Genomic DNA, 57671 nt, shown 5'->3' on the forward strand with positions numbered 1-57671 from the left:
TTAATTCTGTAGCTGATGGTTTATTTTGTTGTTCAAAGTCGTCTTTAGTAGCTTCTAATTTAGCTTCTTGAATTTCTTGAGCCTCAGGTGATTGATCTGATAGATTATTGTCACTAACTTCTCTTTGGATTGCTACTTTTTGTGCTTGTAATTCATCAGAAGTTAAACCATCTTTAGAACGATTTCTAAAGTTCTCTACTCTATCTCTTACTGAATTAACGGTGTTTTCAGCCTGTTCTTTATAATTAAGTACTTTATTTCTTAAATCTTGTTCTTTATCTCTTAATTCATCTGTTTTTTTATATACTTTATTTTTATAAAAAAGACCTAAAGCAGAGCCAACGATTGCACTAGCAATAAAACTTACTACGAAGTCTTTACGTTTAGGCGTATTTGATGAATTGCGTGACGTACGGTTATATAAATCACGACCTGTATTATTTCTCTCAAAATTATCGCGGTTATAGTGTTCCATAACGATTCCTCCTAAAACAAAAGCACTTAAATAAGTAAAAACCTCATTTAAGTGCATTTAATTCATTCGTATTAATTATTTGTTAACACGTGTAGTGTAACTATGATCAGAATTGTATTCTGAATTTGAATAGCTATGATTTGCATCGTCAGCTACAGTGTTTGCTTTGTAGTTTGCACTTCCTCTACGGTAGTATCTATTTTGCCATTTGTCAGCAATTTCCATTGCCACATTTGACCATTGAACTACTTGAGAAATTTTATCTTCATTTTGAGAAATATTGTGCGTAATTGAGTTAGTTACTCGGTCTACAGAACCATTTAAAGTTTGAACTGAGTCGCCGATACCTTTAACAGCATCTACAACAGAATTTAAACGATCCACTTTACCTTGAATATCTTCAGTTAAGCGATTTGCTTTATGAAGTAAATCAGTAGTTTCTCGAGTAATACCTTGAACTTGACCTTCAACACCATCAAGTGTTTTAGCCACGTAATCTAAATTTTTCTTAACAGAAATTAAAACTACAACGATACCGATACATAAAATTAAGAACGCTATCGCAGCGATAATTCCTGCAATTGGTAAAATCCAATCCATTAAAAACGCCTCCTAAATACCATAAAATAAAAGTCATTAATATTTAATACCCATGATGTTTTATTATAAACATATTAAAACTCATTTTTTACGCCTAATTTTTCTAAATAAGCTTTAAGTAACTTTTGAATGTCACCAGCGCCCATAAATAAAATGACTGCGTTATCAAATTCTTTTAATATGTCAATACTATTTTCATCTATTAGCGACGAGCCGTCAATACGTTCAATTAAATCTTGTATAGTTAATTCACCTGTATTTTCTCTAATAGAACCAAAAATTTCACATAAGAATACGCGATCTGCTTTACTTAAACTAGATGCGAATTCGTCTAGAAAAGCTTGAGTTCTAGAGAACGTGTGAGGTTGGAAGACAGCTACTACTTCTTTCTGTGGATATTTCTTTCTAGCTGATTCAATTGTAGCACTAATTTCTCTAGGATGGTGAGCGTAATCGTCTACTAATACTTGATTAGATACTTTTGTTTCGTTAAAGCGACGTTTTACACCACCAAAAGTGACTAATGCATCTTTAATGTTGTCAACATTCATCTTTTCTAAATAACTAATCGCAATAACTGAAAGCGCATTTAAAATATTATGGTCACCAAATTGTGGTGATAAGAACTGATCATAAAATTCCCCGTTAGTATAAACATCAAACTGAGTACCTTTTTCGGTGATTTGAATATTTTTAGCATAAATATCGTCAGTCTCTTTAAAACCATAATAATAAATTGGTACATCAGCCTCTAATTTACGTAAATAGTCATCATCACCCCATGCAATTATGGCCTTCTTAACGTTATGAGCCATATCTTGGAAAGCATCATAGACATCTTCAATATTTTTAAAATAATCTGGATGATCAAAATCAATATTCGTCATAATCGCATAATCTGGATGATAACTTAAGAAATGTCTACGGTACTCACAAGCTTCGAATGCAAAATAATCGCTTCCAGGCAATCCCATGCCAGTACCATCACCAATTAAGAATGATGTCTTTTTATCTCCGTTCATAACATGTGACAATAGACCAGTTGTTGAAGTTTTACCGTGAGCACCTGTAACAGCTACAGATGTATATTGATTGATAACATGACCTAGGAAGTCATGATATTTAATGACATCAAGTTTTAATTCATGAGCTTTAACTATTTCTTCATGATTGTCTGAAAATGCATTACCCTGAATGACAACCATGCCTTCTTTAATATTTTCAACATCAAAAGGTAAAATTTTGATGCCTTTGTTACGTAGAGCAACTTCGGTAAATACGTATTTTTCTATGTCTGAACCTTGGACTTCATGACCAAGATCATGCATGATTTGTGCTAATGAACTCATGCCGGAGCCTTTAATTCCGACAAAATGATAGTGCGTCATTTTAATACTCCTTACTCAATTTATTCTTTATTTAAATCCGCTTCAGTAATATAAACATCCCTTGGTTTAGAACCGTTAGCACCTGATATATAACCTAACTGCTCTAATTGATCTATAATTCTAGCTGCTCTATTGTAACCAATTTGGAAATGTCTTTGAATCAATGAAGTTGATATATGTCCTTCATTCACCATAAACTCGCACACGTCATCGAATAAATCATCTTGTGCTTGAGATTGTGTTTTCTTTAATAATTCCTTTTCTTCAAATAAGTATTCAGGTTCTCGCTGCTGTTTAATAAAGTCAACGACATCATCTATTTCCTCATCAGAAACGAATGTACCTTGAACACGAATTGGCTTATTCATTCCACTTCCTAGATATAGCATATCACCATATCCTAATAAGCGTTCCGCGCCACCACTATCTAGAATTGTTCTTGAATCCACGCTTGAAGATACCATAAAGGCAATTCTAGTAGGAATATTTGCTTTAATCAGACCCGTAATAACATTTACTGAAGGTCTTTGTGTAGCCACTAACATATGAATACCACATGCACGTGCTTTTTGAGCAATACGTGCAATTGATTGTTCTACTTCTTGAGGTGCCATCATCATCAAGTCGGCTAACTCATCAATTACTATAACAATTTTTGGCATTCTTTGCTCATAAGGTGCCTTTTTATTAAATGCAGTAATATTTCTTACGTGATATTGAGCAAATAATTTATAGCGTTTCTCCATTTCTTCTACTGCCCATTTTAAACTTTGAGTAGCAGCTTTCACATCTGTAATTACAGGAGAAACTAAATGTGGTAAATCATTGTATGGTGCTAATTCCACCATCTTAGGATCAATCAATAGTAAGCGTAATTCTTCAGGGTGATTTTTATATAATAATGACATTAAGATACTATTGATACAAACCGATTTACCTGAGCCTGTTGCTCCGGCAATAAGTGCATGAGGCGTTTTAGCGATATCCATTAATAATGGTTCATTATTAATTCGATAACCCATCGCTACAGTTAATTTAGACTCTGTATTTTTAAATTTAGGTGTTTCTATAATAGAACGTAAGTTAACCTTAGTTGGGTCTTGATTTGGTACTTCAATACCTACAAGACTTGTTCCAGGAATTGGCGCTTCAATACGTATATCTTTGGCAGCTAATGCCATTTTAATATCGTCTTGAAGTGCAGTAATCCTTGAAACTTTCACACCTTTTTCTACAGATAATTCAAATCTTGTAACACTTGGCCCTTCTGTTACATTTTTAACCTCTGCGGGCACATTGAAATAATAAAGTGCATCATTTAATTCCTGTTTCTTCTCTTCTATCCATTCTTCATCAACTTCGTGTGGTTCAGGTTCTTCTAATAAATCAAAGCTAGGCAATTTAATATTAGGTCCTTTTCTAATTCCTTGTTGCTTATCTTGAGGTGACTCTTGTTGGTTTTTATAAGAATTGGATGCTTGTTCTTTTACTTCCTGATGAGTAATTCCTGTTGCAGAAGTTTTATTATTATTTAGGTTAGTGTCATCATTATCTTTTACAGTTTCTGAGTAATAATTACCGCTACTTCTTCCACTAGTTTCATTATGAGATGTGCTTTGAGTATGCTGTTGAATATGCTTATTGTTAACATTGTCACTTGTAGACACACCTGTAATACCGTCGTCGTTTGATTCAGATTGAGTTTGGTACTCATGTGAAGTTTGTTGATTTGTTTCACTTTCATTTAAATTATTCTCAGAAGTAAATTGACTCTCACTAAAATCCATTTCAGTAGATTGATCAATTTGTTGTTCAGGTTTTAATTCGGGAACATTAATTCTACTATTGTTTTTACTATCCATCATACGTTTCTTATCTGAAGGCGTCATTACCACATTAAATGGTTTACTACCTGCAAATCGCGGTTTATGTGTTGAAACATCTTTTGATTGCGATTGAGTTGTTGGTCTATTTAATTCCGATTCTTGAGCCACACTGCTACCAAATGATTGACCTTCATTAGCTGTCATACTATGTTTTGAATTAACCGTGGAAGCCATAGTATCATTATTTGAAGCATTTACTATCGACGAAGAACTATCACTATTTATCTCACTTGTACTTAATGAAGAAGCTGATTCTTTAAAATCATCATCGTTTTTCTGTCTATGTTTAGCATACTCCTTCTCATTATCAACACTTTGGTTAATTGCATTATTATAGTGTTCTTGCTGTTGTGAATTTTCATTTTCAAGGTGAGAAGTCGATTCTGATGGTTGTTGGCTATCATTTAATTCTTGGAATTGAGCATCCTCTACATTATCGTTGTGTGCTTTATCAACACTAGTTTCCTCAGTAGCATTTTCGCTAGAGGCATCACTTACATGCACATCTTCGTCATTTACCTTTTGAATATGTTGTTCATCATCAAGGTTGATTTCTTCATAATTGTACGACGAAGCGCCAATTTGGTCTTCTTTGAATGAAGTTGTTGTAGTTCTTTCTGACACATTATTAGACTGTCCGTCATTCATATCCTCATCATTATGGTCTTCATCTAGAGAGCTTTCACCAATGTATTGGTGTGCTTGTTTCGCGTACATTTCATCAATTGCTTTTTGAATTTGATCTTCTTCATTGTCTTTATTTTGTTGTCTCTTTTGTTGAAGCGCTTTTTTAAATCTTCTTTTTTGAAGGACTTTACGTTCTCTTTCACGTCTGATTTCTTCAACGATTTGTGAAGCATAGATATTTTCAATATTAACAGTGTTATCTTTTTTAGAATAATTAGGTGTTCGTCCTTCAGACTTTTGCGCTGAATGATTGTTAGATTGAAGATGACTTGAAGATGTTTTCTGTGTCTGTTCTGTATCTGAAGTTTTGGCATGGATTTTTGGTTGAGGTTGATTATCTTTAGATGATGATTCTTCAGATTGATAGCCCATTTGTTTATTTATAGATTGACGATACATGTTTACATCATGTGCATTTTTAGGTTGATTCCTTTGTGATTTACTAGTTGCATTATTGCTATTTTGTAGAGAATCTTGTTTAGGTGGAATCACTCCGTTTTCTAAAGGACGTCGTTGCTTAGTTCCAAAAATAGCTGACGGAACGTCGCTCGCTTTGAAACTACCGCCATGATATGTAAGTTCAGAATTCGTAGAGGATTGGAGTTTACTGTTAGATTTCAAACGTTCAGATTGTAATTTCATGCGAGAATTTGACTTATTATTATATGAACGATAATCATCAGATTGACTGTTATTAGAACTTCTTTTAGAACGACTTGACTCGCGATGATGCATTTGATTTTCATTACGATTTGAATGTTGATTAATATGATCATGCTCACGCATTTGAGATGAACGTCTACGGCGATGTCTTTTTCCAGAATTATCAACTAAATTACGTGTAGAGTCATCATCTTGTGTGTCATATGTTCTTGAACCATAATTAGCATTGTATTCAGAAGTTTCATATTTTTTATCATTATCTAGATCGTTATATGAAGCTTCTTCAGATACATGCATAGGAAATCTAAATTTACCTCTTGGGCGATTATAAATATCATTGTTTTGAGGCAGTAATGAGTCTTGATTATTTTGTTGAGATTGAGTGCCCTGTCTTCTTTTTTTATTTTTACGTAACAGGTCGTCATTTGAATCATTATCTTCGCCAAATAATTTATCAAACCAGCTCATAATTTCACTACCTTTCTTTATTATTCAAAAAATGCTTGCCCAATTTCATAATCATCATTTAATACCATAATACCCTTCTCTTGAGGTGCATTTGGTAAATCTAATTCTTTCATTGAACAAATCATACCACTTGAATCAACACCACGTAATTTAGCATCTTTGATAACCATTCCACTTGGCATTACAGCACCTACTTTAGCTACTACTACTTTTTGTTCAGCTGCTACATTAGGTGCACCACAAACAATTTGTAAAGTTTCATTACCAACATTAACTTTTAAAACACTTAATTTATCCGCATCAGGATGTTTTTCTTTAGTTTCAACATATCCAACTACAAACTTAGGTGATAAATCAGTATCTAATTGATAGTTAAATCCAGAATTATTAATAGATTGTTGTAACGCCTCAATAATTTCTGAAGTTAATTTGATATGACCGTTTCCTTCTATTTTTATTTTATCTGATACGTTAAAGATATTGAAACCAACAACTTGCCCATCTTGAGTGATTTCGACTACATCATCTTTCTTGTTGTAATCAAATGCACCATCTGTAGGTTCAATCTGTAAAAAAGCTACATCTCCTACACCTTGTGGATTATAAAATAAGTTCATCTATAAAACTCCATTTCTATTGATTATCTTTATTATTAAATTTCTTTCTATTCGCTTCTAATCTCTGTATAACATCAGGATTACGTTTTTGTTTATTATTTTTTCCTAGAATAAATATTGGTTCTAAGTGTCCCTTGTCATAGCCAAATGATAATGAAGTAATTGGTACTAAACCTTTAGTAAAGAATTCCATTGTCAAATGAGCCATGACATCGTAACCTGTTTTATTACGTATATCAGCAATAATTAACACGTCTTGGTGAGGAACTGCAACTAACATCTCACCCTCACATTGTTCTTGGACTTCATTCAAGAATGACGTATTAAGTATGCGACTTGCATCATACCCATCATTAGAATTGATGAAATAAAAAATATTGCCTTTAACCTCATCAGTAGAATATTTATTTTTAAGTTTTCTAACATTGAATAATGACATTTCTTTAATTTGTTGTTCAGTCATATTTACTGTTTTTAACATACTTTCATCTATTAATCTGTATGATTTACCTAAATCGAGAGCATAATAAATATTCGTTTCAGCTGTATGTTCACTATAAATAAATGAATGACCTTCTTTAGTCTTCTTGTCAAAGCTTGTTGCTCGAACAACTGGCATGATTTTTAAATCTTCCATTTTTTCTAAAGAATGATCGCCCATTTGAGCAATTGCTTCTTCTACATAGTAAACAATTTCATCTATAATTTTATCTTTTTGTTCTTCATATTTGGCGACAATAGCATTGAGTTTGATTGTGACACCTTTATGATTATCTGTACGATAAATTCTTAAAGTTTCTTCTTCTCTATCAAATTTAAAGTCTACGTCTAAATGATTTAAACGCGCTTTTAATTTATCTCTCATTTGGAAGACATTCATTTAAAACACTCCTATTTTCGCACCTTATAACAGTTTACAATAAATAACTGCTATATAACAGAAAAAACTAAAAATACGGTGTATAGATAACGTTATTTTCTAAATAAATTGATACTTAAATATATTTTGCTAAAAATGCATCAATTTGATCAATAGATTTTCTTTCTTTACCTATATAGCTACCTTCAAGTTTACCATTTTTATAAACTAAGAAACTGGGTATTCCTAGGATATCGTTATCAATACATATATCAATAAATTTGTCTCTATCTACCGAAACAAAATTAAAGTCTTTATATTTGTTTTCTAATTTAGGTAAATCAGGTTCTATAACTTTGCAGTCTGGGCACCAATCAGCGGTAAATTCAAAGACAGTATTACCTTGTTTTAATTCTTCAAATTGTTGTTCTGTATCAAGTTGTTTCACTTGTTCTACACTCCTTAACCAAATTTTAGTACTTCTATTTGATGATGATTTAAATGAGTTATACATTCTTTTAATAGTTGTCTAGCTGAGTAGTAATCTCTTATATCAAAAACTGCATCCGTGCTGTGTATATATCTTGCGCAAACGCCAATCACTGCTGTAGGTATGCCCTCATTTGCTTTATGGATCTCTCCCCCATCGGTACCACCTGGAGAAATATAATATTGATGTTTAATATCATTTTCTGTGGCTAACTTTAATAAATAATCTCTAAAGCGTGGTTTCAATATCATTGTACCATCTTTAATACGAATTAATGTGCCCTCCCCTAGTGCACCAGAGAGTTGTTGTTTCCCTTTTATATCATTAGCTGGGGAACAATCTACCACGAAGGCAATATCAGGTTTAATTTGCTCAGCAGCCGCTTTTGCACCTCTTAATCCAACTTCTTCTTGAACGTTAGCGCCTACATACAAATCAACATCTAATTCTATATCTTTGAGCAATTCTAATATTTCTATCGCGAGGACACAACCATAACGATTATCCCATGCCTTAGCTATATAACGATACTCAGATAATTGAGTGAAAGATGTGTCAGGAACGATTGTATCTCCAATTTCAATACCTCTTTCTCGTACTTCTTCTTGAGATGAAGCACCGATATCTAACATTAAATCTTTTATTTCCGGAGCCGCTTCATTACCTGTTCTAAAGTGCTTTGGAATATTGGCAACAACGCCAACAATCTCATTGCCATTTCTATTTTTAACTTTCAGTCTTTGTCCTTGCCATATATCATTAGCAACGCCACCTAAATTAGTAAACTGAATCATACCATTATCAGTTACATGAGTAATCATAAAACCTATCTCATCCATATGTGCAGCAATCATTACTTTAGGGGCATTGCTTTGTTTAGATTTCTTAACTCCATAAATTCCACCCATGTTATTTTGAACAAATTCATCAACATAGGGGTTCATTTCTTGTTTCATATAATCTCTTACTTCATCTTCAAAACCAGGGGCTCCATGAAGCTCTGTTAATTGTTTTATGCGTTCTAAAGTTTTCGTATTATCTATCATCATACACAATCTCACTCCTTGCACTCTATTATATCATCTTCAATATGGTAAACTAAGAATAAGAATTTAGATAAGAGGAGATTATATGATGAAGTCTTTTAATTTTAAAGGTATAGCAATAGTGATGCTTTTCGTAACATTTATAACTTCACTATGTTTAGCATTTTACTTAACAAAGCGAAAATTATATAATGCCAATGACTTATTAAAAGAAGTTAAAACGTATTTTAGAAACGTAAAAGGCTCTTATGTAGTACATCAACCTATTGTCTTGAATAATGTTAATCATAACCAACCTATCTATCAAGGTGGTATTACAGCTTATCATGATGGTAAATTAGTAGACTATGAGTTTTATGCCGATGCTAATTCTGGTCAAGTTATCGATATTATCGAGTTATAGCATTCTATAATTAAGGTTATCGTTTGAATATTTTATCAAACGATAACCTTTTTTATTGTCTAGAAATAAATGTATCAATTGTTTTGAAGTCATCTTGGTATTTTACCGCAAAATAATTTTCATCATGATAAAACAAGAACCAATAATTATGATGCATGAAATATGGGATTAATCGTTCCTTTTCTCTAATGGATTGCATCGGATAGTCATCATAAGCTGTCACCCAAAGTGGATTAAGATGAGCAGTAGTCGGTAATATATCAGCCATATGCACAGCGTATTCATTATCACTTTCAATCGTAATGATTGAGTGACCGAAACTGTGCCCGCCTGTGTGCTTCATCTTTATACCAGGATAAGGTTCTATCTCATTTTCAAATAAAATTAACCTTTCCTTATAATCCCCTTGATTATAACTCCAATAAGTAGCTTGACTTCTTATGTTAGGTGAAAGAAATTCATGCCACTCGTCTTGCTGTATGAAATGTGTAGCTCGGTCAAAAATTGCATGTCCATCTTTATCTGTTAAACCAGAAGCGTGATCAAAGTGAAGATGGGTCATTAAGACCATATCAATATCAGAGGTTGTTAAACCTAATTGTTTTAAATCCTCATCTATTAAGCTCTCATATTCAACACCACTATTTCTTTGTTGTTTATCTGAAAGTTTACCATTACCAATACCCGTATCGATTAAAATATTCTTATCACTAGTTTGAATTAAAATAGGATGTGTCGGAGTATGAATTTGATTCTTATCATTTACTTTGTATTTTTTAGTCCATAACGGTTTGGGAACAACACCAAACATCGCCCCACCATCTATATTAGTGTTTCCACCTCTTAAATAATGGAGAGTAAATCGCCCTAATTTCAAAGATAACGCCTCCTTGACATTATTGAACTTCTCATAGAAATGATGTAAATTACATCTTTTATTAAAAATTATTATAAGTCACTATTAAAATCAAATGTAAGCATTTTATAGGAAAGTTTAAGTTCCCAGTCAATCTCATAGAAGTTTGAGTATACAAAATTTGATTCTCATTTTGAAATAGTTTATTAGGTAAAATAAAAAAAGCCTACAAAGTTTGTAACTTTGTAGACGTTCTATTTAAGACAATAGTTATATTATTTTCTTCTTTAAGGACTTTATAAATCCTTGTGAAATTTTGCTTCCATGCGATAGATTCTTGAGCCTTTATCAGAAAACTTTTTCTCATATTCTGTTAGAATATTATCTTCATCATCTTCGTCATGTAGGTTTAAATTCATTTTTGTAAAATACATCCCAAATTGCGACATACTCTCAAGACTATATGCAAATAAACCACGATTGTCTGTTTTAAAGTGAATTTCTCCATCGTCCTTGAGAATCTGCTTATATAGAGCAAGGAATGTGTGATATGTAAGACGTCTTTTTGCATGACGTTTCTTTGGCCAAGGGTCTGAGAAATTAAGGTATATTCTTGAAATTTCTCCATCTTTAAAATATTCATTTAACTCAATAGCATCATTACAAATCATTTTAAGATTAGTTAAATTAAGTTCTTTTGTTTTATCAAGAACTTTATACATGACACTTTTCTCACGTTCCATTGATACAAAATTAATTTCTGGATGTTTAGAAGCTAAAGTAGTTATAAACTGCCCCATTCCTGAGCCAATTTCTATATATATTGGTTGTTCTGTGTCAAACCAATCAGACATACGGCCTGCGTGAGTACCGTCCATGTCTACTAGGTCAGGATGTTCTTTTAAATAATCTTCTGCCCAAGGTTTGTATCGAACTCTCATATTAAATTACTCCTTATATAAATAAGTTGCTATTCATAACTTCATTTAAGAATTTCAACCACATATTCATATCTTTATATCGTTTTTGTTCTTCATACCATTGAACCATACCAATGGATTGAATCACTGTATACCATTTCATACGTTTATTTAAATTGATACTCTCTTCTAGGCCATATGTATCAAACCATTTTGACCATTTAGATTGAGGAACATAGTTGTAAAGCAGCATACCTATATCTATAGCTGGGTCTGCAATCATTGCCCCTTCCCAATCAACGAGATACAATTCATCTCTATCAGACAATAACCAATTGTTATGGTTAACATCTCCATGTACTACAGTAAAAAAGCGTGAATCTAAATTTGGAATATGATCTTCTAAATAAGTTAAAGCTTTTCTAACAACATGGTGAGTTAGAACTTCTCTAGATAAAGAGGCATTAATTTTATTTAACATGATATCAGGAGTGATAGGTTCCATTTCCATACGTTTAAGCATGCTTAACAATGGTTTAGAACTGTGAATTTTATTGAGTAATTTCGCTACTCTGGTTTGATCCATTTCATCAGATTTTAATTCTCTACCGTTCTTCCAATGCTGTGCGGTAACAACTTCTCCTGTTTCAATTCTTTTCGTCCATACAAGTTTAGGTACAATTCCTTCTGCAGACAATGCAGCAATAAAAGGATTAGAATTACGTTTTAAAAATAATTTCTGTCCATCTTGTTCAGCCATATATGCTTCACCAGAAGCACCGCCAGCTGAATCAAGCGTCCACCCTAACTGATAAAACTGCTCCAACATGTTCACCTCACTTTCAATTAGAAAATGGCTCTAGAAATATATTTTCAAGAGCCATATATTCTAATTTATAGAAAAGCGCATATTCTAATTTTCTCTTACGCTCAATTGATATTTAGATAACAGTTTTTTAAGTTGGCTTTATAATATAAAATTCCCTAAATATTTTATTTAATCAGCCCGTTCATTATTTATCACTCATAGAAGATTTTATAATTTTTAAGGGTCAATTTCAACTAAAAATGAGAAACAAAATGACACATTTTACTAGTCGAAAGTACTTGTATTTTCTAAATCACTTTAATATAAATTATAACATAATTTTAGCACTAATTATTGAGAAATTAAGACAATTTTATTAAGATTTTTAAAGTTTAAATAATTTTAAAATTTAAGGTTTTAAATACTATGTGATTTAATGTACTTATTAAAGCCTTCTTGCAATTTACGAGTTACATCTCCTACTTTTCCATTGCCAATATCGTGACCATCCACTTTAATCACTGGCATGACTTCAGCAGAGGTACTAGAAATAATAACCTCATCAGCATTTTTTAAGAAATCAACTGTAAATGTCTCTTCTTTGAATGGTATGCCGTAATCTTCAGCGATCCATTTTATTACACGGCGAGTAATACCATTTAAAATAAAGTTATTGATTGGATGCGTATAAATTGCACCATCTTTAATCGCATAAACGTTACTAGATGCACCTTCTGTAACTGTCTCACCTCGATGTTGAATCGCTTCTGTAGCGTTATATTTAACAGCATATTCTTTTGCTAATACATTTCCTAAAAGATTTAAACTTTTTATATCACAACGTAACCAACGAATATCTTCAGTTGTCACACCATATACTCCGTTTTCTAATTGTTCATATGGTCTGTCATAACTCTTAGTAAATGCCATGATTACTGGTTTTGTTGGAGGCGTCGGGAAGGAATGTTCACGAGGCGCTACACCTCTAGTTGCTTGAATATAAATCCCACCATTTTTCACATTATTTTCGTTTAATAATTGACGAACTAAATCAATTAACTCATCTACTGTATATCCTAAATCTAGGCCAATTTCATTTGCGCTTCTCAAAAATCGTTCAAAGTGTTCTTTAACTGTAAATAATTTTCCTTCGTAAGCACGAATATATTCATAGATTCCATCGCCAAATACATAACCACGATCTTCGTAAGATACTTTAGCGTCTTTTTCGTTCAAAAATTCCCCGTTAATAAAAACTTTTGTCATCGTTTATCCCTCCACACATAAAGCATAAATTGCCTCTAAATAAATACTGGTTGCGTTAATCAATTGTTTTTTAGTCATATATTCATTTTTTTGATGCATTAAATCTTCAGTATCTTCAAACATAGCACCAAATGCGACGCCTTTGTCTAGGTTTCTAGCATAAGTCCCCCCACCAATCGTGTAAGGTTCAGTCATATCGCCAGTTTGGTTTCTATATGCTTTGACAAGTTTCTCCACAAATGGATCATCTTTATCTACATAATGTGGCTTTTGAACTTTTCCAAGTTCAAGGCTAAATCCGATGTCTTTAATTTCATTAGTAAATCTTTCAACAGCCTCTTCAAATTCAAATCCCTGAGGATATCTTAAGTTCACACCGTATCTTCCAGCTTCTTTATTATCGTATTTAATAATTCCTATATTAGTAGTAACGTCTCCCATTACATCTGTATGGAATTTCATACCCATTTTTTCTCCAAAATGAGAATCAAAGAGATAACGATTATTGAATTCAACAAAATCTTTTGCACTTTTATCTAAATTTAAAGAAGACAAGAATTTAAGTAGATATAATCCAGCATTGACGCCTAGTGAAGGATCCATGCCATGAACCGCTTTACCTTCAACCGTTAAGATTAAAATTCCACTATCAACGGTACTTTCTCCTTGAAGCTCATTTTGTTCAACGAAATATTCAAAGTTTTGAATCACATCTGTCATATTTTCTTTAACTAAAACACGGGCTTCAGCATGATCTGGTACCATGTTATATCTTTGACCAGATTCAAAGTTTAATAATTCATAATCTGGTTCATCTACATCTTCATTTATTTGATCTTGAATTAAATCAAATGTAGTGATTCCTTTTTCACCATGTATCGCTGGGAACTCAGCATCAGGTGCAAAACCTAATGTAGGCATTTCTTCAGTTTGGAAATATCTATCTGTACATTTCCAATCAGACTCTTCATCTGTACCTATAATCATATGAATACGTTTCTTCCAATCTACGTTCATATCATTCAATATTTTCACGGCGTAATATGCAGCAATTGTAGGTCCTTTGTCATCTAGTGTACCTCTGGCAATAATTGCATCGTCTGTTACTACAGGATCAAATGGGTCAGAATCCCATCCATCACCAGCCGGAACAACGTCTACATGACATAAGATACCTAAGACATCTTCTCCTTGGCCAGCTTCTATTCGTCCGGCTATATGATCTACATCATGTGTTGAAAACCCATCTCTCTCAGCTAATTCGTACATGTAATCTAAAGCTTGTCTTGGTCCGGGTCCGACAGGTGCATCTTCAGAGGCTTTAGAATCATCTCTTACACTTTCAATAGATAATAAGCCCTTAAGATCATCAATCATTTGATTTTCATATTCTAGAACCTTTTCTTTCCACATTTGAGATCGACTTCCTTTTTATATAAGTTAAACTCCATTTTACAATATGTTACTCAGAAACTACAGTAAGATGTCAGAAAATTACTTAATTTTTTGTAATGATGATTTTCAAGTTAAATTATATCAAGTTTCGGAGTACTAATATAATGCATATTTGCGTTTCAAATTAAATGCTTTATATATTTTTTGAGATAAAAAAGAAGCCTATAGATGAACTTCTAGCGTTCATCTATAGGCTCTTTATTATTATGATTTAAATTGATAAATTTTATTTATTCTTTATCTTCTAAAGCATTTTTATTATTTTTTAAATCATCTTCAGAGACAACTCTTAGATTATTAGAAGTTGTTGCGCCACCTTCGTCGTCAAACTTTCCTTCTTCTAAATCATCTGCTTTTTTGTCATCTAAATCAGTAAATTTAGATTTTTCTTCTTCAAAGAATGCTTTAGGATCATTTTTAATACGATCAACATAATCTCTTGGATTATTTCTTACTTCTTGAATCGTTTCATTGGCTTTGTTTCCAATTTGGCTAGCAAAGTCTTTAGCGTTTGCTTTGTATGATTCAGGATTTTCTTTATATTTGTTATATTCATTTTTAAGTTTGTCACGACTGTCTTTGCGTGATAAAGCGACTGCTGCAACAGCGCCACCAATGCCTAATGCAATTCTAAATAAATTTGTACTTTTACCCATAATTGTACACCTTCTCCTTTGTCATTTTTTTAGATTTTCGAAATCTTGTTCATTTAAAAAACGATATTCACCAGAATTTAGAGTTTCATCTAATTCTAAATTGGCGATTTTAACACGTTTCAATTCTAATACCTCATTTTCGATACTATGAAACATTCGTTTTACTTGATGATATTTTCCTTCATAAATCGTAACATATGAAAGTCTATCATTTCCTTTAATAAGTTCTGCCGGTTTGACCTTACCATCAGAAAGTTCTACGCCTAATTTAAAAGCTTCTATATCTGACTGCTTAATAGGATATTTAGATATAACTTCATAAGTTTTAGATACATGTTTTTTGGGGCTCATTAATTCATGATTAAATTGTCCATCATTAGTTAATAAAAGTAACCCTTCTGTGTCTTTATCTAACCTTCCTACAGGAAAAATCCCTAAATGTGAAAATTCAGGGATTAAATCTAAAACAGTTTGATGAGCGTTATCTTCTGTAGCTGAAATATAACCTTTAGGTTTATTTAGCATCATATAGACGTTATCTACATATGAAATCTCTTCACCATCAACCACTACTTTGTCGGTTTCAGGGTCAATTTGAGATTTAGGTGTTTTAATTTTTTTCTCATTAGCCTCTACAAGACCTTTTTTAAGTAATTGTTTTACTTCAGTACGAGTGCCTAAACCCATATTAGCTAGAAATTTATCTATTCTCATCTTAAAAACGTCACTTTTCGTCTAATTTTTTCAGGAACATCACCTAAAAATTCGTCAGCCAGTCTATTCTTGATTGTAATGCCACCATAAATAAGCGCACCAACAATAACACTTATAGCTATTATAATGAGGTAACCAAATCTAGTAGGATTTAGGAATAATTTAAGAATGAAGTATACAACCTCTACACCTATCATCATGATGAAGGAGTATAAGAATATTTTAGCAAATTGAATCCAACTATAGCTGAATTTGAATTTCGCATATTTTTTTAAAATATAGAAATTACAGCCAATCGCAAATAATAATGCAATTGCAGTGCTTAGTACCGCACCTGGAGTGTGTAAAAGCATAATAAGCGGATAGTTTAGTGCTAATTTAATGACTACTGAACCTAAAATAACAAAGACTGTTAATTTTTGCTTATCAATACCTTGCAACATAGAAGCAGTTACACTTAATAGTGAAATTAATATCGCTACGGGTGCATAATAGAATAGTAATCTACTTCCGTCAAAGTTAGGGTCGTGACCATGAACAATAGGATCATAACCATAGAATACAGTAAATAAAGGTTGCGCTAATGCCATAATACCTATACTAGCTGGTACTGTAATAAATATTAGGACACCAATAGATGTTCTAATTTGTCTATGCATTTCCTCTAGACGACCCTCTTCATAAGTTTTTGTAATAAATGGAATTAAACTCACCGCAAAACCAGCACTTAATGATGTTGGGATCATTACAATTTTATTTGTAGACATATTTAACATGTTAAAGAATGTATCTTGTAACTTTGGATTTACGCCAACTAAACTTAGAGCCCCGTTATGTGTAAATTGATCTACTAAATTAAATAATGGAAAATTTAAACTTACAATTACAAATGGAATACTGTAAGCAATAATCTCTTTATACATGTTTCCATAAGAAACATGCATATTAGCTGTATCAGACTCAACCATTTCTTTAATATTTCTTCTACGTTTAATCCAATAATACCAAAGCGTAATAATTCCAGCTATAGCTCCGATTGCTGCTGCGAACGTGGCAATTCCATTTGCTTGTAGAACTGTACCATTAAATACATTTAAAGCTAAGTAACTACCTACTAATATGAAAATAATTCGGGCAATTTGCTCTGTTACTTCTGAAACAGCTGTTGGGCCCATAGATTTGTATCCTTGGAATATACCTCTCCATGTAGCTAAAACTGGTATAAATATAACTACCATACTGATAATTCTTATAATCCATGTAATATCAGCAACTGACCAACCAGTTTTCGCATTATTCTTACGCGATAAAGTTAACTCTGCTATGTATGGAGCTAAAAAATATAAAATTAGAAAGCCAATTACACCCGTAATACTCATTACAATGAAACTTGACTTATAAAACTTTTGACTGACCTTATAAGCACCTAAAGCATTGTACTTAGCTACGTATTTAGAAGCTGCTAGTGGCACCCCTGCAGTTGCTACAGCAATTGCAATATTATAAGGAGCGTAAGCATAAGTAAAAGGAGCCATATTTTCTTGCCCGCCAATCAATGAAGTGAACGGGATAATAAACAGCACACCTAATACTTTAGTAATTAAAATACTTAATGTAATTAAAAAGGTTCCTCGAACCATTTCTTTACTCTCACTCATTACCTATCTTCCTATCTTAAAATTTTATTAAAGTTTTATATCGTGTTGTTTATATCAAAACTTATTACCTTGCATTACTTAAAAATATATCACAAAATAATAAATGTTTGTCTTTTATTTTCCACTTTTTAGACATTGTAAAAATTATGTTTTAAAAAGCTATGTATCTGTAGAAAAAAGACACGATGTTAGTATTAATTTAATGAGGTTCCAAGTTTCATATTATAATTATATTTTTACTCTTTGTCATCTCATACCTTAATTTTTATTAGATAATACTTAAATAGTCTTATACAATTGTAACAAGGAATATGTGGAGGTAACTCAATGTATCAAACTATTATAATTGGCGGAGGTCCCAGCGGTTCAATGGCTGCAGTCGCCGCAAGTGAAGTAAGTGATAATGTCTTATTAATTGAAAAGAAAAAGGGTTTAGGACGAAAATTGAAAATATCAGGTGGAGGTCGTTGTAATGTTACTAATCGCCTACCCTATGCTGAAATAATCAAAAACATACCTGGTAACGGTAAATTTCTTTATAGTCCTTTCTCAGTTTTTGATAATGAATCTATTATTGAATTTTTTGAAAGCCGAGGCGTGAAATTAAAAGAAGAAGATCACGGTCGGATGTTCCCTGTATCCAATAAAGCACAGGATGTTGTAAACACTTTGATTAAACAAATTAATGAAAACAAAGTTAATGTTATGGAGGAAACTCCAGTCACAGAAATTTCTCATGATAACGGTATTTTTTATGTTACAACTCAAAAAGGTGAATTCCAAAGTAAATCTTTAATCATTGCTACTGGTGGTACATCTGTACCACAAACAGGGTCAACTGGAGACGGTTATCAATTCGCCGAATCTCTTGGCCACTCTATAACCGAACTCTTCCCTACAGAAGTTCCAATAACTTCTAGAGACGCTTTCATTAAATCAAAACGTCTTAAAGGATTAAGTTTGAAAAATGTAGAATTATCAGTTTTAAAGAAAAATGGTAAAAAAAGAATAAGCCATCAAATGGATATGATATTTACGCACTTTGGTGTAAGTGGTCCAGCTGCGCTTAGATGTAGCCAATTTGTCTATAAAGAACAAAAGAATCAAAAGAAACAGGATATTGCTATGCAATTGGACGTATTTCCAGATTTAAATCACGATCAACTCTCTCAAAAAATTAACTCCTTATTAAAGGCTGAACCAGATAAGTATATAAAAAATAGTTTGCATGGCTTAATTGAAGAACGTTACTTATTGTTTATGTTAGAACAATCCGATATTAGTGATGAAACTACATCTCATCATTTGTCTAATCAACAATTAAATCATTTTATCTCAAATTTAAAAGGATTTACGTTTAACGTTAATGGAACACTCCCCATTGATAAAGCGTTTGTCACTGGTGGTGGTGTATCTTTAAAAGAAATACAACCTAAAACAATGATGTCAAAAATCGTTCCAGGATTATTTTTGTGTGGAGAGGTATTAGATATACATGGTTATACTGGTGGATACAATATAACCAGTGCATTAGTGACAGGTCACGTTGCTGGATCTAATGCTGGAACTTTTAAAAATGAATCCTAATATATTTAAAACCTTCTAGGTAACGTTTTATGCTACCTAGAAGGTTTTTTGAGTAGTGAATTAAGATTTTTTATCTTTTTTAATTTTACGTGTAGATAACAATGCTAGCCCTGAAAGTAATGCTGCACCTGCTAAAGGTCCTGAATAATCTGTTTCACCAGTATAAGGCAATTCATTTATTGTATGTTGATTATTATTAGAGCCATTTACATTATCTTTATTATTTTGTTCAGTTTGATGAGTAGATTCCATAGAGTTTAACTTATCTTCTTTAACTTTTATAGCTTCTAGTTTAGTAATTGTTTGTTTGACTACTTCATCAACAGTTTTATTATCATTAGCGTCTTCAATTTCATTAAATGAATCATTCAAAATTTGAGAAATTAAATTTTTAGCTGCTAATTTAGCTTGATAACTAACCTTATCATTATCTTCAATGTTTCGAATGATTTCATCCGCTTTGTTTTGAATGATACGTTTGGCATTAGCTTTTTTATGAGTTTGTAATTTTAATTTTTCAAATTCTACTTTAAAGTTATTCAAACTATTATCTACTTCTTCATTTGTTTCTGAGTCATTCACTTGCATATGAATACGATTGACTAAAGCTTTTAATTTGCTAATAAATGCTTGCTTCTCTTCAACTGTCGCATCACTATTTACTTCAACAGCATGAATTTTAGCAGAAAGTTGTTGATGTAAGTATGATTTCGCATCAGATTTCTTATGTGCATTGATTTGAATTAAATCTAATTTAGCTAAACCGTCGTGAAGTGTTTTCGATACATCAGCATTAGCCTCAGAATCTTGTATTGCAAGATTAATAGTATTAACTATCTCAGCAAGTTTATTTAATACTTCTTGTTTTTCTTCAATAGTTGCATCCTCAAATTTCTCAAACTCATTTTTCTTCTTATTAGCTACATCTTGAATTTGCGCTTTTGCTTGAGGTTTAACTTCAGTTGTAACTTTCACCTCTTCAATTTTCGGTAAAGCAAGTGCTTTGGCTTTATCAACTTCTTTATTAGTATGAGCAGATAATATAGATTCATTTGCCTCATTTATCAATTCATCTAAAGTTTTTAAAGCTGCATTTTTCTCTTCAGTAGTAGCATCTTTATTAGAATTAATTGTAGTTCGAATTTCCTCAGCTTTCTGTTGTACTTCTAACTTAGCTTGAGGTTTTTTACTAATTAGAGAAAGTATAGATTCTATATCTTTAATACTTTGATTTTTAACTGCTTCGACCTCATCATTCGTTTTAGCATCATCAATTTTAGCAGCATATTCACTAGACGCTTCTACGAGTTTATCTATAGCTACCGCTTTCTCTTCGTCTGTAGCATCATTATTTTCACTAATAAACGCTTTTTGAGCGTCTAATTTAGCTAAAATTTGTTTCAAAGCTGCAGGTTTAATGCTATTAGTTGGTTCAATATTTAAAATTTTATTAATAATATCATTTTTAATATCTTCAACTTGTTGGTTTTTAGTCGCAGCATCTAATCGTACTTCACTCTGTTTAATTAAATCATCTACTAAAAGTATAGCCGCATCTTTTTCTTCTTTAGTCACTTCAGAGTTGTTGTTTATTTTAGCTTTTTGATTATTAGCTTGTTGTTGGATTTCATCTAAAGCAAATGGTTTTACTTGAACTTCCGGATTGATAACAGAAAGTAAAGAAATTGCATCTGTTTTAGCGACCATAACTTCACTATCTGCTTTAGCTTCACGGATTTTATTTTGGGCATCATTAACAATAGCATGAACTTTATCTAATGCATTCTGTTTTTCCTCATCCGTAGCATTAGGTGTATTGTTAATTGATAATTTAATTTCATCTGCTTTTGTATTTATAGCTTTTCTAGCAGTTGGTTTTTGAATTACATTAATAACAATATTGTTTAAATCATTTAAACCAAATACCTTTTCTTGAGCCACTTGTACATCTCTAGTATCCTTATCGATTGCACCTAAGACAGCACTTAATTGATTTTTCACATGGTTGATAGCATCATCACGTTCTTCTGTAGTAACATCAGGTGTATTTTCAAATGTTTTAATTAATTGATTAGCTAAATTGTTAAGTATAGTTCTAGCATTAGATTTACTTACAACTTCAGGGAAAATTGTTTTAATTTGCTCTGATATGTTGTTGTAAATGTCATCTACACCAGCATTATCACTTGCTAAACCGATTTCTTTTTTCGTAGCACGTAATAATTGTTCAACTTTATCTATAGCATTTTGTTTCTCATCTTCTGTCGCATCAGGAACTGCATTAATAATAGCTTCTTGAGCATCAACAATATCATAAAGTTTTAGTATTGCATTTCGCTTCTTATGATATTCTGGTTCAAATTGTTTAATCGTATTTAAAACATTATCTTTTGCTTCAGTTACTTGTGAATTTGTTTGGGCTTTATTAATTAATTCTATAGCTTTTTGAGCTTCTTCATTTACGAATTGTGATGCTTTATCTTTCTCTTCTTGTGTAGCACTGAAAGCTTGACTTATTCGGTCGATTTTTTCTTGTTTAGCATTATTAATTGCGTCAATTGCATTCTGTTTAACACCTATTACTGGTTCAAAAGTATTAATACTGTTAGTACCGTTCTCTTTAGCTTGATCTACTTGAGCATTAGTTTGTGCTTGATTTATATTAGTTTTAGCTTCTTGAACAAATTGATCTAAATGATTTAACGCTTGCTGTAATTCGTCCGTAGTTGCATTAGTTAATTGATTAACCTCGTTTTGTTTTCTTTTAAGTGCTTTATCAAGCTCAACCCTAGCAGCTGGTTTTTTAATGATAATAGGTTGAATATCTTTAATAGATTCTATGCCCTTATTCTTTTCTACGTTTACTTGATCTGTATCTTGTGCTAAACCAATTGAATTATTTGTTCGATCAGTAACCTGTTGAAGCTGTTGGGAAGCCACTTCTTTCTCTTCTGTAGTAGCTTCAGTATTATTAACAATTTCATTTTGTTTTTCATTACTTTTAGCAACAACATCTGCTTTAGCTCTATCCTTAACATCAGTAGATGGTTGTATATTAGCTATAGCTTTTGAATCTTCAGATATTATATTTTGAACATCTTGATTTGTATCAGCGTGTTTTAATCTATAGTTAGATGAATTTAATTCTTGTTCAACTAATTCTTTTGCTTCCAATTTTTCTTCTGTTGTGGCATTGCGATTACTGTCAATTAAGGCGTTTTGTTCATCTGCTTTCGCTTTTAATGCTTTTCTGGCATTTGCTCTTACTTCAGTAGATGGTTGTATTAATGCAATTTTTTGTATACTTGAATTTTTAGCATTGTCAACTTCATCATTAGTTTGGGCATTTTTAATGTTAGCCTTACCTTCTTCATAAGCTTGATTAATTTTATTTAGTGCATCATTTCTCTCTTCTAAAGTCGCTTCTTTATTTTTGTCAACTTCACTATTTTGTGCATTAACTTTTGCACCAATTTCATCTATTGCTGAACGTTTCTTTCTCGCTTGAGGTGTAATAGCTTCTATTTTAGGTCTAGAATTATTTAAGATTCCGTCTACTTCACTATTATGACTTGCATTGTTAATTTGTGTAGTTGCAGTATTTAATTCATTATTGAGTCTCTCAATAGCTTCGCCTTTCTCATCCTTAGTAGCTTCAGTGTTGCTATTAATCACTTGTTTTTGATTCTCACCTAATTGTGAAAGTTGTTCTTTCACATTTTGTTTTTTAACAACTTCAGTTTGAACAGCTTTCATATCTTGAATTGCTTTTGCTTTAATTTGGTTAACTTCATCTGTTGTATTAGCTTTGCCTATGTTAGCATTTGCTTTTTCTTGGATACTATCTACTTTATTATTTGCTTCTTCCATTTCTTCAGCAGTTGCATTAGGTGTTTGATCAATTAAATCATTTTTATTTTTAGCTTCTGTTGAAAGAGCCTGAATCGCATTTGCTTTTACCGATGTATCAGGATTTATTCCTGTGATTACAATAGTTCCGCTATTTTTTGCATCTTGAACTAACTGCGTTGTCGTAGCATTAGTAATATTATTTAATGCCTCATTTTTAGCTATGTTGACTTTATTAATAGCTACTGCTTTTTCTTCAAATGTTGAATTATTATTATCATTTATTTTGTTTATTTGATTTTGAGTAGTTTGTTCAATGCCTTGTTTAGCTGCTTGTTTCACAGTTGTTTCTGGCACTATTTTTCCTATTTCTGCAACACCAGTATTTTCAGCTGCTTGAACTTCGTCATTTGTAGAAGCTTGATTAATATTTTGAAGTGCACTAGTTTTCGCAGTTTCTAATTTCGTTAAAGCTGCCTGTTTCTCTTCTGAAGTAGCTTCTTGATTATTATTAATAAGTTTTGTTTGTTCTGTTACTTTATTATTGATTACATCATTTGATGCAGGCTTTTTAACAATATTAGGCTGAATATTTTCAATACTTGCCAAGTATTGTGTTTTGGCATCATTAACATTTTGATTTGCTAAGGCTGAATCAATTGCATTATTTGCCTTCGTTTCTTCCTGTTTTAGTTGATTAAGTGCTTCATCTTTTTCCTCTGTTGTAGCCTGACGATTAATATTAATTTGTTCTCTTTTATTATTTATAGCATTTGCTACATCAGCTTTTGCAGTTGTTTTAGTTACTGTTGATACCTCAATTTGTTGGAGATTTTGTTTACCTGCTTCAAACTTTTCATCCACTACAGCATTCGTTTGAGCATTACTAATTTCTGCTTTAGCTTTAGTTAAAGCTGCTTCAATAGATTGCGTTGCCGTATTTTTTTCTTCAGTAGTAGCTTGAGAATTATTTCTTATGTCAGCTTTTTTACTTTCTGCCTGAGCAATTAAACTATTGATAGCATCTTGTCTCTTATGAGGTTGGGCATTGATAGCACTTATTGCTGTGATTGCTTTAGATTTTACATTATCTACTTGAGCATTTGTATCCGCATTGTTAACATTTTGTATTTCTTCAGCTAATTTAGCATCTACTTGTGCTTGTGCTGCATTTTTTTCATCATCAGTCGCGTTGTTATTAGCTAAGATTAACTGTTTTTGTTCATTAGCTTTTTGTTTTAATTCATTAATAGCAGATTGTTTCTTGTTTACTTTTGCATGAATATCGTTAATAGAGTTAATTCCATCACCTTTGGCACGTTTAACTTCCTCAGTAGAATGCGCTTGATTGATGTTTTGATTAGCCTGAGCCAATGAAGTATTAACTTCTGTGATAGCATCTTGTTTCTCTTCTTGAGTTGCATTAGGCGTGTTAGTAATTTGAGCGATCTGATCATCAGCTTTATTTTGTAATTCTTGTTTAGCGTTAGACTTAACAGTTGTAGCTGGGTGAATTTCTGCAATTTTTTGTATGCCCTTAGTTTTTTCATTATTAACATCAATAGTTGTATGGTCACTATTTATATTATTTTTAGCTTCAGTTTTAGCTTGTTCAACTAGCTCTCTTGCTTTAGCTTTCTCTTCGTCTGTTGCATCATTATTACCATTAATAATTGTATCCTGCTGTTGAGCTTTTTGATCAAGAGCTGTTTTAGCATCAGTTTTGGTAGTAGTCGCTGGGTGAATTAAACTCATCTCATCCATACCTGTGTTTTTAGCATTATCTACTTGAGCATTTGTTTGTGCTTGATTAATACTACTAATTGTTTTTATTTTGCTTGCTTCTAGAAGATTTTTTGCGACCTCTTTTTCTTCATCTGTTGCATCGTTGTTATTCGTAATTAAGTCATTTTGTGATTTAACTTTCTCTTGAACAGCATGAATAGCCTCTGCTTTTTTAGTTGGATGAGCATGAATAGTTTCTAATTCATGTATTCCATTTTCTTTATTTTGATCTACTTGTGCATCCTTAGTTGCTTGACTAATTAGATTTTTACTTTCATCTTTTTTTTCAATTAAACGTTGTATAGCTTCATTTTTCTCATCTGTTGTTGCATCAGGTGTAGAATTGATAGCTTGTTTAAGTTGCTCAAACTTAGCATCAATTTCCCTATTTGCGGTTGGTTTCTTTGTTACATTAAGGATAATAGTGTTTATTGTATCAATAGTAGTAGTTTTTGCATCAATTACTTGTTGATTTGTTTGAGCTTGATCAATATTTTGATTACCTGTATTTTCTTCTGTTTTTACTCTATTTTTAGCTTCTTGCTTTTCTTCATCAGTTGCATTAGCCGTATTATCAATTACTCTATTTTGTTCAGTTACTTTGGTTTCTATATCTTGTTTAGCGGTAGGTTTTTGTTGTGCATTAGGTTCAATATTATTTATTGCACTTATGCCATTTGTCTTAGCCTGAGCAACGCCTTCGTTATCCGTTGCAGTTTGAATATTATTTTTTGCTTCATTAGCTTTTTGGTTTGCTAATTGAACAGCTGTATCTTTTTCTTCTGTTGTAGCAGTTTGATGCTGGTTAATATTTTCTATTTGTTCACTTAATTTACGATCAATATCACTCTTAGCATTTGTCTTAGTAGATGTTGACGATTGAATTAAATTAATATTATTAATACCCTCATTTTTAGCACTAGTTACGGCTTGATTCATTGTTGCACTATTAATATTGTTTAGTGCTTCTTGTTTAGCATTATTTATTCTGCCTATCGCTTCTACTTTCTCTTCCTCTGTTGAGTTATTGTTATTATTGATAACATCAGTTTGTTCATTAGCTTTTTGTTTAACTGCATCTCTAGCGGTTTCTTTCTCTATTGCTTGAGCTGTGATTTGCTCTATTGCAGTCATTGCATTTGCCTTAACACTATTAACTCCTTGAGATGTATGTTCTGTATTAATTTGTTGTTGAACTTTGGCTAGTTCACTATTAACTTTTGCAATAGCAGTTGCTTTTTCTTCATCAGTTGCATCTGGTGTCGCTTTGATTAAACCAATTTGCTCGTTTACTTTATTTTGAACAGCCTTTCTAGCTTCTGACTTAATTGTAGTAGTTGGGCTAATTTCATTAATTTTATTAAGACCGTTATCTTTTGCTTCTTTAACTTGTTCTTTTGACTTTGCTATTTGAATGTTACTATTAGCTTCAGCTTTTGCTTCTTCTACTTTTGAATTAGCTTCAGCTTTTTCTTCGTCAGTAGCATCAGGTGAAGTTTGGTTTTTAGCTATGATAGAATCTGCTTTTTTAGCAATTTCATTTTTAGCATTAGTTTTTACAGTCGTAGCAGGAGTAATTGAATTTATCGTTTGAGTTCCATTAATCACTGCGCTATCTACTTGAGCGTCTGTATCTGCGTTGTCAATATTATTATTGATGTTAGTAATTGCTGCATTTACTAAATTCTTTGCATCATCTTTTTCTTCAGTAGTAGCGTTATTATTTAAGTCAATTTCATTATTATGATTTTGAGCGACATGATTAATATTTTCTTTTGCTTGAGGTTTTTTATTAACTGTAGTGTTAATACCATCTAAAGTTTGAATTCCATTAGTTTGTGCTTGGTCAACATTATCATTTGATTGTGAATTACTTATTGTTTGTAATACAGCATCTTTAGCTTGCGTTAATCTTGTTAATGCTTCATTTTTCTCTTCTTGAGTAGCATTAGGGGTTTGATTGATTTGATCTTGTTTTGTTTTAAATTTCTCATTTATTTTTGTACGTGCTTGTTGTTTTTTATTAAAGACAGGATGAATATTTCCAATATTACTCAATCCAGCATTTTTAGCTTTTTCAACCTCTGTATTAGTTTGAGCTTGTGAAATACCACTGTCAGCCTCAACTTTAGCTTGATTTACACTTTCTATAGCACTTTGTTTTTCTTCAGTAGTACCTTCATTATCATTAGTTATTTCTCTTTGTTTGTCATTCACTTTAGAGGCGATTTCTTCTTTAGCTTGTGGTTTCTTTAGAACATCTACATTGATGTTATCGATTGTTTGTGTAGCATTTGTCTTAGCATTATCAACGTCATTATTTGATGTTGAACGATTAATTTGTTGTATACCATCATTAAGTGCCTGATCAACCTTGGTATTAGCAGCGTTTTTCTCTTCATCAGTTGCATCTGGTGTTTGGTTAAGTGTAGCTTTTCTTTCTTGTGCCTTTTGACTTAATTCCAAAATTGCTTGATCTTTTTTAATCGCATTAGGTTGATCTAGATTGATAGTGTTTACACCATCTTGTTGTACATTTTTAACATCTGAATTTGAATGAGCATTAGTAACATTGTTCAAAGCTTCTTGCTTATGTGCATATACATTATTAATTGCTGTCTCTTTTTCTTCATTAGTTGCTTTGTTATTAGCATTGATTTGTTGAATTTGAGAAGTTACTTTATTTTCAATTGCTTCTCGTGCCATTCGCTTAACTGTAGTGTTAGGATTGGCTGAATTAATAGCATTCTGACCACTTGTTTTTGCTTGGTCAACCTCATTGTTAGTAGATGCAGAATTAATGTTTTGAGTAGCTTGAGCTAATTCTCTCTCCACTTTACTTTCAGCTTCCGTTTTTTCTTCGGTCGTAGCTTCATTATCTCTTTGAATGTTCTGTTTTTGTTGCTGCGCTACCGTGTTTAATTCATTAATAGCTTGCTTTCTTTTAACAGGGTTAACACTTAATTGATTAATTGTATTTATTGCAGCATCTTTAGCGTTAGTAACATCATTATTTGTATTAGCATTTTGAAAATTTTGCAAAGCTTGTGTTTTTGCTTGGTTTACATTGTTTAAAGCAATATTTCTCTCGTCTTGAGTGGCTTGAGTGTTTTGATTAATTTCAGTGATTTTATCTTGAGCTTTTTGATTGATTATTCTTCTAGCTTCGGCTTTTTGTTGAGGGTTTGGAATGTCCGAAGAAATGTTATTAATACCCTCATCTCTCGCTGCATTAACAGTACTCTCTGTTTCAGCCTCACCAATTTTTTGTAGTGATTCCGAAGAATGATTATCAACTTTTTGAATTGCGACATTTTTCTCTTCATGCGTTGCCTCATTATTTTGGTTAATTAACGCTTTTTGATCAGTAACTTTATTATTAATGGCTTCACGTGCTTTAGGTTTTATTACTGGTTGAGGAGTGTCTGCAGCCAAGGTAGTTAGTCCAGTATTTTTAACTTGCTCGACACCTTCATCAGTTGTTTGATCATCAATTTTACTGAGGATTTCATTCTTATCATTATCTATTCTCTCCGTTAGAGCTTCTTTTTCTTCAGTAGTTAATTCATTGTTAGCTTCCGCTTCATCACTCATATCTTGTGCTTTATTATTAATTTCTTGAGCTGCGTCCACCCTATTAATTAATGTATTCTGTAATTGATGTAACAAACTATCGATTTCAGCTTGGGAAACTCTCTCATTAATTGGTTTATTATTAGCTTCTTCTTCAAGTATCGTTTGTGCTTGTGCTTTTAATTTTTTATAAGCGTTAAAAGAGGCTAAAGTATAATTTGAAGGTATAACTTCTTTATTCACTTGTTCTTCTAAATCGTCTTTATTCATTTTTACATCAATTGTAAATGGTGTTTGTTGCGCAGTTACAGTATTATCATTAGTATTTAAGTAATATTGAGCATAAGTTTTATATGTTATTGATTGATTAACTGTAACTTGTCTAGGCGTTGGAATATTAACAGGTCTTAATTTATATTTAATATTTAAAATTTTATTAGGTAAAAATTTAGCATCTTCTTGATTACTACTAGACTTATTCACACCATTACTTGTGAAAGTCAGTGTATTAGTTTGTCGATTGTAATTTACACTTAAAGGTTTAATTGTAGTATTTGGCATATTTCCATTAACGAACGTAGCTACAGTAGAATCATCAATATACTCAAAGTTTTCTGGTAATTTAACCGTATAAATTAATTTATTAGTATCTAACGCAGCAGCGAAATTACCATCATTCTCTATTCTAGTACTCACTTCAAATTGTTTATTATTCTTCACAGCATCATTATTTTCCTTAGGGAGCACCTTCAAATGAGATCCTGAAGCGATATCAATGGAATCTATAAGTGAGTAATATTTATATCCATCCTTTAATAGAGCCACTCGGCGAGTGTCAGTCATAATATCATTATTTGGTAAAAATTGAACTTTAACTCTAATAACATTATCTGGAATTTTAACTAATCTCCAAATCCCACCATCTTGAACATCTTGTTTCACAATTTGCTTATCATTATCTGCATTTTTAACTATTAAATATGTTCCACCTTTACCATTATTGGCAGGCATTGTATTAAATCCAAATATTAATTCTGAATTTGGATTAACAGTGAAATCTTTTTCAACTCCATTGAAACCTCCATGATCATTAACATCTGTCCCTCTTGATCTACCTAGAACCAATACATTACCACTTGCTTGATAGTTTCTAGGATCGCCACTATGAAATACATTGGTACGCTCAAGTTCACTATTAACTAACCCTACACTACCACCATTAATCATTTTGAATCCTTTTAATTCATTTAGGACTTTTACTTCAGGTTTATGTCTGTTATTACTACTAGTAATATCTAAATCATCAAATGTTAACGTTGTTTTTATACTGTTTGATCCCGTATTACTCAAATTAGGATCATTAGCTGTCGTAGCTGTGTTTGCGTTGTTGCTATCTCCAGCTGGTAAATCTCTTCGGCTTCTTTTTTTAGGTAAATTACTTTCTTCTCTTACTATCTTAGTATCGTGTGTGATTGGATTTGACGTATTTTTAGCATCTTTAGATGACTTATCATTAGCCTTAGCTTCTAAATAGTGTTGAGTTGTGTTATCAACATGTATAGCGTTCTCATCGATAGTAGAATTCGTATTAGTTGCTAAAGTATTAGTTTCATTTTCTAATTCATTTGATTCATTATTAGTTAGAGATTGTGTTTGATCTAGTGTATTGCCTGTAATTTGTGAGTTATTCAAATTATCAGATTGTTCTAAATGAGTTGTACTTGGTTTATTATCACCTTGAATAACATCGTTGTTTAATTGTGCGCTTGATTCTTCAGTTGACACATTTTGTCCAGAGCCATTTTGCACTGTTCCTTCAGAACTTTCGGGTTGAGTTGAGTCTAGTTCTGATGCAGAGGCTTGTGATGGATGCGCTAAAAATGTAACAGTCGCAATGAGTGCCGAAAAAATTCCAATGTTAAATTTTCTAATACTAAATTTCTGTTTTCTAAATAGATTCATTAAGTTGTTCCTCCTAGATGTTGATTCTTTGATGTTAGTTTAATGTGAATAATTATTTTCATGATGTTTAGAACTTTTTAAAAATCTGACTGCTTGTTTATTGAACACAATCTTTTTAGTCTGTTTAATTTTATCATCTATAATATTTAAAATCTACTATTGTATAAAATTATTTTAACTCAATTGAAATTTATTAATAATATTTTGTTTCCTAACACATAACATATTGCAAAAATCTTTTTTTGTACAAAAAAAACACTAGCCCTTGTCGGACTAGTGTGATAAAAACATTTACTTAAGATGAGTTTAAATACTGTCGATAACAGTACCTTCATCTCCCCATTCATTCATGCCACCTTCAACATTAACAGCATGAATACCTTTATCTTCAAGATATTCAACGACTTTAGCACTTCTAGCTCCAGCAGCACAGATAATATAATATGTTTCGTCTTTATTAAACTCATTTAAGTTATCAGGAATTTGATCCATTGGAATCGTTTTAGCTCCAGGAATAACACCCATAGCTGTTTCTTCATCATTTCTAACATCTACGATATTAACTGGATTAGAATCCAACACTTTTTTCTTTAGTTCATCTACTGTAATTGATTCCATTAATAATCTCTCCTTAATATTTATTTAGCAACAATGTTAACTAATTTTTGAGGTACTGCGATAATTTTTTTAATCTCTTTACCTTCGATACTCATTTTAACATTATCATTAGCCAAAGCTAAATCTTGCATTTCCTCTTTTAATAAATCTTTTGGAATATTTAATTTAGCACGGACTTTGCCATTAACCTGAACTACAATTTCAACTTCATCGTCAACAAGTAGACTTTCATCAAATGTAGGCCATGGTTGATAAGTTATAGTTTCATTATGACCTAGTTTACTCCATAACTCTTCACCAATATGAGGAGCAATTGGCGCTAACATTTTTACAAAACCTTCAATATAAGGTTTATAAATTTCATTAGCTTTATAACAATCGTTAATAAATACCATTAATTGACTGATTGCAGTATTAAAGCTAAGCGCATCGAAATCTTCAGTTACTTTTTTAACTGTTTGATTGTAAACTTTGTCTAATGATTTATCGTTAGACTCTACAATCTTGTTATTTAATGAGCCATCTTCAGTAACGATAAGTCTCCATACACGATCAAGGAATCTTCTTGAACCATCTAAGCCGTTTTCACTCCAAGCAATTGCTGCATCAAGTGGTCCCATAAACATTTCATATAGACGTAGTGTATCCGCGCCATGTGAAGATACGATATCGTCAGGGTTAATAACGTTTCCTTTAGATTTACTCATTTTTTCATTGCCTTCACCTAGAATCATTCCTTGGTTATATAATTTTTGGAATGGTTCTTTTGTAGGAACTACACCTAAATCATAAAGAACTTTATGCCAGAATCTTGCATATAATAGATGAAGTACTGCGTGTTCTACCCCACCAATATATAAATCAACTGGTAACCAGTGCTTTAATTTTTTAGGGTCAGCAATCATATTTTCATTATCTGGATCAATATAACGTAAGTAATACCAACAACTACCTGCCCACTGAGGCATTGTATTCGTTTCACGACGTCCTTTCATGCCTGTCTTTTCATCAATCACATTTACAAATTCATCAATATTAGCTAAAGGAGATTCTCCAGTGCCAGAAGGTTTAATTTCACTAGTTTCTGGTAGTAATAAAGGTAATTCTTCTTCAGGCACAGTTGTCATTGAACCGTCTTCCCAATGAATAATTGGAATTGGTTCACCCCAGTAACGCTGTCTGCTAAATAACCAATCGCGCAGTTTGTAGTTAACTTTTTTCTCACCAGCGCCTTTATCTTCTAATAACTCAATTGCTTTACTAATGGCAGCTTCATTTTCAAGACCATTGAGTTCACCTGAATTAACGTGCTCACCTTCACCAGTGTATGCTTCTAGTTGAACATCTCCGCCTTTGATGACTTCAATGATTGGTAAATCAAATTTCTTTGCAAATTCATGATCACGTTCATCATGTCCAGGAACCGCCATAACTGCACCAGTTCCATATGTTGATAGTACATAATCAGCAATCCAAATTGGTAATTTCTCACCAGAAAGAGGATTAATTGCATATGCACCTGTGAAAACGCCTGTTTTTCCTTTAGCTAAATCAGTACGTTCTAAATCTGATTTCTTAGAAGCTTCTTCTTGGTAAGCTTTGACTTCTTCTTGTTTGTCTTCAGAAGTAATGCTATTAACAAGTGAATGTTCAGGACTTAATACTAAGAATGACGTACCAAAAATTGTATCAGGACGTGTTGTGAAGACATCAATTTTATTATCAGTGTCCTCAACATTAAAGGATACTTTCGCACCTTCAGAACGACCTATCCAATTACGTTGCATATCTTTAATTGATTCAGGCCAATCTAAGTCATCTAAATCTTCTAATAAACGATCTGCATATTCAGTAATTTTTAGTACCCATTGTTTCATTGGTTTACGATAAACTGGGTGTCCACCACGCTCTGAAACGCCATCAACGACTTCTTCGTTTGATAAAACTGTGCCTAAAGCTGGGCACCAATTCACCGCAACCTCATCAACATATGCTAAACCTTTATTATAAAGTTGAATGAAAATCCATTGTGTCCATTTGTAATATTCTGGATCAGTGGTATTTACTTCTCGATCCCAATCATAACTAAAACCTAATTCTTGAATTTGACGTTTAAATGTTTGTACGTTTTTCTTAGTAAATTCACGAGGGTCGTTTCCAGTATCTAACGCATATTGTTCAGCAGGTAAACCAAAGGCATCCCATCCCATAGGATGTAGCACATTATATCCTTGCATACGCTTATATCTTGAAACAATATCAGTAGCTGTGTATCCCTCAGGATGTCCTACGTGTAATCCTGCACCAGATGGATAAGGAAACATGTCTAACGCATAAAATTTCTTTTGACCTAAATTGTCACTTGTTTTAAATGTTTTATTTTCTGCCCAATAATCTTGCCATTTTTTTTCAATTTCCTTGTGATTGTAATTCAACACATTTCCTCCTATTTCATAAAAAAGACACCTCTACTATTGTGTGTATAAAGGGACGACAGTGTTGCCGCGTTACCACCCTTATTCGCTTATCAAGCGCACTTCATTAAAATAGTTAGAGATGTCTCATTAAATTCATTTAATTATTGGAAACGATTTAGTCCTTAACACTAGTTCTCACCACTACTAGTTCTCTGTAGAAAAGCCTCTAAATGCTTCTTTCTATTCATTTTTAATCTTATGTTATCAAACGTATTATTGCAAGTAGTTAAAGCTATTTCTTCCATATTATATTTATTTAGAAGCTTTTGATTTTCTTCTCTTACGTCTTCTAGGTATAGGGGTTTCATTTTTATCTTTAGGCAAACCTCTATCAAAGATGCTTAGGAAAATGAGTCCGAAGCAAAGTAATACTATCATTCCTACAAACATCATACTCATATTCATTGCATCTACGAGTACACCACCAATAAACGGTCCAAAGGCTTTACCAACTGTAGAAGCAGAGTTTACAAAGCCTTGGTATTGACCCTGTTTACCTTCAGGTGCAAGTTTATTGGCAATAGTAGGAACTGCAGGCCATACAAACATTTCACCAAATGTAAGAATAACCATACCTACAACGAAAATAGCAAAGTGATGCGCAAAACTTGTAACAAGGAAAGAACTCATAAAGATTAAAATACCAACGAACATTTGATGTTTTAAGTTCCCTCTTAAAATTACAATAATTGGTCGAATAAGTGGTTGTGCTACTAAAATCATAATACCGTTTATTGTCCAAAGAACACTATATTGAGACATAGAGATATTGATTGATTGAGTAAAGGATGCAATTGTTGTTTCCCACTGAATATAGGCAATCCAACAAATAGCAAACATCGCACATACCAACATCATTGCTGTAAAACGTTTTCTATTTTCTTTACTTTTTAAATCAACTGCATCTTGATGCTTAACTTTAGCATGAATTTCCAAATTAAATTGTGTAATTGCAACAAGAGCAAATAAAACATACATAACTAAATTAGCTAGAAAAATAAAATTAAAGCTAAATTCAGCAACAAATCCTCCAAGTGCTGCGCCCAATGCAACACCTATATTTTGCGCTAAATAAATGGCATTAAATGTTTGTCGTCCCCCATTTGGCCATACTGCTCCGGCCATAGCATAAATTGCTGGGACAATCATACCGCCACCAAAACCTAATAACACGAGCCAAATTGCATACCATGGCCAACCATGAAATAGATTTAACAGCGTAGTACTGCACAAACATGTAATAGTACCTATAAGTATGGTTTTATAACCACCAAGTTTATCAAATAAGGTGCCCCCTAGTAAGTTACCAACAACCATGCCAAATGAATTAATCATTAAGACAATACCAGCAATTGTAAGACTTTTATGAAGTTCTTCCTTCATATAAATAGTGTTTAAAGGCCACAAAAAACTGGCGCCAGTGATATTTAAGGCCATGCCAATAACTAGCCACCAAACTGATTTAGGTATATTCATATCTTGAGTCCCTCTCTTTATGTTTTTCTCAATCTACAATAGACACTACAACACTAAAATATGTTAAAATCTGTACTTAGAACTAAAATAGAAAGGAAAATGTATTATGGGTAATTTTTTCCCGTATGCTTTTGAAAATAAACGATATCACACATGGAATTATCATTTAAAAAATAAATTTGGACGAAAAATATTTAAAGTTGCTTTAGACGGTGGATTTGACTGCCCTAATAGAGATGGTACTGTCGCACATGGAGGTTGTACTTTTTGCTCAGCTGCAGGAAGTGGTGACTTTGCTGGTAACAGAGCTGATCCCATTGAAGTACAATTCCAACAGATTAAAGAAAGAATGCATGAAAAATGGAGCGAAGGACAATACATTGCTTACTTCCAAGCCTTCACTAACACACATGCGCCTGTAGAAGTGCTGAAAGAAAAATATGAACCAGTACTTAAAGAAGAAGGTGTTGTCGGTTTATCCATAGCCACACGTCCTGACTGTTTACCTGATGACGTAGTAGAATACTTAGCTGAACTCAATGAACGAACTTATCTTTGGGTTGAGTTGGGCTTACAAACTGTTCATCAAACTACTTCTGATTTAATTAACCGTGCACATGACATGCAAACGTATTATGAAGGCGTAGCGAAATTACGTAAACATAACATTAATGTATGTACTCACATCATCAATGGTTTACCAGGCGAAGATTACGATATGATGATGGAGACTGCTAAAGAAGTTGCGCAAATGGATGTTCAAGGCATTAAAATTCACTTACTTCATTTATTAAAAGGAACACCAATGGTAAAACAATATGAAAAAGGCATGTTAGAATTCATGAGTCAAGAAGACTATACAAATTTAGTATGTGATCAACTTGAGGTCATTCCTCCTGAAATGATTGTTCATCGTATTACAGGTGATGGCCCTATCGATTTAATGGTTGGACCAATGTGGAGTGTAAATAAATGGGAAGTCCTAAATGAAATTGATAATGAATTAGAACGTAGAGGCTCTTATCAAGGGAAAAAATTTGAGCAGAAGGTTAAATCATGAAAATCGAGCGTATTCTCCCCTTCTCAAAGTCATTGATTGATAGTCATGTTTGTGAGAGTAGTATCGTCATTGATGCTACTTGTGGAAACGGTAATGATACGCTATATCTTGCTGAAAAAGTCACTAATGGGTTTGTTTATGGATTTGATATTCAGAAAGAAGCGATAGATAATACTCAACTCAAAGTAAGTGATTTTAACAATGTTTCTTTAATTCAGGACAGTCATGAAAATGTAAAACAACACGTCTTAGAAAAACATCTAAATCTCATTGATTGCGCTATATTCAATTTAGGTTATTTACCCAAAGGAGATAAATCAATAGTTACTAAACCGGATTCAACTATTAAAGCTATTGAGGAAATATTTGATATGATGCGTGTCGAAGGTATTATTATTCTAGTTATTTATCATGGACATGATGAGGGTAAATTGGAGCGAGACGCACTTTTAAAATATCTTAAAGAACTTGATCAACAGAAAGCGCATGTTTTACAGTATCAATTTATTAATCAAAAAAATAATGCACCTTTCATATGTGCAATTGAAAAAAGAATATAAATATATAAAAGATCTTATTCTCACCTTTGATTTAAGCGTAGAATAAGATCTCTTTTAATAATAAAATATAAGACTAGTTAAACAGCTAAAATTGATTTTAAACTATTTTGCATTGGCTCTGATTTACTTCTAATTGATTGTCCAATAAAGTTAAGTAAATCTTCTTTTTGGGAATTGAGTTTTTCATTATAATGAATAATTACAGTTCGTTCATCATCTTGAGGTCTTTCTTTATAAATCCATTCAAGATTAACCAAATTGTTGTACGTTCTTGTACGTTTATATGGCTTAATGTGAACGAATTTATCCATTTGTTTAAGAGTCATTGAACCTTCTTCCCAAAGTGTAAGTAAAATTAAAACTTCTTCTTTAGACATTTTATACTCTTTTTTGATTGTATCAAAAATCGAGTTAATGTCAGAAAGTAATGCCTCTAATTGCAAAATTCCATGTACTCTCTCTTTTTCACTTTTAGTCAAAATTAACATCTCCCAAATAAAATAACTGTTAATATTTTTCTAAGTTAACCGGTTCTCCCTTAATAATTAAAACCGGTTAAATTAAAAAAATATCTAATTTTCTCTATTATTTAATTGAATGTGTTAATTTAAAATCAAATTTAGTGCCTTTGATTAGAACTAGACTAGAAGCATTAGTACATATAATAAAACATCCCAAATAATAATATAATTTTAGTTCAACTTCTAGTCTCAATACATATTAAAATTATATTATTTATACAAACAAAATATATCAAGTTCCTAATTAAAATGCAATGTTTTTGTTAAATATCTCTATTAAAATTGTAAATTGTTTTTAGTTACAATAAAATGATATTTTGAATTAAACATTCTAAAAAAAAGAGCTTACATTACGCAAGCTCTTTCTTAACCTAAATATCTTCTATTTCTTCCTCTTTAACCACAAACCCCATAGTGTTAACACTATTATTTAAAAAAGTAAGAACATATCTCATAACTTGATCTCTCTCGGGTTCATTATGAATTTCATGATATAAACCATTCCAAGCCTTAAAGTACAATTCATTACTAGCTAATTTATCTTTAAGTTCTATGATAGCATCAGTTTCTAAAATTTTATCTTCAGTTCCATACATGATAAGCGCTGGTAATGGTTTAATATCTTTAATATGATCCATTGTCTCTTTCATTTTTTCAACGATTAAGTTATACCAACGATACGTTACTTTCTTCAACATGAGACCATCATTATCTGTTTCGTCAATAATTTCATCATTTCGAGTTAAATCTTGTGAAGAGATGCCCACTTTGAACCTAGTATCCTTGGACATCTTACCTAAATTAGAGATAATTTTATTCTTTCGACCTTTACCAGTTCTTCTAAGTTCTAGCATAGGAGACAATAGCATTACACCTTCAATAGGTAATTCAGCCTTTTCTAAGAGATTTACGACAATTAAACCACCTAAACCAACACCTAAAACAAAGGTAGGAATTTTATATTCATTGGCTATTTTGATCCATTCTAATAAATTTTCATGATATGTATTAAAGTCATCGATTTGACCTTTATTTGCTCGTGAGGTTTGTCCCTGTCCAGGCAAGTCTCCCATAATAACATGATAACCATTTCTTCGTAACATGGTAATAACGTATGCATATCGTCCAGTATGTTCTAAAATATTATGAGCAATGACTACGACGCCTTTTGCGTCATTTTCTGTTTCCCACTTCCACATTCTAAGACTGCCCCTTTTTATTTATTCTTTAATAGTACAATTATATCAAAACAAACATATTTATTACCATTTTTAGCATAACTTTCACTTAAAATTAATGTAATTGTAGATATTACCACCTTAAACATAAAGTATAAAACTACTCTATTAGTGGTTTAATGCGTTATGTAAACGCTTTCTCAAACATTAGTTTCGTGATACACTATTTTTAAACATTAATGTATCAATGTATTGGAGGTATTACATATGTCACTTTTCCGAGATTTTTTTATCGCATTATCTAATAATACTTATTTAAATGAAACTGCTAAAAAGGTTGGCCCTAGAATGGGTGCTAATAAAGTAGTAGCTGGAAATACTATTCCTCAACTAATTGAAACAATTCAATATCTTAATGAATATAGAATTGCGGTCACTGTTGACTGTTTAGGCGAATTTGTTGAAACTAAAGAAGAAAGTTTACATGCAAAACAACAAATTTTAGAAATTATTGAAGCAATTCAATATTTTAATGTTGAGGCACACATGTCAGTTAAAATCAGTCAATTAGGCAGTGAATTTGATTTAGATCTTGCTTATGAGAATATGCGTGAAATACTTCTTAAAGCAGATGAGTGTGGCAAAATGCACATTAACATTGATACTGAGAAATATCATAGTTTACAACAGATACAACATGTACTTGATAAACTCAAAGGAGAATTTAAAAATGTCGGTACGGTAGTTCAAGCGTACTTATATGAAGCTGAAGATTTAATTGATAAATACCCAGACTTACGATTGCGATTAGTTAAAGGTGCTTATAAAGAAGATGAAACTATCGCCTATCAAACCAAAGAAGACATTGATTCCAATTATATTAAAATTATAGAGAAAAGACTTTTAAACGCACGTAATTATACATCAATTGCGACACATGATGATCAAATCATTAGTCATGTTAAACAATTTATGAAGAAAAATCACATTGAAAAAGATCAAATGGAATTTCAAATGTTATACGGCTTTCGTTCTGATCTTGCTCAATCCATTGCCAATGAAGGCTATCATTTTACAGTTTATGTTCCTTTTGGAGATGATTGGTTCGCTTACTTCATGAGAAGATTAGCTGAAAGACCTCAGAACCTGTCACTTGCATTTAAAGAATTTTCAAACCCTAAAGTTTTAAAAAGGATAGCCCTCTACGGCAGCGTGGCCACAGGCTTAGCCTCAACCCTAGCCATAGCAACCAAACTACTCAAGAGGTAACAAACCAAACGACACGGAGAAGTAAACTACGCACCATTATCACTTCTCCGTGTCGCTTTGCTTTGTCTATATTTGTTTGATTAGGTTAGCCATTTCAATTGCGCTTACTGCTGCTTCAGAACCTTTGTTCCCTGCTTTTGTACCCGCTCTCTCAACAGCTTGTTCAATACTTTCAGTTGTTAAAATACCAAAAATAACTGGTACCTCTGATACTTCATTTGCCTTAGAAACACCTTTTGCAACTTCATTACAAACGTAATCATAATGAGAAGTAGCCCCTCTAATAACACATCCAAGTGTAATTACTGCGTCATAGTCACCTTTTCGAGCTAATTTCTTAGCAACTAATGGAATTTCAAAAGCACCCGGTACATATGCAACATCAATTTGTTCTTCTTCGACCTCATGACGAATTAATGTATCTTTCGCACCATCTAATAAACGACCTGTAATAAAATCATTAAATCTGCTTACTACAATTGCAACTTTTAAATTTTTACCTACTAATTTACCTTCAAAATTCATATTTTATTTCCTCCTTAATGTGTTTACATACTCAATTTACAATTAAATTAAGTGACCCATTTTCGACTTTTTCGTCTCCATATATTTATGATTATATGCAGTCTCAGGAACAATTAATTCAATTCTATCTTCAATGTTAATACCATATTCTTTTAATCCTTCAAATTTTTTAGGATTATTACTTAATAAGTTAACTTTTTCAACGTTAAAATATTTTAAAATTTGAGCAGCTATATTATAGTCTCTTAAATCTTCATCAAATCCTAAAGCGAGGTTTGCAGTTACGGTATCATAACCTTTTTCAATCAATTCATAAGCTCGTAATTTATTCATCAATCCTATACCTCGTCCTTCTTGTGGTAGATATATAATCATACCGCCGTGTTCATCGATGTATTTCATTGATGCTTCAAGTTGAGCACCACAATCACATCTTTGACTGTGGAATATATCACCAGTTAGACATGAAGAGTGTATACGAACATTTTCATTTGAACGAATTGATCCTTTAGCAATCACTACAATTTCTTCATCACTTAAGTCAGTTGTAAAACCGTACATATCAAATTTTCCATAATCTGTCGGCATATTAACTTTAGCATTTAACTTCACATGTGACTCAGATTGCTTACGATATTCAATTAAACTTTCAATCGTAATCATTTTTAAGTTATGGCGTTCCTTGAAACTTTGTAAGTCTTCACCTCTAGCCATTGTTCCATCATCATTCATAATTTCACATATCACACCTGCTGGTTTAGCTCCAGTTAATTTTGCTAAGTCTACAGCCGCTTCTGTGTGACCATTACGTTCTAGTACACCATTATCTTTAGCAATTAATGGGAATAAATGACCAGGGCGATTGAAGTCTTCGGCATTAGCATGATGATCTATAAGTGCTCTTGCTGTCATTGTTCTCTCATAGGCACTAATACCTGTAGTCGTATTTTTATGATCTACACTCACGGTGAAATGTGTACCATAAGCATCAGTATTATGCGGTTCCATAGCATTTAGCTCTAACCTTTTAGCAATTGAAGTATCTAAAGGTGCACATATGAGACCACGTCCTTCTTTTGCCATAAAATTAATCGTATCGTCAGCCATCCATTCAGTAACTGCGATAAGGTCACCTTCATTTTCTCTGTCTTCATCGTCTACTACAATGATACTTTCACCTTTTCGCAAAGCTTCTATAGCTAACTCAACTGTATCAAATTGCATATAAATTCCTCCTAAAAACCAAATGCACGCAATTTATCTTCTGTTAGTTCAGATTTTTGATGATTCATGATATTTTCCACATATTTAAAAAGTACATCTGTTTCTAAGTGAACTGCATCGCCCACTTTTTTATCTGATAAAATGGTAGACTTACGCGTCTCTGGAATAAGATGAATATCAAATGTGGTTTCATGAAGATCAAAGACTGTTAAACTTACGCCATCAACAGTGATAGAACCTTGTTGTACCATTTGATTTAAAACATTTTTTGAAGTTTTGATTGAAATTATTTTTGAGTTAGCTGATTCATTAACTTTAGAAATCGTTCCAAGTTCATCAACATGTCCAAGAACAAAATGTCCACCGAATCTGCCATTACCACTCATCGCTCTCTCAAGATTTACTTCAGCCTGACGTTGTAAATCGGCTAGGTAGGTCTTATTTTCAGTACCTTTAATCACTTGGACTGAGAAAGCTGTATCATTAAAATCAATCACCGTTAAACATGCGCCGTTTACACTTATAGAATCACCGATATGCATATCTTCAAGAATGCGATTCGCTTTAATTTCTAAAGTTCTCACTGATTTCTCAGAACGCACTTGTTGAACGATACCAATTTCTTCAACGATACCTGTAAACATAGGCATTCACTTCTTTCGTAGTTTCAATTTTAAATTTTGATTAATTAACTTGGAATAAACAATTTCAAATTGAGTTGCTTCAGGTAAATCAATGACTTGATCAGTTTTGTAAAATTGATGTTTACCTGAACCACCTATTAATTTCGGGGCTAAATAAAGAATGAGTTCATCTAAATGATGAGATTGGAGAAATTGTGAAGTAACATTTGGACCTGCCTCGACTAGCAGTTTTCCAATACCTCTTTGATATAAATCTTTTAATATAGCTGTACTATCGCATTTTTCTAAACAAATAATTTCTATATGTTTATCATTACTTTGATTTTTTAAATTTTCATTTTCAGTATAAATCCAAATAGGTGAAGCAGTATCTGCAAATAGCTGTTGCTCAAAATCAATTTGTCCTGACTTTGATAGAATAACTCTAATTGGATGCTTACCATCCTGAACTCTAGTCGTATACAATGGATCATCAGCGTCTATCGTTTTTCTACCTGTTAATACAGCATCATGCTCGTGACGCAACTTATAAACATCTTCTTTAACTTCTTTATTAGTTATCCATTTACTCTCATCAGAATCAGTGGCTTGTTTGCCATCTAAACTTGATGAAACTTTAACAGTTAACTCTGGAATGCTATTTCTTTTAGCAGTAAAGAAGTCTTTATAAAGTTCAGCGGCATTCTCATTAAATTGAAATTCAACTTCAATACCAGCTTCTTTAAGTATTTCATCACCCTTAGAAGCTAAGGTAGTATCTTTTACCGCATAGATAACCTTACGAATACCAAATTCAATAATTTTATTTACGCAAGGTGGTGTAGAACCATGATGAGTACAAGGTTCTAAAGAAACGTATATAGTTGCATCTTTAGCATTTTCTCCCGCCATATCTAATGCTTGTACTTCTGCGTGTTTATCACCCTTTTTCAAATGGGCGCTTAGACCGACAATTCTACCATCTTTAACCACTACAGAACCAACCGGCGGATTTATACCAGTTTGACCATCAACCATTTGAGCAAGTTGAATGGCATAATTCATAAATCGACTCAATTTATCACCTCAACAAAATAAAAAAACCTTACACCAATTTAATTAGGCATAAGGAGATTGATAATATATCTTTAAATAAGCATATTTGTTTACTATAAGACATAGTCCTACAAATTTGCTTGTCGAGTAATTATATTCTTTCTCCCATCCAGACTTTCACTGTCGGCTCTAGATTCTCACTAGATCAGCCACCAATATTATTAAATATTAGCAGGTCGCAGGCTTAATTTACTGCCGGTTGGGAATTACACCCTGCCCCGAAAGAATTATATGAAATTGTTATTGGTTAATTGAGTGATGTAGTTAATAACTACAAATAAAATCTTACTATAATTGATTTCAAAACTCAATTTAATAGCATCAATCAAATTTTATTTATTAGTGGAATTTTATCCGTTAGTCGATAATTTACCTATTTTTTTCCATTTCTTTTTGCGTCAAATATAAGTGAGATACTGTATTCACTACTTGATCAACAATCATCTTCACACCATTACGTAATTTGTTAACACCATTTGTCATTTGACCAATGGCAATGACGTTCGTCAACGTACCATATCTTGGACTAATGACTTGATTGGTTTCAGGAATAATTTGAATGCCACCCATAGGATGTCTTTGTACAATTTGACGATTTTCAAGATTTAGCATCAATTGATCATCTTCATCTAATTGTCCGAGGTGTGTTTTAGATCCTGTTGCATTAATCACTACATCAAATAATTCAGTTTCTTGATCTTCATTATTAAATTTTAAATAAAATTGATTATTGTCATGTTGAATATCTTCTAAATCTTTCTTTATTTCAAGATATCCTTCTTCAATTAACTGTATAAGTAACTTTGCCGTTCTAGGAGGCATAGGGTTTGAATTTAATTGAATCATTTTTGAGTATTTTTCATTAAATAATTCTTGATCTCTTAAACTTAAACTATTCCAAATCCAATCTAAATTCTCTTTCAAATGCTCAATGATACTTTGAAATACTCCCATTTCTGTTTCATTATTTAAATCAAATTGTAAATCTTTAATATGGTGACCAGTTCTTCTATTCACTAATTTTTGAAAATCAATTTCATAATCCTCACACTCTTTTAAAAACAAAGCAACTGCCTTATCTAGAGGTACATTACCGTAATTATTTTCCTTAATACCATTAAAATGATCTTTAGTTAAATGAGTGAATTGGATATCTATCATCTTACCTCTTACACTAGGTAAAGAGGCTGAACGACTTGTCATTGTTATCGGCAAATTAGGATGATGTGCAGCAACATATCTCACTGCATCTAAACTCGCTAACCCAGTACCTATAATTGCAATCCTATCTGATTCATCTACATGATCTAATGTATTATATGTTGGATATGGTGTTTGGATGTATCCTTTTTTACCTTTCAAATGATAAGGATCGTGATAACTAAACGTACCAAACGTTAAAAATAAATAATCATATTCTCGCCATTCTTTATCATCTTCACATGTACATACATAATACTTTAACTTCGTATCATCTACATTTGAGTTAGTAAAGATTTCCTGAACTTTTTCATTAATAATTGTTAGATTCTCGTATTGTTGGTCGTATCGAGAAAGATGTGACTTCATATAATGACCAAAAACAAACCTTGGTAAGTACTGTGGATTCGGAAAATCAAATTCGGTTTGTTGTTGATACCATTTCCAAAATTCTTCATCATCATCTAGATTTAAACTCATTTTTTTTGAGGGCATATTTATTAATAATTCACTACTGTCATTTTGAAATGGTACACCTTGCCCCATATTTTTTGCATCGTCGTACACATCCACTTTAAGTTTGGAAAAATCTTCATGTTTAACAAGTTGTCGTAAAACACTGACACCAGCTGTTCCCATACCGATTATTGCCACACGCATATTCATCATCCTTCTATTTATGTATTCAGTTATTATACCAATTAATGTGAAAGCTTAAAAAATATATACCTTATAAACATATCCTTTACTAATTACTTTTAATCTTATATAGATATGCTAAAATCATTTTGTCGAGGTGAAATAATGAAACTACTAACAAAAATATTAATTGTATTTATCATTCTGTTCACATGGTTATCCAGTAAAAATAAAGCAAAATAACTTAAATTAAACCCTCTATAAACTTTTGCACTACTCACAAAAAAAGCATCGCTATCGAGAAAATTCTCAAAATAGCGATGCTTTTTTTAAATTCTATTTTTGATGTTCTTTATCATCTTTGTATACATATAATTTAAAGTATTTACCTTCAGTCTTCATGTTCTTGTAGAAATCTGCAATAATGCTTGCATTACTTTCAGCCCATTTAATATCTGTTGCATATTGATGTTCACCAGGATTCTTAGGGTTCCATCTCATACTATACAGCGTGTCTTGATCTTCATGAGATAAGAAATGTTTGTGAATGAAATCAGCACCACCATATATAGCTTTCTGTGGAGTATCCCAACCATGTTTCTTAGCGTATTCTGCACCTGTTTTAACAGGATCACTGTCTAATGCACCTACACCATAAAAGTTATAATATTTTTTGCCGTCGATTTCTACACCTTTAGACAATTCACTTTTAGCTGAACCTGTCTCTAAAAGCGCATGAGAGATGAGATAAACTTCATTAACATGTTTAGCTTTAGCTGCATTTAAAAAGTCATCAGTATGTTCTAATAATACTGGTCTATCAAATAAAATACGTTTAATTCTGTTTTTATCTATACCTTGATATTTTGATAAATCTAAAAATTGATATTTTTGTTTATCATTATCAATGAATTCACTACTATCCATAGCTGTTTTAATTTCAGCATCTGATGCATCACGCCATGAATCATTATTTTTATTAGATACCTGTTGACTCGTATAGTTATGTATTTGTTTCTTTGCTGCTTTATCTAGAGTTTTATCGATTTTAATTACTTTCTTTTCTGACTTTACATGTTTAAAGAATATTTGATCAGAGATCATTGAAAAGAAAATAACAGCAGCAACAACAAATACTATTAGCAATCCTATAATAGCTAAGATAGAGCCCTTTTTGTGCTTAATCATAGTCACACCTCTTAGGTCATTGTTGTTAAACTATTCAGTTTCATTACGATAATAAAGTTTAACATTATTAATTCAGATTCACAATTTTATATTGGTAATGTTACAAATTCATAAATAAATAGTAATAAAAATGAAACTAAAAAATAAAAATAGAGGTTTCACTTCTTCATCATTTTTTATTACTCGATAATAAATGAGTGTCTACATCTAATAATAGAACGTAAAACTAGCAATAAATCTCTATTATTAAGGGTATTAATCATGAGAAAAAACGTTAAATGATGATAAGCAACCTCGATTTTTATATTATATGAATTAAGACTTTTTATATTCCATCATAACAAAACTAGCCGCTTGTGAACGATTTTTATAATAATACTGATTTAAATCAATTGTCCCTTCAATTTCACCATCACGATACTTCATTTCATTAGTAAAATTATTTATCATGACGAAATCAGAACGATCTCTAATTACGTCTAAATCATCGTTACGTGCGAAAAAATGCTCTAAATTTAAGTGTGCGTAATCCATATTAACCTCCCTTAGTGCATACCAAATTTATTTATGTTGAATTATCATTTTAATGTCAATTTTATGCTTTTTTATTTGAGTTTTAATAAGTCTATGCTTACTATTTAACACCTTATTGGAAAATTACGCAAATGATAATTTTTATAAAGTAAGTTATCTTCTTTTTATCCGGAAATAATATTTATGTACATAAATAGGAGTGCATATTTTGGAATTTGAAGAAGTTTATAAAAACTATAATAAAATTATTCATTATTTGTTAAATCACTATCACATCACTTATAATTATGATGAATTTTATCAACTCTTACTTATTAAAATGTGGCAACTCACTCTAAATTACGATGAACAAAAATCAACCTCGATAAGTACATACCTCTTCACGAGATTGAAATATCATTTAATAGACCATTTTAGGAAAGAAAATAATAGATCCAATCAAATCACTCTTGATGCCCATCTTCACAATTCTTATGATTCTACAATTCTCCTCAATGATTTTAACTTAGTGTTAGAAGACTTCTCTGATCAACTCAAACCACAAGAAGCGCAATGGCTGCGTCTTCATATTCAAGGCTTTAAACAATATGAGATAGCCCAGCACATGAATTTATCTCTAACTTCTATAAAGAAAATTAAAAACTCCACTAAACAAAAATGTTTAAATAATCTTAAATAACCATGAAGGAATGAACAACATGACTACTTATTCAACGAGACATTTACTTTATTTAAAAACTGCTATATCTAATGAGACAGAAACACGTATACAATACTCTGACTATCATATCACTGTCCCCTTTACACCACAGAAAATGATTCACTATCTACTTGAGTTGAATCACACTTCATTACAAGTGCAATCGTCAAAAGCTAAAAGATTACTAAATATAAATAAACTAATACCTATCTATATCAATCGAGATACAATTTTATTCCCACTAACACAAAAACGTGCATCAATAAAATATTTTATTAACGCACGTAAAATTATTGGAATTCACTCTTCTGTAGATTCTACTATTATCATTTTCGACAATACGACTCTACTTCGTACTGAAATCCCCTATACACTGGTATCCAAAAAATGGCAAGAAAGTTTAACTCTTGCTCAAATCATTGAAAAGACTAGCGCTTATTAAATTTTAATTCTAGTAATTTTTTTGTAAATAATGCTGTAATTATTTTAATTAAATAAAGGCTCAATATCATTATACAGATTGCTGCTATTAAAATGATAATTACTAATAAACTAGATAATTCAACTTTAGGATTAATAAAGTAATGAACTGAAGTTAAACTTGTTATCAAACCTGTTAAAAATAATCCAAGTAATAAAGCATATGTTACAACAATACTAAATAGTAATATAAAGGTTTTACCTGAAGTAGTACTTTTATGCTCGTATATATGATTTTTGAGATAACGATTAGAAAACTGAATGGGTTTATTAAAATCTACATTATCTTCACTATCTAACTGACTTAGCTTTTTATTCAATTGTTCTTTTTCTTTTTTATTTAAAAACCATAATTGTTTTTGAACCTTTTCTTTAAACGTCTTTTTGCCCATAAATTGGAGTACGCTCCTCAAATCTAATAATTACTATAAATCATAAATTATTTATCATACTGTTGCAATCACTCTTAAAAATCTTCAATGAAAAAGCAATCGATGAAGTGTTATTTCTTCATCGATTGCTTTTATAAATTAACTACAATTAAGCTTTACAAGATAGAAAGACCTGAGCTTTGAATATCTTTAGCGAAACCTTTAACTGTGTCAATTGAGAGTTCTTCAATATTACGACCCAAATTTGAATTAACTTTTTTGACCACATCAGCTGGACATGTGATGATATCTGCACCTATTTCATCAGCTTGAATAACATTAATCACTTCGCGACAACTTGCCCAAAGTAACTTAACACCTTTTTTACTATGAGTAACTTCAACAGATTCCTTCATTAAAGGTAGTGGATCTACACCAGTGTCAGCTATTCGACCAGCAAACACTGAAACATATGTAGGTACGCCTTCAGTAACAGCATTTGTAATATCTCTAACTTGTTCAATGGTATAAACTGCTGTGACATTTAATCTCACATTATCAGCTGATAATTTTTTAATTAAGGGAAGCGTTGATTCCCCTGTTGTTGTTACAATAGGTATTTTTACAAAAACATTATCACCATATTGTTTAAGGATTTCAGCTTCCTTTTCCATAGTTTCTAAATCATCCGCAAAAACTTCAAAAGAAATAGATGCATCTGGAATTGCTTTAACTACTTCTTCAGCAAATGCTTTATAATCAGTCACCCCTGCTTTAGCCATTAAACTAGGATTAGTAGTAAAACCATCAACATACTTATTATTATAAGCAGCTTTCATTTCCTCTATATCAGCGCCATCTGCAAATACTTCTACATTTAACTTCGTCATTTGTTGTTCCTCCTTAACTCAATACGTTCAATACGATAATTCATAAGTATTTTAAAACAAGATATGTATGTATATTTATAATTATAATAGAATTATAGCTTTCACGTGTTATTATTAAAACTTTATAAGATATTTATAACATGCACCGTTCACACAAGCGAATGATATGCCTTAAAATCGCTGTTTAAAAAGAGACATTAATCTTTATAATAATGATCAAATTATTTTTACTATTCTCATATTCATAAAATGTGATAGTATATTGTAATGATGTAAATCAAGGAGGCAACGTATGGCACGTTCTAAGAAATACTTTTACTTAAGTATACTTATGATTATTGTTAGTTTTTTCTTTAATACTAACAATTCTTTATTGAGTCATATTTTAGGCTCATTTATGAAATTAATGGTTGCTACATCAATAGTAAATATTATTATCTTAATTTTATCTATTATTTTTGCGGATAAATCAATTAAATATTCAAGAGAAAGTAAAGATTGGATAAAAGTAGCAAGTAAACTTCTACCTTTAATTATATTTATAGTTATTGTGATACACATTCTTTCATCACTACACACATTTGGTTTTATATTTAATTAATCAAACGTAACAAAATAAAATTAAAATGTTAAAACGTTAATGAGGTGTTAATCCCATGCAGTACATATATATATTTATTGGTGGCGCTTTGGGTGCATTACTACGTTACGCTTTTTCAACGCTTAATGATAGTTCGGGATTCCCCTTAGGCACCTTTATAGTCAATCTTTTAGGTGCTTTTTTAATGGGACTAATTGGCACTTTGACAATTACCCTATTTAAAAAGTATCCTCTAGTTAAAAAAGCAATAACAACAGGGTTTATAGGCGCCTTGACGACTTTCTCCACTTTTCAATTCGAACTCGTCCAATTATTTGATCATCACAATTTTATGATGCTTATCATATATGGACTGACAAGTTACATCCTAGGTATCATTTTCTGTTACTTAGGAGTTAAAATAGGAGGTCAATTATGAAGTTAGCTATCCTTCTTGTTATGTTAGGTGGAGGTTTAGGCGCTGTAATTAGAGCGTTTATAACAAATATATGTAATGAAAAATTCAATTCTGCTATTCCTATAGCAACTTCAATAGTTAATATTTTAGGTAGTTTTCTAGGCGGGATAACATTGGGTTCTTCAATTTCAAATGACTGGATATCACCATTTTTTATAACAGGAGTTCTAGGCGGATTAACTACTTTCTCTACACTTACAAATGAATTAGTTCATTTCATGACACCCAATTTTAAACTAGGTCATTTTATAGGATATTCACTACTGCAATTTTTAATTGGATTTATAGCTTGTTATATAGGATTTCATCTTTAATACTGTTGACTATTTAAAAAAAGACCATAGTAAAAGCACTCTGATACATGTATCAGAGTGCTTTTTTATAATCATTATTATTTATGCCCGTTATACTCGGCAGGATGCGGTCCCATTCTTTCATCTTTATTTAAACTATCAATTTTCTCCATCTGAGCATCAGAAAGTTCAAAATCAAATACATTTAAATTTTCTTCTATACGATGCGGCGTCACTGACTTAGGAATAACAACTACCCCATGTTGAACATTCCATCTTATAATCACTTGTGCAGGTGATTTACCTATCTCATTTGCGACTTCGTTGATAGTTTCATCTTCTAAAATTTTAGCATTCATTAACGGAGACCAAGATTCCATAACGATGCTTTGTGCTTCTAAATATTTACGTAAGTCTTTTTGAATTAAATATGGATGAAATTCAACTTGATTGATAACAGGTTTTATAGATACCTGAGCGAGTAAAGCTTCAAAATTTTCAGGAGTAAAATTACTTACACCGATGTTTTTAACTTTATTATCTTTGTATAAATCTTCCATTCCCTGCCATGTATCAATCATGACTGCTTCATTTGTTCCAGGCCAATGCATTAAATATAAATCCAAGTAATCTAAACCTAATTTATGAATGGTTGTTTCATAAGCTTGTGCAACATTATTACGACCATAATCTTCTAACCATAATTTAGAAGTTATAAATAAATCGTCACGTTTTAAACCTGTAGAAGCTAGCCCTTCTTTTATCCCTTGACCAACCATTTCTTCATTACCATATATTTTGGCTGTATCAATACTTCTATAACCATTTTCAATAGCATGTTTCACAGCATCTTTACATTGATCACCATTCTCAACTCTATAAGTCCCCAAACCTACTTTAGGCATCTCTCTACCATTATAAAATTGAACTGTTTCCATCATATTCACTCCTCATCTATGCTTTAGTGTCTATCATATTACGATTCATTTTAACTGTAAAAATATTAATATGATTTTCTCTCTTCAGATTTCTATACCCTGTTCAAATAAAAAAATACAAACGTAAGAAAATCAATTTCTTACGTTTGTATTAATTAATTAAAAGACTCTATTTTATCCATAATAGTTTGTAACTCGTCCACGTTATATTGAATACGTCCATGGAATACAAATTTATTAAAGAATTCATCGAGTTGTTCAGGCCCAACTAGAACCTTAACATTAGAAGCCTGATTATAATTAGAAATTGTAACATCTCCATCATTTTTAGGATTAAAATACAAAATTGAAGTTGGTGTATATTTAGTGTTTAATTCACTTTGTAAATCACCTGCAAGATTTTGAATATGTTTAATCTTCTCAGAATAATTAACAAATGATAAAGATTGTTGATCTTCATTTTGATCTAATACTAATGTTTGAGGTGTAGATTCATCTAAATCAAGTGTTTGGAATACTTGAGACATTGTTGGTAACTCTTTGAACTGAGCACCACTAATACCATTATACACATGACCTTTTAAAAGTTGAGAATCAATGATATATAAACCAGTTCTAGTTAAAACAAGATGACTGATGCGTTCGATATTATTAAATTCATTACTTGGTAGGAAGATATTTGCCATAATGTGCATATCTTCAGGACGAATTCTCTTCTCATTAACAAGACGTTCACGAATACCAATCAATCTCATATCTGTTACATATTCACTATGATTTTTAGAAAATAGTTTTAATGCATCAATTTCTCTATCTTTACTGCTTACTGTCGCATCAAAATCTTCTTTTTGTTTTGTGACAGCCTTTTTATTTTCAACTCTTTCTTTTTCTAAGGCTTCTTCATGAGATTCTTTCATATGTTGCTCTTTTTCTTTATATTGGGCTTCTGTTTGGTTTTTAATTTTCTTTTTGCTGTGATTCGCTACTAAAAAGAGAATAAAGAAAAGAATTGCCACAATAATTGCAACGATTAAGCCTATAACTATCGGTGAAGATAAACTCATCACAACAACGCTCCTTTAACCATTTCAATAACTCTCATTATAATAGAAAAAAATCAATTTTTCGACATTTAATTAATATTTATTTCTCTTAATTTTGAAAGCTATGGTTATCATTCGACCGCATCTTTAAGTAAATTAACTTTGTCTAATTTTTCCCAAGGAAGTAAAACATCAGTACGGCCAAAATGACCGTATGCAGCAGTTTGTTTGTAAATAGGATGTTTTAAATCTAACATTTTGATGATTCCAGCTGGTCTTAAGTCAAAATTATTTCTAACCGCTTCAACTAGTTTAGCTTCTGAAACTTTACCAGTACCAAATGTATCGATTGAAATAGATACTGGCTCAGCCACACCAATGGCATAGGCTAATTGCACTTCACATTGATCAGCTAACTCCGCAGCTACTATATTTTTAGCAACATAACGTGCAGCATAAGCAGCTGAGCGGTCAACTTTAGTTGGGTCTTTACCACTGAAGCAACCGCCACCATGACGTGCATAACCGCCGTAAGTATCAACAATGATTTTACGCCCAGTTAATCCTGCATCCCCTTGTGGTCCTCCGATAACAAAACGACCTGTAGGGTTAATAAAGAATTTAGTATCAGCATCTAATAAATCATCAGATACTGTAGGGTAAATGACATGTTTTTTAATATCTGCTTCAATTTGTTCCAATTCAACATCTTCAGCATGTTGAGTAGATACAACAATTGTATCTATACGTTTAGGTTGATCGTTCTCATCATATTCAACTGTTACTTGTACTTTTCCATCAGGACGTAAGTAATCTAAAATTTCATCTTTACGCACATCAGATAAACGTTTAGCAAGTTGATGTGATAAGAAAATTGGTAATGGCATATACGTATCTGTTTCATTAGTGGCATACCCAAACATTAACCCTTGATCTCCTGCACCAGTCGCTTCTATTTCTTCTTCTGAAATTTCATTACGGTATTCTAGCGCTTTATCAACACCTTGTGCGATGTCTGGAGATTGTTCATCAATAGCGGTTAAAACTGCCATAGTTTGGAAATCATAACCATATTTAGCTCTTGTATAACCAATATTTTTAATTGTTTCACGCACTACTTTAGGTATATCAACATATGTTGATGTTGAAATTTCACCAGAAATAAGCGCCATACCAGTCGTTACTGTTGTCTCACAAGCGACACGCGCATTTGGGTCGTCTTTTAAAATTTCGTCTAGAATTGCATCTGATACCTGATCTGCAATTTTATCGGGATGACCTTCAGTTACTGATTCTGAAGTAAATAATCGTTTATTATAAGTCATGTTTTGCTCCTTTAATATAAATTACGAAAATTCTCTTTTATTTGAGAGCTAAATAAAAGAGCCTTCATCACTATCAAGATAGAGAGAAGGCCCTTAAACGTCCATTCGCTCTTATCGTTCAGACGATATATGTCTGCAAACGGTTTGGCACCTTTCTTTATCATAAAAGAGGTTGCTGGGTTTCATTGGGTCCATGTCCCTCCACCACTCAGGATAAGAGAATCCGTTAAGAATAATAGTACCGAATTCAAGGTTCAATGTCAATTTATGATTTTCATTAAATGCTTATGTTAACGGTGGATTAATAAAATTAATGTGTTATACTATTTAAATGTAAAGGCTTACATAACTACTATTGCTTTGGAGGGATTGAGTATGTCAGTAGACACATACACAGAAACAATAAAAATAAAAAATTTACTAGAGAAACCATCAACACAGTTTCAACTCTCAACAACTCAGCTATACAATAAAATTTTAGATAATAACGAAGGGAAATTAACTGAATTAGGTGCAGTGAATGCAAGTACTGGGAAATATACGGGGCGCTCACCTAAAGATAAATTTATCGTAACTGAACCTTCTTACAGAGATAATGTCGATTGGGGAGACATTAACCAACCTATTGATGAGGAAACTTTTTTAAAACTTTATAATAAAGTTCTAGATTATTTAGGTAAAAAAGATGAATTATACGTATTTAATGGTTATGCAGGAAGCGACAAAGATTCACGTTTAAAATTAACTGTGATTAATGAATTGGCTTGGCATAATTTATTCGCGCATAATATGTTTATTCGTCCAGAATCTAAAGATGAAGCTAAAAATATCAAACCTAATTTCACAATTGTATCAGCACCTCACTTTAAAGCTGATCCAGAAGTAGATGGCACTAAATCAGAAACATTTGTCATCATTTCTTTCAAGCACAAAGTCATTTTAATTGGTGGCACTGAATATGCCGGAGAAATGAAAAAAGGTATTTTCTCAGTAATGAATTACCTTTTACCAATGCAAGATATCATGAGCATGCATTGTTCAGCTAATGTAGGTGAAAAAGGTGATGTCGCTTTATTCTTTGGACTATCAGGCACTGGTAAAACAACCCTTTCAGCTGATCCAGAACGAAAACTTATTGGGGATGATGAACATGGCTGGAACAAAAATGGTGTATTTAACATTGAAGGTGGATGCTATGCCAAAGCAATCAACCTTTCTAAAGAAAAAGAACCTCAAATTTATGATGCAATTAAATACGGCACTATATTAGAGAACACAGTCGTAAAAGAGGATGGTACAGTAGACTTCGATGACAATAAGTTCACTGAAAATACTCGTGCTGCTTACCCTATCGAACATATTGATAATATCGTGTTACCCTCAAAAGCAGCTCATCCTAATACAATCATTTTCTTAACTGCTGATGCCTTTGGTGTGATCCCTCCTATTTCCAAACTAACCAAAGATCAAGCAATGTATCATTTCTTAAGTGGATTCACTTCTAAGTTAGCCGGTACAGAACGTGGAGTAACTGAGCCTGAACCATCGTTCTCAACATGTTTTGGAGCACCATTCTTACCATTAAATCCAACTGTTTACGCTGATTTATTAGGTGAATTAATCGATAAACATGATGTTGACGTTTATTTAGTTAATACAGGATGGACTGGTGGAAAATATGGTGTAGGACGCCGAATCAGCTTACACTATACGCGTCAGATGGTAAACCAAGCTATTTCAGGAAAGTTAAAAGATGCTGAATATAAAAAAGATGAAACATTTGGTTTAAATATCCCAGTTGAAATTAAAGATGTGCCAAAAACTATTTTAGACCCAGTGAACGCTTGGAGTGATGCAAATAAATATCATGAACAAGCTCAAGACTTAATTAATCAATTTGAGGAAAACTTTAAAAAGTTTGGTTCAGAAGTAGAACATATTGCTGAAAAAGGTGCATTCAATAAATAAATATTTCCAATTATTAAAGGGTGAGACGTTTGTCTCACCCTTTTTAATATATCTCTATCTTGATTTAAAATTTGATATCACAAATTATTTTTAGTTTCTTCAATATTGGTCATCCATTGTTGAATTTTAGATAATGTTTCTTTCATTGCTGGAGGTCGTGGCACATGACCTTCATCTAGTTGATAAAACGTTTCGTAGTACACCCTCTTAGCTGTCAACTTTTCTTCTAAATCATAAGCTTGGTGAATGCCAACTTGCTTATCTTTACCTCCATGAACAATTAATATAGGAGGGCTGGTAGAATCAATGGTTTTCATCGCGTTTCTTTGTTCATAAGCGTCTTTATCTTTTTTAGGATGGCCCACCATTCGTCTTAACATCCCTCTTAAATCAACACGTTCCTCATACATTAAATGAATATCTGAGACGCCTCCCCATATGATGAAGCTATTTACAGGTAAGTCTTGAAAGGTTAATAAACCTTGTAGTCCACCACGTGAGAATCCTATCATATGAATATATGCTGAGGGATACTTATCATGTAAAAGTCGAATTAATTGTATTACATCATTCAAATCTCCTCGATAAAATTCATCTTTACCTTCACTACCATTATTACCTCTATAATATGGCCCTATAACTAGCGTATGTTCATTTGCAAACTGCATTAATCTTGCAGCTCTTACACGACCTACTTGTCCTTTTCCACCGCGAAGATATATAACTATACGTTGAATTACATTTTGTTCTACTGGTGTCATCATTAAAGCTTTGACATTTAATCCATCTACTTTATAGGTTACTTCATCAAAATGATGCGTATGAGCGTCTATTGGCATTTTCTTAATTTTTGTAAAATCCAAGCGCTCTCACCCTTTCTAAACATTTCAATATCGTCGCATCTTGTATTAAAAAACTTTGCTTATCCTTAGGTATGTTGGAAACATTTTCAAATAGACATGGACCATTTGTCTCATAATAAGTTGAAGTTTCAATGAAATGACTTACTTCAATGAAAAATACATCTTTAAGAAATGTACTATGATCATTTGTGTTAACTTTATATTGCGCAAAATAAATACATTTCTCGGCAATTGCGCCTGTCTCTTCATATAATTCCCTTAAAACCGCATCTAATGGTGTTTCACCGCACTCAACTTTACCCCCAGGGAATTCAATTCCACGGACTTTGTGTCGAGTAAATAAGAGTTGATGATTATATATTGGAATCGTGAGTACGTGATTACCATTAGGCGTATCCTTATTCGTTTTAAAATTTAAAGTGACTGTTCGATTGTCTTTATCACGAAACTCCACAATCCACACATCCCCTCTTACTATGTTAAAATAAATCTATTAAATAATTTGTTGGAGGCGCAATACCATGATAAAAAAGATTTTTCTAGCGCTAGTTGTATTTTATCAACGTTTTATATCACCGTTGACACCACCTACTTGTCGATTTTATCCAACATGTTCGGAATATACGAGAGAAGCAATCCAATATCATGGTGCATTTAAAGGGCTTTATTTAGGTATACGCCGCATTTTGAAATGTCATCCATTTCATAAAGGCGGTTTCGATCCAGTACCATTAAAAAAAGATAAACAATCGACATCAGAACATAAACATTAAAGTTTTGTTAGTTTAGTTTTTTGTACTTTAGGGGGAATAAAATGAATCATTCCCTCTTTTAAAATGCCTGAATCTCTCACTAAATCTTCT

Annotated in this window: 48 protein-coding genes, 1 pseudogene and 2 riboswitches (1 of these 51 only partly in view); of the genes and pseudogenes, 12 read left to right on the forward strand and 37 right to left on the reverse strand. The window is 32.0% G+C overall.

Annotated elements, in window-relative coordinates; genetic code table 11:
* From HMPREF2706_RS04640 to HMPREF2706_RS04675, 8 genes and pseudogenes are all read right to left on the reverse strand, one after another.
* Positions 1-475: pseudogene (locus HMPREF2706_RS04640) on the reverse strand (smooth muscle caldesmon); the annotation flags it as partial.
* Positions 476-550: 75 nt separating this feature from the next.
* Complete coding sequence (locus tag HMPREF2706_RS04645) at positions 551-1075, reverse strand: DUF948 domain-containing protein (protein ID WP_002453468.1); 525 nt, start codon at positions 1073-1075, stop codon at positions 551-553.
* A 74-nt stretch (positions 1076-1149) separates the two neighbouring features.
* On the reverse strand, positions 1150-2463 hold the full coding sequence (murC, locus tag HMPREF2706_RS04650) for a UDP-N-acetylmuramate--L-alanine ligase (protein ID WP_002434715.1): 1314 nt from the start codon (positions 2461-2463) through the stop codon (positions 1150-1152).
* 20 nt (positions 2464-2483) lie between these two features.
* Positions 2484-6167, reverse strand: coding sequence for a DNA translocase FtsK (locus HMPREF2706_RS04655; protein WP_070862221.1), 3684 nt, complete (start codon positions 6165-6167; stop codon positions 2484-2486).
* A 20-nt stretch (positions 6168-6187) separates the two neighbouring features.
* The gene (gene ytpR / locus HMPREF2706_RS04660) at positions 6188-6784 is read right to left on the reverse strand and encodes a YtpR family tRNA-binding protein (RefSeq protein WP_002434829.1); all 597 of its coding nucleotides are present in this window, start codon (positions 6782-6784) and stop codon (positions 6188-6190) included.
* A 16-nt stretch (positions 6785-6800) separates the two neighbouring features.
* Positions 6801-7664, reverse strand: coding sequence for a DUF1444 domain-containing protein (locus HMPREF2706_RS04665; protein ID WP_049427339.1), 864 nt, complete (start codon positions 7662-7664; stop codon positions 6801-6803).
* Positions 7665-7779: 115 nt separating this feature from the next.
* On the reverse strand, positions 7780-8091 hold the full coding sequence (locus tag HMPREF2706_RS04670; protein ID WP_030058669.1) for a thioredoxin family protein: 312 nt from the start codon (positions 8089-8091) through the stop codon (positions 7780-7782).
* A 14-nt stretch (positions 8092-8105) separates the two neighbouring features.
* Positions 8106-9182: a M42 family metallopeptidase gene (locus HMPREF2706_RS04675; RefSeq protein WP_023350088.1), complete on the reverse strand. Its 1077-nt coding sequence runs from the start codon at positions 9180-9182 to the stop codon at positions 8106-8108.
* 85 nt (positions 9183-9267) lie between these two features.
* Here HMPREF2706_RS04675 and HMPREF2706_RS04680 point away from each other — a divergent pair, with 85 nt between their 5' ends.
* The gene (locus tag HMPREF2706_RS04680; protein WP_049427341.1) at positions 9268-9582 is read left to right on the forward strand and encodes a peptidase; all 315 of its coding nucleotides are present in this window, start codon (positions 9268-9270) and stop codon (positions 9580-9582) included.
* A gap of 52 nt (positions 9583-9634) precedes the next feature.
* Here the strand turns inward: HMPREF2706_RS04680 and HMPREF2706_RS04685 are convergent, their stop codons facing one another.
* The 8 genes from HMPREF2706_RS04685 to HMPREF2706_RS04720 all read right to left on the reverse strand — a co-directional run bounded on the left by HMPREF2706_RS04685 (position 9635) and on the right by HMPREF2706_RS04720 (position 17915).
* Positions 9635-10459, reverse strand: coding sequence for a YtnP family quorum-quenching lactonase (locus HMPREF2706_RS04685; protein ID WP_037549509.1), 825 nt, complete (start codon positions 10457-10459; stop codon positions 9635-9637).
* A gap of 275 nt (positions 10460-10734) precedes the next feature.
* Entirely contained in the window at positions 10735-11379 is a 645-nt protein-coding gene (gene trmB, locus HMPREF2706_RS04690; protein ID WP_023350085.1) for a tRNA (guanosine(46)-N7)-methyltransferase TrmB, read from the reverse strand.
* A 13-nt stretch (positions 11380-11392) separates the two neighbouring features.
* Positions 11393-12184: a phosphotransferase family protein gene (locus tag HMPREF2706_RS04695; protein WP_002434704.1), complete on the reverse strand. Its 792-nt coding sequence runs from the start codon at positions 12182-12184 to the stop codon at positions 11393-11395.
* Between the two features lie 399 nt (positions 12185-12583).
* Complete coding sequence (gene dat / locus HMPREF2706_RS04700; protein ID WP_049427347.1) at positions 12584-13432, reverse strand: D-amino-acid transaminase; 849 nt, start codon at positions 13430-13432, stop codon at positions 12584-12586.
* A gap of 3 nt (positions 13433-13435) precedes the next feature.
* On the reverse strand, positions 13436-14845 hold the full coding sequence (gene pepV / locus HMPREF2706_RS04705) for a dipeptidase PepV (protein WP_049427349.1): 1410 nt from the start codon (positions 14843-14845) through the stop codon (positions 13436-13438).
* A 272-nt stretch (positions 14846-15117) separates the two neighbouring features.
* A complete protein-coding gene (locus HMPREF2706_RS04710) occupies positions 15118-15543 on the reverse strand; it encodes a YtxH domain-containing protein (protein ID WP_002434662.1) in 426 nt (141 codons plus the stop codon).
* A 21-nt stretch (positions 15544-15564) separates the two neighbouring features.
* Positions 15565-16257, reverse strand: a complete 693-nt coding sequence (locus HMPREF2706_RS04715) for a pseudouridine synthase (protein WP_049427352.1) — start codon at positions 16255-16257, stop codon at positions 15565-15567.
* Positions 16254-17915, reverse strand: coding sequence for a putative polysaccharide biosynthesis protein (locus tag HMPREF2706_RS04720; protein ID WP_049427353.1), 1662 nt, complete (start codon positions 17913-17915; stop codon positions 16254-16256). Before HMPREF2706_RS04720 ends, HMPREF2706_RS04715 begins: the two co-directional genes overlap by 4 nt.
* A 327-nt stretch (positions 17916-18242) precedes the next feature.
* Between HMPREF2706_RS04720 and HMPREF2706_RS04725 the strand changes: the two genes are divergently transcribed.
* Positions 18243-19502: a BaiN/RdsA family NAD(P)/FAD-dependent oxidoreductase gene (locus tag HMPREF2706_RS04725; RefSeq protein WP_049427355.1), complete on the forward strand. Its 1260-nt coding sequence runs from the start codon at positions 18243-18245 to the stop codon at positions 19500-19502.
* A gap of 60 nt (positions 19503-19562) precedes the next feature.
* On the opposite strand, the gene HMPREF2706_RS04730 is transcribed toward HMPREF2706_RS04725, so the two are convergent.
* The 4 genes from HMPREF2706_RS04730 to HMPREF2706_RS04745 form a co-directional block, all read right to left on the reverse strand.
* Complete coding sequence (locus tag HMPREF2706_RS04730) at positions 19563-30671, reverse strand: SasC/FmtB family protein (protein ID WP_070862222.1); 11109 nt, start codon at positions 30669-30671, stop codon at positions 19563-19565.
* A 306-nt stretch (positions 30672-30977) separates the two neighbouring features.
* Positions 30978-31289: a rhodanese-like domain-containing protein gene (locus HMPREF2706_RS04735; protein WP_002434691.1), complete on the reverse strand. Its 312-nt coding sequence runs from the start codon at positions 31287-31289 to the stop codon at positions 30978-30980.
* Positions 31290-31309: 20 nt separating this feature from the next.
* Positions 31310-33727: a leucine--tRNA ligase gene (gene leuS / locus HMPREF2706_RS04740; protein ID WP_172969458.1), complete on the reverse strand. Its 2418-nt coding sequence runs from the start codon at positions 33725-33727 to the stop codon at positions 31310-31312.
* A 291-nt stretch (positions 33728-34018) separates the two neighbouring features.
* Complete coding sequence (locus HMPREF2706_RS04745) at positions 34019-35242, reverse strand: MDR family MFS transporter (protein ID WP_002434677.1); 1224 nt, start codon at positions 35240-35242, stop codon at positions 34019-34021.
* A 106-nt stretch (positions 35243-35348) separates the two neighbouring features.
* Here HMPREF2706_RS04745 and HMPREF2706_RS04750 point away from each other — a divergent pair, with 106 nt between their 5' ends.
* Together HMPREF2706_RS04750 and HMPREF2706_RS04755 are read left to right on the forward strand one after the other, a co-directional pair.
* Positions 35349-36302, forward strand: a complete 954-nt coding sequence (locus tag HMPREF2706_RS04750; RefSeq protein WP_002434687.1) for a tRNA modification radical SAM protein MnmL/YtqA — start codon at positions 35349-35351, stop codon at positions 36300-36302.
* A complete protein-coding gene (locus HMPREF2706_RS04755) occupies positions 36299-36862 on the forward strand; it encodes a tRNA 5-(aminomethyl)-2-thiouridylate-methyltransferase MnmM (protein ID WP_049427361.1) in 564 nt (187 codons plus the stop codon). Before HMPREF2706_RS04750 ends, HMPREF2706_RS04755 begins: the two co-directional genes overlap by 4 nt.
* 77 nt (positions 36863-36939) lie before the next feature.
* Here HMPREF2706_RS04755 and HMPREF2706_RS04760 read toward each other — a convergent pair whose 3' ends face one another.
* The gene (locus tag HMPREF2706_RS04760; protein WP_002434669.1) at positions 36940-37341 is read right to left on the reverse strand and encodes a transcriptional regulator, SarA/Rot family; all 402 of its coding nucleotides are present in this window, start codon (positions 37339-37341) and stop codon (positions 36940-36942) included.
* Positions 37342-37754: 413 nt separating this feature from the next.
* Positions 37755-38582, reverse strand: coding sequence for an alpha/beta fold hydrolase (locus tag HMPREF2706_RS04765; RefSeq protein WP_049427363.1), 828 nt, complete (start codon positions 38580-38582; stop codon positions 37755-37757).
* A 246-nt stretch (positions 38583-38828) separates the two neighbouring features.
* On the opposite strand from HMPREF2706_RS04765, the gene HMPREF2706_RS04770 reads away from it, so the two are divergent.
* Entirely contained in the window at positions 38829-39830 is a 1002-nt protein-coding gene (locus HMPREF2706_RS04770) for a proline dehydrogenase family protein (protein WP_049427366.1), read from the forward strand.
* 66 nt (positions 39831-39896) lie between these two features.
* Here the strand turns inward: HMPREF2706_RS04770 and ribE (HMPREF2706_RS04775) are convergent, their stop codons facing one another.
* The 7 genes from ribE (HMPREF2706_RS04775) to HMPREF2706_RS04805 form a co-directional block, all read right to left on the reverse strand.
* Positions 39897-40355 carry a 6,7-dimethyl-8-ribityllumazine synthase gene (gene ribE, locus HMPREF2706_RS04775; protein ID WP_070862223.1) on the reverse strand — a complete coding sequence of 153 codons (459 nt, stop codon included), beginning with the start codon at positions 40353-40355 and terminating at the stop codon, positions 39897-39899.
* A 42-nt stretch (positions 40356-40397) separates the two neighbouring features.
* A complete protein-coding gene (locus HMPREF2706_RS04780; protein WP_023350073.1) occupies positions 40398-41579 on the reverse strand; it encodes a bifunctional 3,4-dihydroxy-2-butanone-4-phosphate synthase/GTP cyclohydrolase II in 1182 nt (393 codons plus the stop codon).
* An 11-nt stretch (positions 41580-41590) separates the two neighbouring features.
* Positions 41591-42223, reverse strand: a complete 633-nt coding sequence (gene ribE / locus HMPREF2706_RS04785) for a riboflavin synthase (RefSeq protein ID WP_049427367.1) — start codon at positions 42221-42223, stop codon at positions 41591-41593.
* A 6-nt stretch (positions 42224-42229) separates the two neighbouring features.
* The gene (ribD, locus tag HMPREF2706_RS04790; RefSeq protein WP_070862224.1) at positions 42230-43279 is read right to left on the reverse strand and encodes a bifunctional diaminohydroxyphosphoribosylaminopyrimidine deaminase/5-amino-6-(5-phosphoribosylamino)uracil reductase RibD; all 1050 of its coding nucleotides are present in this window, start codon (positions 43277-43279) and stop codon (positions 42230-42232) included.
* 132 nt (positions 43280-43411) lie between these two features.
* Positions 43412-43548, reverse strand: a riboswitch (FMN riboswitch).
* A 139-nt stretch (positions 43549-43687) separates the two neighbouring features.
* Positions 43688-45178 carry an FAD/NAD(P)-binding protein gene (locus HMPREF2706_RS04795; RefSeq protein WP_070597874.1) on the reverse strand — a complete coding sequence of 497 codons (1491 nt, stop codon included), beginning with the start codon at positions 45176-45178 and terminating at the stop codon, positions 43688-43690.
* Positions 45179-45493: 315 nt separating this feature from the next.
* Complete coding sequence (locus tag HMPREF2706_RS04800; RefSeq protein WP_002434844.1) at positions 45494-46345, reverse strand: peptidoglycan release complex glucosaminidase SagB; 852 nt, start codon at positions 46343-46345, stop codon at positions 45494-45496.
* Between the two features lie 315 nt (positions 46346-46660).
* Complete coding sequence (locus HMPREF2706_RS04805) at positions 46661-46879, reverse strand: hypothetical protein (protein ID WP_002434817.1); 219 nt, start codon at positions 46877-46879, stop codon at positions 46661-46663.
* 208 nt (positions 46880-47087) lie between these two features.
* Between HMPREF2706_RS04805 and HMPREF2706_RS04810 the strand changes: the two genes are divergently transcribed.
* Positions 47088-47558 (forward strand): sigma-70 family RNA polymerase sigma factor, encoded by a 471-nt coding sequence (locus HMPREF2706_RS04810; RefSeq protein WP_049427376.1) that lies wholly within the window; start codon positions 47088-47090, stop codon positions 47556-47558.
* Positions 47559-47577: 19 nt separating this feature from the next.
* Positions 47578-48021 (forward strand): competence protein ComK, encoded by a 444-nt coding sequence (locus HMPREF2706_RS04815; RefSeq protein WP_002434754.1) that lies wholly within the window; start codon positions 47578-47580, stop codon positions 48019-48021.
* On the opposite strand, the gene HMPREF2706_RS04820 is transcribed toward HMPREF2706_RS04815, so the two are convergent.
* Positions 48008-48451, reverse strand: a complete 444-nt coding sequence (locus HMPREF2706_RS04820; protein ID WP_049427378.1) for a hypothetical protein — start codon at positions 48449-48451, stop codon at positions 48008-48010. The genes HMPREF2706_RS04815 and HMPREF2706_RS04820 overlap by 14 nt on opposite strands.
* 155 nt (positions 48452-48606) lie before the next feature.
* A complete protein-coding gene (locus HMPREF2706_RS04825; protein ID WP_002434689.1) occupies positions 48607-49320 on the reverse strand; it encodes a transaldolase in 714 nt (237 codons plus the stop codon).
* 292 nt (positions 49321-49612) lie between these two features.
* Between HMPREF2706_RS04825 and HMPREF2706_RS04830 the strand changes: the two genes are divergently transcribed.
* The 3 genes from HMPREF2706_RS04830 to HMPREF2706_RS04840 are packed head-to-tail and all read left to right on the forward strand — an operon-like array spanning position 49613 to position 50692.
* Positions 49613-49921: a hypothetical protein gene (locus HMPREF2706_RS04830; RefSeq protein WP_002434733.1), complete on the forward strand. Its 309-nt coding sequence runs from the start codon at positions 49613-49615 to the stop codon at positions 49919-49921.
* 55 nt (positions 49922-49976) lie between these two features.
* Complete coding sequence (gene crcB / locus HMPREF2706_RS04835; RefSeq protein WP_023350067.1) at positions 49977-50339, forward strand: fluoride efflux transporter CrcB; 363 nt, start codon at positions 49977-49979, stop codon at positions 50337-50339.
* The gene (locus HMPREF2706_RS04840; protein ID WP_023350066.1) at positions 50336-50692 is read left to right on the forward strand and encodes a fluoride efflux transporter FluC; all 357 of its coding nucleotides are present in this window, start codon (positions 50336-50338) and stop codon (positions 50690-50692) included. The genes crcB and HMPREF2706_RS04840 overlap by 4 nt, the downstream gene beginning before the upstream one ends.
* 77 nt (positions 50693-50769) lie before the next feature.
* On the opposite strand, the gene HMPREF2706_RS04845 is transcribed toward HMPREF2706_RS04840, so the two are convergent.
* The 3 genes from HMPREF2706_RS04845 to metK form a co-directional block, all read right to left on the reverse strand.
* A complete protein-coding gene (locus tag HMPREF2706_RS04845) occupies positions 50770-51609 on the reverse strand; it encodes an aldo/keto reductase (protein ID WP_049427380.1) in 840 nt (279 codons plus the stop codon).
* A 155-nt stretch (positions 51610-51764) separates the two neighbouring features.
* Positions 51765-52673 carry a nuclease-related domain-containing protein gene (locus HMPREF2706_RS04850; protein ID WP_002434861.1) on the reverse strand — a complete coding sequence of 303 codons (909 nt, stop codon included), beginning with the start codon at positions 52671-52673 and terminating at the stop codon, positions 51765-51767.
* Positions 52674-52783: 110 nt separating this feature from the next.
* Positions 52784-53977, reverse strand: a complete 1194-nt coding sequence (gene metK / locus HMPREF2706_RS04855; RefSeq protein ID WP_023350065.1) for a methionine adenosyltransferase — start codon at positions 53975-53977, stop codon at positions 52784-52786.
* 108 nt (positions 53978-54085) lie between these two features.
* A riboswitch (SAM riboswitch) is annotated at positions 54086-54197 on the reverse strand.
* 155 nt (positions 54198-54352) lie between these two features.
* Between metK and pckA the strand changes: the two genes are divergently transcribed.
* Positions 54353-55945: a phosphoenolpyruvate carboxykinase (ATP) gene (gene pckA / locus HMPREF2706_RS04860; RefSeq protein WP_002434740.1), complete on the forward strand. Its 1593-nt coding sequence runs from the start codon at positions 54353-54355 to the stop codon at positions 55943-55945.
* A gap of 77 nt (positions 55946-56022) precedes the next feature.
* Here pckA and HMPREF2706_RS04865 read toward each other — a convergent pair whose 3' ends face one another.
* Both HMPREF2706_RS04865 and ytkD read right to left on the reverse strand, forming a co-directional pair.
* Positions 56023-56808, reverse strand: a complete 786-nt coding sequence (locus HMPREF2706_RS04865) for an alpha/beta hydrolase family protein (protein ID WP_049427387.1) — start codon at positions 56806-56808, stop codon at positions 56023-56025.
* Positions 56789-57262: an RNA deprotection pyrophosphohydrolase gene (ytkD, locus tag HMPREF2706_RS04870; protein WP_049427390.1), complete on the reverse strand. Its 474-nt coding sequence runs from the start codon at positions 57260-57262 to the stop codon at positions 56789-56791. Before ytkD ends, HMPREF2706_RS04865 begins: the two co-directional genes overlap by 20 nt.
* 70 nt (positions 57263-57332) lie before the next feature.
* On the opposite strand from ytkD, the gene yidD reads away from it, so the two are divergent.
* On the forward strand, positions 57333-57581 hold the full coding sequence (gene yidD / locus HMPREF2706_RS04875; protein WP_029625717.1) for a membrane protein insertion efficiency factor YidD: 249 nt from the start codon (positions 57333-57335) through the stop codon (positions 57579-57581).
* Here yidD and menC read toward each other — a convergent pair.
* On the reverse strand, positions 57578-57671 hold the 3' portion of the coding sequence (gene menC / locus HMPREF2706_RS04880) for an o-succinylbenzoate synthase (protein ID WP_049427393.1). 908 nt of this gene lie beyond the right edge of the window; the window shows 94 of its 1002 coding nt (coding positions 909-1002); the start codon falls outside the window, past its right edge; it ends in the stop codon at positions 57578-57580. The genes yidD and menC overlap by 4 nt on opposite strands.

Source organism: Staphylococcus sp. HMSC067F07 (genome assembly GCF_001837405.1).
Lineage (GTDB): Bacteria > Bacillota > Bacilli > Staphylococcales > Staphylococcaceae > Staphylococcus > Staphylococcus capitis.

Coding starts and splice junctions, on each gene's coding strand:
- HMPREF2706_RS04645 (WP_002453468.1), bottom strand. CDS start 1,075: ATGGATTGGATTTTACCAATTGCAGGAATTATCGCTGCGATAGCGTTC.
- crcB (WP_023350067.1), top strand. CDS start 49,977: ATGCAGTACATATATATATTTATTGGTGGCGCTTTGGGTGCATTACTA.
- pepV (WP_049427349.1), bottom strand. CDS start 14,845: ATGTGGAAAGAAAAGGTTCTAGAATATGAAAATCAAATGATTGATGAT.
- HMPREF2706_RS04755 (WP_049427361.1), top strand. CDS start 36,299: ATGAAAATCGAGCGTATTCTCCCCTTCTCAAAGTCATTGATTGATAGT.
- HMPREF2706_RS04750 (WP_002434687.1), top strand. CDS start 35,349: ATGGGTAATTTTTTCCCGTATGCTTTTGAAAATAAACGATATCACACA.
- metK (WP_023350065.1), bottom strand. CDS start 53,977: ATGACTTATAATAAACGATTATTTACTTCAGAATCAGTAACTGAAGGT.
- murC (WP_002434715.1), bottom strand. CDS start 2,463: ATGACGCACTATCATTTTGTCGGAATTAAAGGCTCCGGCATGAGTTCA.
- trmB (WP_023350085.1), bottom strand. CDS start 11,379: ATGAGAGTTCGATACAAACCTTGGGCAGAAGATTATTTAAAAGAACAT.
- HMPREF2706_RS04850 (WP_002434861.1), bottom strand. CDS start 52,673: ATGAGTTTATCTTCACCGATAGTTATAGGCTTAATCGTTGCAATTATT.
- HMPREF2706_RS04780 (WP_023350073.1), bottom strand. CDS start 41,579: ATGCAATTTGATACAGTTGAGTTAGCTATAGAAGCTTTGCGAAAAGGT.
- HMPREF2706_RS04725 (WP_049427355.1), top strand. CDS start 18,243: ATGTATCAAACTATTATAATTGGCGGAGGTCCCAGCGGTTCAATGGCT.
- HMPREF2706_RS04735 (WP_002434691.1), bottom strand. CDS start 31,289: ATGGAATCAATTACAGTAGATGAACTAAAGAAAAAAGTGTTGGATTCT.
- HMPREF2706_RS04765 (WP_049427363.1), bottom strand. CDS start 38,582: ATGTGGAAGTGGGAAACAGAAAATGACGCAAAAGGCGTCGTAGTCATT.
- HMPREF2706_RS04675 (WP_023350088.1), bottom strand. CDS start 9,182: ATGATGATAGATAATACGAAAACTTTAGAACGCATAAAACAATTAACA.
- dat (WP_049427347.1), bottom strand. CDS start 13,432: ATGACAAAAGTTTTTATTAACGGGGAATTTTTGAACGAAAAAGACGCT.
- HMPREF2706_RS04770 (WP_049427366.1), top strand. CDS start 38,829: ATGTCACTTTTCCGAGATTTTTTTATCGCATTATCTAATAATACTTAT.
- HMPREF2706_RS04815 (WP_002434754.1), top strand. CDS start 47,578: ATGACTACTTATTCAACGAGACATTTACTTTATTTAAAAACTGCTATA.
- HMPREF2706_RS04830 (WP_002434733.1), top strand. CDS start 49,613: ATGGCACGTTCTAAGAAATACTTTTACTTAAGTATACTTATGATTATT.
- HMPREF2706_RS04845 (WP_049427380.1), bottom strand. CDS start 51,609: ATGGAAACAGTTCAATTTTATAATGGTAGAGAGATGCCTAAAGTAGGT.
- HMPREF2706_RS04820 (WP_049427378.1), bottom strand. CDS start 48,451: ATGGGCAAAAAGACGTTTAAAGAAAAGGTTCAAAAACAATTATGGTTT.
- HMPREF2706_RS04840 (WP_023350066.1), top strand. CDS start 50,336: ATGAAGTTAGCTATCCTTCTTGTTATGTTAGGTGGAGGTTTAGGCGCT.
- HMPREF2706_RS04655 (WP_070862221.1), bottom strand. CDS start 6,167: ATGAGCTGGTTTGATAAATTATTTGGCGAAGATAATGATTCAAATGAC.
- HMPREF2706_RS04805 (WP_002434817.1), bottom strand. CDS start 46,879: ATGGATTACGCACACTTAAATTTAGAGCATTTTTTCGCACGTAACGAT.
- HMPREF2706_RS04665 (WP_049427339.1), bottom strand. CDS start 7,664: ATGAATGTCTTCCAAATGAGAGATAAATTAAAAGCGCGTTTAAATCAT.
- ytpR (WP_002434829.1), bottom strand. CDS start 6,784: ATGAACTTATTTTATAATCCACAAGGTGTAGGAGATGTAGCTTTTTTA.
- HMPREF2706_RS04720 (WP_049427353.1), bottom strand. CDS start 17,915: ATGAGTGAGAGTAAAGAAATGGTTCGAGGAACCTTTTTAATTACATTA.
- HMPREF2706_RS04680 (WP_049427341.1), top strand. CDS start 9,268: ATGAAGTCTTTTAATTTTAAAGGTATAGCAATAGTGATGCTTTTCGTA.
- HMPREF2706_RS04825 (WP_002434689.1), bottom strand. CDS start 49,320: ATGACGAAGTTAAATGTAGAAGTATTTGCAGATGGCGCTGATATAGAG.
- ribE (WP_049427367.1), bottom strand. CDS start 42,223: ATGTTTACAGGTATCGTTGAAGAAATTGGTATCGTTCAACAAGTGCGT.
- pckA (WP_002434740.1), top strand. CDS start 54,353: ATGTCAGTAGACACATACACAGAAACAATAAAAATAAAAAATTTACTA.
- HMPREF2706_RS04745 (WP_002434677.1), bottom strand. CDS start 35,242: ATGAATATACCTAAATCAGTTTGGTGGCTAGTTATTGGCATGGCCTTA.
- HMPREF2706_RS04795 (WP_070597874.1), bottom strand. CDS start 45,178: ATGCGTGTGGCAATAATCGGTATGGGAACAGCTGGTGTCAGTGTTTTA.
- HMPREF2706_RS04800 (WP_002434844.1), bottom strand. CDS start 46,345: ATGATTAAGCACAAAAAGGGCTCTATCTTAGCTATTATAGGATTGCTA.
- HMPREF2706_RS04710 (WP_002434662.1), bottom strand. CDS start 15,543: ATGGGTAAAAGTACAAATTTATTTAGAATTGCATTAGGCATTGGTGGC.
- HMPREF2706_RS04730 (WP_070862222.1), bottom strand. CDS start 30,671: ATGAATCTATTTAGAAAACAGAAATTTAGTATTAGAAAATTTAACATT.
- HMPREF2706_RS04715 (WP_049427352.1), bottom strand. CDS start 16,257: ATGAGAATAGATAAATTTCTAGCTAATATGGGTTTAGGCACTCGTACT.
- ribE (WP_070862223.1), bottom strand. CDS start 40,355: ATGAATTTTGAAGGTAAATTAGTAGGTAAAAATTTAAAAGTTGCAATT.